Here is a 44,425-nt window from a genome sequence, read left to right on the forward strand (position 1 = left end):
AGAGCGCTTGCCAGTAGCTGTCATAGGCGATGGCTCGCTAAGTGGCGGCATGGCGTATGAGGCGCTAAATGAGCTTGGGGATAGAAAATATCCTTGCGTCATCATCCTAAACGACAACGAGATGAGCATAAGCAAGCCAATAGGCGCGCTTAGCAAGTATCTAAGCCAGATGATGGCAGGGCAGTTTTATCAAAAATTTAAAGGCAGGGTTGAGCGCTTTTTAAGCTACATGCCAGACTCCGCGGCTTACATGGCTAGACGCATGGAGGAGGGCATCAGGCTCATCACTCCTGGCATGTTTTTTGAAGAGCTTGGACTTGAGTACATAGGCCCAGTCGATGGGCACGACCTTTCAGCGCTTCTTAGCACATTTGAAACAGCCAAAAACATGAAAAAACCAGTCATCGTCCACGTGCAGACGCTAAAGGGCAAAGGGTATGAATTTGCCGAGGGTTACTATGAAAATTGGCACGGAGTTGGACCGTTTGATCTAAAAAGTGGCGAATTTATAAAAAGACAGTCAAACAAATCAGCCACGGCGATCTTTAGTGAGCAGCTTTTAAAGATGGCAAGAGAGCATAGCGACATCGTTGGCGTAACGGCTGCGATGCCAACAGGCACTGGCATGGACGCGCTCATACATGAGTTTCCAGACCGCTTTTGGGACGTGGCGATAGCCGAGCAGCACGCAGTTACCTCGATGTCAGCCATGGCAAAAGAGGGCTTTAAACCATTTGTCGCGATATACTCGACCTTTATGCAAAGAGCCTACGATCAGGTCATCCACGACGCTTCTATCTTAAATTTAAACATCACATTTGCGATGGATAGAGCAGGCATCGTGGGCGAGGACGGCGAAACGCATCAGGGCGCTTTTGATATCAGCTTTTTAAACGCTGTGCCAAACATGGTTCTTTTTGCCCCAAGGTGCGAAGAGAGCATGAAAAATGTTATGGAATTTGCCTACTCTTATAAAGGCGTTAGCGCGTTTAGATATCCGCGCGGGGCGTTTATCTTAAGAGATAAGTTTAAAGCCAAACCGCTTGAGTTTGGCAAGGGTGAAATTTTAGCTGACGTAAAGAGTGATATCGCATTTTTAGGCTATGGCAACGGCGTAGGCAGAGCGAATTTGGTTAGAAATTTACTAGCTGGCAAGCTTGAAGCGATCTTAGTCGATCTAGTCTTTGTAAAGCCGCTTGATAGAGAGCTTTTACTGGATCTTGCAAAACGCACTAAAAAGTGGTATATCTTTAGTGATAGCGCCAAAAAAGGCGGCGTTGGCGAGATCGTAAGCGCCTTTTTACAAGAAAATGGCATATCAAATGTAAGCGTTGTTAGCTTTGAATATGATGATAAATTTATCCAGCATGGCTCGACAGCTGAGGTTGAAAAGAGCCTTGGCATAAGCGCTGAGCAAATTACCCAAAAATTACTAGAGAATAATTAATATCATTTAATAAAGAAACGTTTAATATTACTTTTGCTAGCATAAAGCAAAAATTTGTATAGGGGAAAATTATGCAATATGTATCGTTGCTAAAACAGTCTGGGCTTAAAGTAACGCCGCAGCGTCTTAGCGTTTTGAGAATTCTTGATCGTCACACACATCCAACGATCGATGAGCTTTATGATGAAATTTTGAAAGAAAATCCATCAGTTTCGCTCGCAACTGTTTATAAAAACCTAAACACTCTAAAAGACGAGGGTCTAGTGGTTGAAGTAAATATCGTCAATCAAAAGGCGAGATACGACATCTACGAGCATCCGCACATCCACGTGGTTTGCGAAAACTGCGGTAGCGTCGAGGATATGAGCTATGATGACTCAGAGCTTGGCAAATACCAAGAAGCGCTTGAAAAAAAGATCGGTAACATCATCGAGCGCCTAAATATCGTTGCTAGCGTAAAAAGCTGTAAGCACTGCCGATAAGGCAAAATTTATGTTGCATTACGCAACATAAATTTTTATTTTTCTTCATAAAACACTTCAAACAAGCCTAAAATTAGCTTTTTCTCATTATTTTAAGCACTAACTCGCTAAAATAAGCAAAAAATTTCGGAGAAAAATGTGGGTTTGGAGATAGAGCGTAAATTTTTACTCAAAAATTCTCAAATTCTAGATTTTCTAAAAGAGGCTGGGCTAGTTTTTAAGCACCTTGAAATTTCTCAGTTTTACACCAAGATCACGCAAAATGAAGAGATCCGCTTCAGAAGCGAAGAGGATAAATTTATAAAAACGATCAAGGTTGGCAAAGATCTTATAAGAGAAGAAAACGAGGAATTTTGCGAAAAGGCGGAGTTTAAAAAGGCTCTAAAAAACCGCATCGGCCACGTCATCACAAAAGATAGATACATTTTTCGGCTAAATAATAACCCATGCAACATCGATGTTTTTAAAGATGGCTTAAATCGACTTTGCACATTTGAGATCGAATTTAGTGATGAAAATGAGGCTGTATATTTTAAACTGCCAGCCTTTTTGGAGCAGTTTTGCCAAGCCGATGTAACTTGTGATAAAAGATATAAAAACAAATTTCTTGCCATCCACGCAAATGAAAATGAACAAATCGACTACAAAAGAGCCTACTTAGTCTTTAAAAACAAAGAAATTTCGCCAAATTTTGCTGCAAATTTAAAGAGCGGTGAGGCTCTTAGAGCTTTGTTTTTAAGCATCTTTAAAGAGATAAAGAGACTAAAGGGCGACTATCTGCAAGATCACGACGAAGAAATTTTGCACAACCTGCGAGTAAATTTAAGAAAAGTTAGGTCACTACTTAAAATTTTTAACGGCGTCTTTGATGAAAAAGTGACGCTCTTTTTTGGAGAGAATTTTAAAATTTTGGCAAACTCAACCAACAAAAAGCGAGACTTAGACATCTTTCTTGGCTTTTTAAGCGAGCAAAAGCACGCAAATGAGCTAATTTACTTTGTGCAAAAGGCTCTAAATTTAGAGTATGAAAACGTTAAAAGCTATCTTAGCGACGAGGAAAACTACGCATTTTTAAAAGAGTGGGAGATATTTTTAAACGAGGGCGAGTTTTATAGATCAAAGCTCTTTGACGTAAGCCTTTCGCGCCTTGGCTCGTTTAAGCTAAGAACACTTCTAGTTTTGGCTCAAAAGAGGCTAAAAAGCCTAGATCAAGACTGCCCAAATGAGAGCTTTCACAAGATCAGGATCGAGCTAAAAAAAGTGAGATATACTTACGAGTTTTTGAGTGAGATTTTTTATTTTGACGGGCTTAAAAAGTATGAAGAGCGGTTAAAAGATATGCAAGAGATCTTTGGTGCGCTTCAAGACTATGATGTCTGGCTGGGCATCTTAGAGCGCTTGCCAGTGGCTGCTGGCAAAGAAAAGCTAGAGAGTAAAATCTACAAACAAATTTATAAAACCAGAGAAGAGATACTAAAAAAACGGCTTAAATTTATAAAAGCAACTCGCAAGATCTCGCGAAATTTAAAAATTTACTACATATAAAGGTCTAAAATTTATGCAAAAACAAGAAAAAATAGTTGATATGTTTAATCAGATCGCTCCGACTTACGACGTCGCAAACAGGGTGCTAAGCCTTGGCGTGGACGTGAGCTGGAGGAAATTTGCCTGCAGATATATGCTAGAAATTTTTAAAAACAAGAGTATAAATATTGTGGATGTGGCTTGCGGCACTGGCGATATGATGGGGCTTTGGAGTGAAATTTCAAAAGAATTTGGCGTGGAGATAAAAAGCCTAACTGGCATCGATCCATCAAGCGGCATGCTAAAAGAGGCGAGGGCGAAATTTCCAAATTTTAAATTTATAGAAGCCTACGCTGATAATACAACGCTTGCAAGCGGTGAGGCTCAAATTTTAAGCATAAGCTACGGCATAAGAAACGTGGTCGAGCGAAAGGCTGCGCTTAGGGAGTTTAACAGGGTCTTGGCTGATGGCGGATACGTCGTTGTGCTTGAATTTACCAAACGCCAGAAAAAGGGCTTTATAACTGCGTTAAGAGATTTTTACCTAAGTAAAATTTTGCCAAGTATAGGCGGCTTTATCTCAAAAAACAAAGAGGCGTACGAGTATCTGCCAAGCTCGATCGAAAATTTCTTGGACGCAAAGAGCTTTTGCGATGAGCTAGTTGATGCTGGCTTTGAGATAGAGCTTTGCAAGGGCTTTAGCATGGATATCTCGACGCTATTTATCGCTAAAAAGGTAAAAGAGATCAATGCTTAGCGTATCTGAGCTAAACGAAAAAGCAAAGGCGCTGCTTGAAGCGACACTTGACTACGTCGAGGTAAGTGGCGAAATTTCGCGCCTTACAAAGCATGCCTCTGGGCACTGGTACTTCACGCTAAAGGACGAAAAGTCAAGCATCTCAGCCGTGATGTACCGCATGAATAACCAAAAGGTGAAATTCCTGCCAAAAGATGGCTTGAAGGTCAAAATTTATGGCAAAGTGACCATTTATTCGCCAAGTGGGTCGTATCAGCTAGTGGCTAGTGCGATGCTGCCTGATGGCGAGGGTGAGCTTGAGCTTGCATTTAGACAGCTTAAAGAAAAGCTCGAAAACGAGGGGCTTTTTGACATCAGCGCAAAAAAAGAGATACCAAATTTACCTAAAAAAATAGCCCTTGTCACAAGCGCTACTTCAGCTGCACTTCAAGACATGCTAAAGGTGGTAAAGAGCCGCTGGAGACTAAGTGAAATTTATATATTTGACGCGCTAACTCAGGGCGAAAGCGCTCCAAGCTCGCTTATAAAAGCCTTGCGCAGAGCCGATAAATACGGCGTCGATGTGATCGTTTTAGCTAGAGGAGGTGGCAGCAAAGAGGATCTTTGGTGCTTTAACGACGAGGGCCTGGCACGTGAAATTTACGCTACCAAAACGCCAGTCATAAGCGCTATCGGACATGAGATTGACTATGTTATAAGTGACTTTGTGGCAGACCGCAGATCTCTTACACCAAGTGCAGCCATGCTTGATCTTTTGCCTGATGAAGAGGCGTTTTTCCAGTATCTTGATAGGCTAAGCGACGATCTTGATAGCGCCTTAAATTTAAAGATCACAAAGAAGCAAAATTTGCTAAATTTACTACTTTCTAAATTTTCATCAAACGCTCTAAAAGCTAGGATCGAGCTAAAATTTAGCGAGGTGGCAAACAAGCAAAACGCCCTAACAAATGCCGTGCAAAGAAAGATCTTGCTTCTTAGCTCAGCCCTTGGCTCGCTAGAGAAGGCTTATGAGATGAGGGAGCTCTTTTTTGAGAGCACAAAGTGGCTTATCGAGATTAGAAAAGATGGCAAGAGAGCTGATCTTAGGGATTTAAATTTGAATGATGAAATCGAGCTTATCTCGCAAAATACACATAAAAAAGCAATTATCAAGGAGTAAAAATGAGTAGAAAAATCAACTTTAGTGCAGGCCCAAGCGCGATACCACTAGACGTTTTAGAGCACGCAAAAGCCGAATTTACCGACTACAGAGGCGAGGGCTACTCGATCATGGAGATCAGCCACAGAAGCAAGACCTTTGAGGAGATCCACTTTGGCGCGATGGAGAAGATAAGAAAGCTTTACGGCATCGGCGATGAGTATGAAATTTTATTTTTGCAAGGCGGCGCACACTTGCAATTTAGCATGATACCGATGAATTTATATCAAGGTGGCAGGGCTGAATACGCAAACACCGGCGTTTGGACAAACAAAGCGATCAAAGAGGCAAAAGTGCTTGGCGTAAATGTGGATGTCGTTGCAAGCAGCGAGGATGAAAATTTCTCTTACATCCCTGAGTTTAAATTTAGCGATGACGCTGACTATGCCTACATCTGCTCAAATAATACGATTTACGGCACGCAGTATAAGGCTATGCCAAAGACCAAATCGCCCATTGTTGTCGATGCTTCGAGCGATTTTTTCGCTAGACCGCTTGATTTTAGCAGTATCGGCCTACTTTACGGCGGCGCTCAGAAAAATGCAGGCCCAAGCGGCGTGACTATCGTTATTTTAAGAAAAGACCTAGTTGATCGCGTGAGCAGCCAAAACGTCCCTATGTTTTTACGCTACAAAACGCACGTAGAGGCAAACTCACTTTACAACACACCGCCAACTTTTGGAATTTACCTTTTAAATTTAACCATGCAGCACCTGCTAGATCTTGGCGGACTTGCCGAGGTTGAGAAGATAAATGCCAAAAAAGCAAGCACGCTTTATAACATCATAGATAGCTCAAATGGCTTTTACGTGGGTCACGCTAAAAAATCAAGCAGGTCAGATATGAACGTGAGCTTTACGATACCAAAAGATCATGCGCTTGAACCAGTTTTCGTCGAAGAAGCGCTAAAAGAGGGCATGCTAGGGCTAAAAGGTCACAGACATCTTGGCGGCATAAGAGCCTCTATCTACAACGCCGTTAGCCAAAGCGACGTTGAGAAACTTGGTGAGTTCATGAGAGAATTTGCCAGAAAGCACGGCTGATGAACAAGGCGAAAAAAGCTTACGACGAAATTCCTTATTTCTCAGCTGCATTTAGCGACTGCTCGCCCGTTAGGATAGAGGCAGTGGCTAAATTTCTGGGCTTAAAGGCGGCAAATTTAAAAGATGCCAGAGTGCTGGAGCTTGGCTCATCGTATGGTGGCAATATCTTGCCATTTGCAGCTTCTCACAAAGAGGCAAAGGTCGTTGGCATCGATATCTCAAGCCACCAAGTAGAAGAGGGCAACAAGATCGCAAAGAAGATGGGTTTAAAAAATTTCACCCTTCTTGAGCGCGACTTTTTGCACATGAATGAGCACGATATCAAGGAGCTTGGCGAGTTTGACTACATCATCGCTCACGGCGTTTATAGCTGGGTGAGCCCAAACGTGAGAGACGCGCTGCTAGCTACGATAAAGGCGCTACTTAGCAAAGATGGCATCGCCTACGTCTCCTATAATACCTACCCAGGCTGGAAGAGCCTTGATATCTTAAGAGACTTCATGCTCTTTGCGAGCGCTGGCAAGGAGAGCAAAGAGGCACTTTCTTACATAAAAGATGAGTTAAATTTCTTGCAGGATTATCTAAAATTTAGCCTGCAAAACCAAAGCGACGTCGTCTATAAAGATAGTATGAAGCTACTTTTGACGCAGCTAAATTTCTTGCAAGGCATCATCGCAAAGGGGAGTGATTATTACATTTTGCATGACTTTTTGGAGGCGAGCAACGAGCCAACTTACTTTCATAAATTTGCCAAGCATATCGATAAACACGGGCTTTGCTACGTCATAGACGCCTCGCTAAATGATATCTTTGCAAGTTCAACCGGGATCTACCGCTTTGACGCGCACATCGAGCAAAGCTACAACACTCGCATCAAAAAAGAGCAGCTAAACGACTTTTTGTTTAATAGATCCTTTAGAAAAAGCCTCATCGCGCACAAAGAAAGGCTTGAAGGGTCTGATGACTTTGACGCGGTGCTTGGAGAGAGCGAGCTTGATAGGGTTTATTTTGCCTATTTTAGTGAGCAGCCAAGGACAAAAACGCAAGAAATTTTAAGCAAAGCCTATCCGCAAAGTCTAAATTTAAGTGAAGTAAAGGCTGCACTTGGAGAGAGCGAGAGCGAGGGCTTTATGGGGCTACTTGAAATTTTAAATGATCAAAACACTAAAATTTCATCCTCAAAGCTTGCAGCACTTGCTTATGAGCCTAAAAAAACTAGGCTAAAGCCTATGGCAGCGGCGTATCTGGGGTATTTTTTGGAGACTAGCTCGCCAGTCATATCTTTGGCAAACGAGCTAAATGGCAAGCTTAGTTTAAGCGTTGAAGAGATCAAAGCAGCATTGAAATTTGACGGCAAGGCTAGCCTTAAAGAGATCGCAAAGGGTGTAAATTTAAGCGAAGATGAGTTAAAAGAGCTTGCTTTTAAACTAAGCGAAGCTTACTTTTTCGAAGAAATTTAAAAAAAGAGCGTGGCAAATTTAGCCATGCTCTTACTCAAAAAACATATCTTTTAATATCAAACATATCATCGCTATGTAAAAGACCAAAAACCATTTTTTAAGTGTTTTTTTGTCGGTATGTTGCGTCTTTTTGGTGCCAAAGTATGCGCCTATTAGCGAGCCAAGACCTAAAAATGTGCCCTCAGCGTATGAGATGTGACCATTTAGTGAGAGTGAGATGAAGCCAGCAATGGCTGCAAACATAACGAAAAATACGCCCATAGAAACGGCTTTTTTCAGCTCATAGCGCAAAAAGCCAACCAAGATAGGAGCGATAAATACGCCTCCACCGATGCCGATGCTAATGGCAAAAACGCCAACAAAAACGCCAACTAAAAATAGCAAAAAGAGCGAATTATTCGCATTTGAGCCGTCGCTGTTTGGTGAAAAGTATAGTTTTATAAGCGAAAAGACAAATGTCGCAAGTAGCATAGACTCAAGTAAAAGTGCAGGCGCGTGCGACACGATGATGCCACTAAAGCTAGCTCCAACCAAGCCTCCAAGCCCCAAAAAGACGCCACGATTTAGCTTTAAAAGCCCAGCTTTGTAGTTTAGATACGAGCCAAATGTCGCGCTAAAGATCATCTGCATGACGCTTATGCCAATGGCAGTTTTGACGTCGTATCCAAAGGCGACCATGATAGGAACGACGACCGTGCCGCCACCGATGCCAAAAAACCCGGCGATGTAACCAACGCCGATACCGATTATAAATAGTTCTACAAAAAGCATTTTTTCTCCCTCGACTGGCGTAAATTTTAGCCAAGGGGCTCTTAAAAAAATAGTAAAAAAGGGGTAAATTTAAAAATTTAGCCAAAATTCTAAAAAGTAAAAGCGAAAATTTTTTATAATCAATAAAAATTTAAAAGGAAAAATATGCTCTTAGAACAACCACTCTTTTATTACGAAGCGATCAGAGAGAAATTTAAAAATAGCTACCTTGCTGAAGACAAGACGCAAACGATAATCGGCATAGACTGCGAATATATCGATGAAAAGGATATGGACTTTTACGGGCTTAGAAGCTACTTTGATACTAATCGTAACAGATCGCTCGCACCTTTTGCTGGGCTTTTTGGCGTTTTTGCATATGATGGCGTGAGATACTTTGAGTATATCGGCGAAGAGAAAGCTAAAAAGTATGAATTTCCAAAATTTATCTACGCTGACGCTAAAGCATATCTACACTTTGATAAGATGAGTAAAATTTATACTTTTTATGGAGATAAAGAGAGGTATTATGACTTTTTGCTAAATTTAAAGGCAGAGCATAAGGGCGAAAAAGAGTGTGAATTTAGCATAAAAACTGATCTTAGTAGCGAAAAGAAACACTTTGAAAATATGGTTGAAGTAGCAAAAGAATACATAAGAAGCGGCGATGTCTTTCAGGTGGTGCTTGGGGAGCTGCTTGAAATTTCAACGAATATGAGCAGCTTGGACTTTTACAAAAAGCTTGCCATAGCAAATCCTAGCCCGTATATGTTTCATTTTCCTACGCCTTATGGCGATGTGGTTGGCTCGTCGCCTGAGCTTGTTTTTGAGATGAAAAGTGAGCAAATTTTTGTAGCACCAATCGCTGGCACAAGACCAAGAGGCGGCGATGCAAACGCTGATGTGGCGCTTGAAAATGAGCTTTTAAGCGACGAAAAGGAGCTGGCTGAACATAAGATGCTAATCGATCTTGCCAGAAACGACATCGGCAGGGTCTCAGGGCCAAAGAGTGTAGTCGTGAAAAATGCGATGCATATCCAGAAATTTGAAAAAGTGATGCATATCGTGAGCGACGTCTATGGCAAGTGCGCTAGGGAGCTTAACCTTTTTGACGTACTAGCTAGCATCTTCCCAGCTGGCACGCTAAGCGGTGCGCCAAAGATCAGAGCGATGCAGATCATCAATGAGCTTGAAATTTTTGAGCGAAATATCTATGGCGGGGGCATTGGATTTTTGCATTTTAATGGCGACGCTCAGGTGGCGATCCTCATCCGCTCAGCCATCTTTGTGCCAGCTAAAAACGGCTTTAGCGACGTCTTTGTCGGAGCTGGAGCTGGCATAGTCTATGACTCAAAGAGCGAAAAAGAGTATGCCGAAATTTGTCACAAACGAGCCAGCGTGGTAAATGTCTTTAAAAACAGCGCAAAAGAGGTTTAAATTTTAAAGTCGCATAAAGTGAAAACTTTAAAAATAAAAGGATAAAATAGCCAATTAAGCGATGAAAAACATAATTTTTTCATTTCCGCAAGGAAAATTTAGAAAAAATGACTTGTTTTTAGAGCTTAAATCTAAAAAATATAAAAGGAAAGTATATGAAAAAAGTTTCATTATTAGCATTGAGTGGTATTGTTTCACTAGCATTACTTGGATGCGAGGGGGGGGGTGGCGCATAGCCTAAAAGAAGTATGTGATAATCCAAAAACAAAATATGAGAGCCTTGAAGCAGATGTATATTATAAAATAATAGAATTCCCGATTGGAACAAAAAAAGACGGTCCAAAAGGAAACTATATAGAATTTTACGATGCAAATGGAGATGAAAAAATACACATCCACCAAGATCCAAGCAACTTAATGGGGTATAGTATTAAAAATATTAAAAAAGAGGGAGAAATCTTTAAACTAAAAGGAGAACTCCCAAAATGTATCGGTGACACCGTTATCCTAAAACTAATAAGAGAAGAATAAAAAAATAATAGTATCTTGCTACTCGCCTGATAGTAAGATACTATAAAAGGGTAGCTAATGCCAGGGCAAAATTTGATCCTAGCTATAACGATTTTTGTTTTTATATGTGCATGCTTTGTAGCGTATAAGGATCATAAAAAGAATTTGCAAAAGAAAGAGAGATAAATTTATTAAATTTGCAAGGCGGCAAATCAATCTGCAAAAGCAAATTTGTATTGTTTGGCTTTAAAAAGAATAACTAATGTCAAGATAAATTTATCCTATCTAACGACCCTATTTTCGTAGGTGCGCTAAACGCTAGCAAGATGAAATTTAGCTTTGATGAGCGCATCCAAACAAATGTGGTGGCAAATTTTACACAAATTTATGAATATGAAAATTTACACATCAAAAAGGGCGAGCGCCTCGGAAATTTCGAGCTTGGCTCAACCATCGTCATACTTAGCGAAAAAGATGCAATCGAATACAATCTCTTTGAAAACAAAGAGCTTAAATTTGCTGAAGCGATCGGCAGGATAAAAGAGTAACTAGAAGAATTTTACAAGGTAAAAACCTTGTAAAATTTAGACATTAAACCTAAAGTGCATAACATCGCCATCTTGCACGATGTAGTCTTTGCCCTCAAGTCTCATCTTGCCAGCCTCTTTAGCTCCATTTTCGCCGCCATGCGCGATGTAGTCCTCGTAGCTTATCACTTCAGCTCTGATAAAGCCTCTCTCAAAGTCGTTGTGAATAACACTTGCTGCCTTTGGCGCTTTCCAGCCATTTGTGATCGTCCAAGCTCTAACTTCCACGACGCCAGCGGTGAAATAGCTTATCAAATTTAGCTTTGCAAAAGATGTTTTGATGATCTTTTCAAGACCGCTCTCACTTGTGCCAAGAGATGCCAAAAACTCGTGTGCCTCTTCGTCGCTTAGGCCTATTAGCTCCTCTTCTACTTTGGCGCAAAGCTTGATCACCTCGTGGTCTGAGGCTTTAGCATACTCTTTTAGTGCTTTTACAAATTTATTATCTTCACTAAGTCCCTCTTCATCGACATTTGCGCCATAAACTACCTCTTTAGCGCTTAGAAGCCTTAGCTCTTTGTTGAGCGCTAAAAACGCCTCGCTATCTCTTTGCTCAAAGCTACTTGCGCTTTTGCCATCATTTAGGTGAGCTAGAAGCAAATTTGCTATCTCAAGCGCCTCTTTAGCGCCTTTTGCATTTGCTTTCGCCTCTCTTGTGAGCTTTTCTATCTTTTTATTTAGCTGCTCGATGTCAGCTAGTATCAGCTCGGTTTGGATGATCTCGATGTCTCTTACTGGATCGACGCTGCCCTCGACGTGGGTGATGTTTTCGTCCTCAAAGCAGCGAACGATGTGTAAAATAAGCTCGGTTTCTCTAATGTTTGATAGAAATTTATTGCCAAGTCCCTCGCCAGAGCTAGCCCCTTTTACAAGGCCTGCTATATCGACAAATTCGATGGTTGAGTATTGAATTTTATTAGGACTAACTATCTTTGCAAGCTCGTTTAGGCGCTTATCAGGCACTGGCACGATGGCTTTGTTTGGCTCGATAGTGCAAAACGGATAGTTCGCACTTTCGGCGTTTTGTGCCTTTGTAAGTGCGTTAAATGTCGTTGATTTGCCCACATTTGGTAGGCCTACTATTCCAACTGAAAGTCCCATCAATTCTCCTTACTAAGTGCTTGTAAAAAGTATAAATTCATCCTCACGCCAGCCCCGCTTGCACCTGCTTGGTTGTATCCCCATGCCTTTTCGCGGTATGCTGGACCTGCGATGTCGAGATGTAGCCACTTATCTTTGTACTCATCTTTGATAAATTTAGCTAGAAACATACCAGCTGTGATCGCGCCGCCATATCTACTTGAGGCGCAGTTGCTAACGTCTGCGATCTGGCTTTTGATAAGCTCGCTAAGATAAGGGTTAAAATCAAGCGTTGTCGCTAGCTCGCCGCTATCTTTTATCTTGTTTTTAAACTCGCTTTTTAGGCTCTCGCTGTTGCCCATGATGCCTGTTGTGTATTCGCCAAGTCCCACGACGCAAGCGCCAGTTAAGGTTGCCATATCAATTAGGATGTCTGGCTTAAAGTCTTGTGCGTAGCTTAGGCAGTCAGCCAGCACCAAACGTCCCTCTGCGTCGGTGTTTCTAACCTCTATGCTAATGCCACTTCTTGAAATAAGCACGTCATCAGGCTTATAAGCGTTGCCACCGATCATATTTTCAGTCGCACCCAAAATGGCATGAATTTCAAATGGTAAATTTAACTCCGCTGCACCTTTTATGATGCCAAGAGCTGCTGCTGCACCGCTTTTGTCTGATTTCATAGTAAGCATATAATCAGCCGGCTTCAAGCTAAGACCGCCGCTATCGTATGTTAGCCCTTTGCCGACAAAGATGATGCGTTTTTTAGATTTTTTAGGCTTGTAGGTTAGGTGGATGAGCATTGGTTTATGCACGCTTGCGCGATTTACCGCCAAAAATGCATTCATATTCTCTTTAGCTAGAAATTTCTCGTCATAGACCTCGCACTTTATGCTTGCGATGTTTTTGGCTAAATTTAAAGCGTCTTGCGCCATCTTTTGTGGTGTGTAAATTTCTGGAATTTCATTTACAATATCTTTTGTGAAATTTGTAGCACTTGCTATTATCTCTGCCTCTTTAAAGCCCTCATTTGCAGCTTTTAGATCGACCTTTTTGCCAGCAAATTCTTCAGTTGCAAAGATGATCTCTTTAAGGGTGTATCTCTCTTTTTTTTCTTTATATTTGTTAAATTCATAGCTCCCAAGCAAAAAGCCCTCAGCTAGCGCCTCAAAGCTTAGTTTTTGGCACTGCGCTACGTAAGAAGCTAACTTTATGCTCTTAATATTTAACGATTTTAGCGCGTTATAAGCTTTAGCGGCTGCAACTCTAAGCTCGTCAAGATCAAGCTTAGAAAGTGGCACGTAGGCTCTTTTTGCCTCACTTAGGATAAGGACGCTCTCGCCTTTGTAATTGTTAAATTTAATAGCCTCTTTATCGCTTATAAATTTATGTTTTAACTCCTTATCCACTACGAAAATTAGTTCAATATCAGCTTTTATGTCTTTTAATTTTTTATCAACTATTTGAAACTGCATGTCTTCTGTCTCTCCTTTCGTTTAAAATTTTATTTTCGATGCGCTTAAATGCATAGATCAAAAGCCCCATAAATATAGCAACCACTGGGATAGCGACGTACCAGTGCTCTTTTGCTTCTTGCAAAAGCACAAGTATATGCTCGCCAAGTATCCAAGCAGGTATGGTGGTGATCGCCGCCCAGCACCAAGCGCTGATCAAATTTATAAAGGCGTATTTTTTAGCGTCATAGCCCGTAAGTCCTATACAAAGCGGGATGATGACGCGAAAGCCATACATATAGCGTTGCAAAAAGATGATTGGCCAGCCATATTTTTTCAGCATTATGTGCGCCACTGCAAATTTTCTCCGCTGCGTGTGAAGCCTTTTTGCGATGTATTTTTTATTGTAACGGCCAAGGTAGAAGTAAATTTGATCTCCTACAAAGCCTCCAAGTCCAGCCACAAAGATAGCAAGCGCGATGTGCATATGCGTGGTGTGAGCGAGAATTCCAGCCATTATTAAGGCCATCTCGCCCTCCATGATACACCAGACAAAAAGTATGATGTAGCCGTACTCTTTAAGCAGCTCTATAAAAAACTCTTCCATTCTAAACCTCTAAAACGCTGTAAATTTTAGTAAGCGACTTTAGCTTTTCGCTACCTTTTAGATCGACTAGATCTATGAGAAAGCACGCTTCTACGCAGGTTGCGTTAGTTTGATTGATAAGCTCAACTGAGGCCTTTGCAGTGCCTCCAGTGGCTATGAGATCGTCCATCAAAAGCACTCTTGCACCTGCTTTTTCGCCAAAGGCGTCGATGTGAATTTGCACTTCATCTACGCCGTATTCTAGGCTATATTTTTGAGAAAGCGTGATAAAAGGTAGTTTTTTTGGCTTGCGAATAGGCACAAAAGGTAGCCTTAGCCTTGCAGCAAGCGCCGCGCCAAAGATAAAGCCTCGTGACTCTATGCCAGCGATATAGTCGATATTTGCGTCCTCATATCTAGCCACCAAATGATCTATCAAAAAGTTAAATGCCTCTTTGTTATTTAGTAGCGTCGTGATGTCACGAAAGACTATGCCAGGCTTTGGAAAATCGTTTATGCAGCGAATAGAGTTTAGTAAAAATTCTTTGCCATTTTGATCTAAAATTTTCATAAATTTCCTTAAATTTGAGATTATAGTAGCGCTTCGATCTTGCCTTCAAGCTCACGTATGCGTTGTCTTAGCTTGTCATTTTCTAGGCGGTACTGGGAATTTCTTGTGCGAAGTGAGGTTACGTCGTTTTTGGTTTTGTTTAGCTCGTCTGTCAAGATGTCGATGTTGCCTAGACTTCGTTGGAGTTGGATCTGAAATTTTCTTATGACGACCTCGGTGTCTTGGAGGTTATTTTTCATAAAATCTTTTGTAGCACGCTCTTTTTTGAGAAGCGTTTTGAAGTAAAAAACCATGACGGTTAGGTAGATCGCGGCACAAACAAGAGCGGTAAAAACGATCCACTCGCCTATCATTTGCCTGCCTCAAGCTCGATTTTTTTGACTCGTCTTTCGTGTCTGCCACCTGCAAACTCAGTCTTTAAAAAGGCTTCTATCGCCGAGATAGCCACACCTGCGCCGATAACTCTTGCTCCAAAAGCGATGACATTTGCGTCATTGTGCTCTCTGGCAAGCCTTGCGGTAAATTCGTCGTGACAAAGGGCGCATCTTACGTTTTCATGTCTATTTGCAGCTATTGAGATGCCTATGCCTGTGCCACAAACTAGCACGCCGTAGCAGTTAGGCTCAAGCTTGCTCGCTAACAAATGCGCATAATCAGGGTAATCAACGCTATTTTTATCGTTTGTGCCAAGATCAACCACTTCGTATCCAAGCCCTTTAATGGCCTCTTTAAGCTCGTTTTTTAGCTCAAAACCAGCGTGATCGCTAGCTAAGAAAACTTTGTCTATCTTCATGAAAAGTCCGTTAAATTTTTTGTTGATTATAGTCAAAGTTGCATTAAAATAAAATTTTACTCTCAGCCAAAATGAAGCTATAATTTACCAAAAATTTAAAGGAGAAAATGTGAAAAAAGCACTCTTTTTAGTGGCTTCTACGCTAGCCTTTGCAAATGAAAATCTAATAGAGATCTACACAGATCAAACCATCATCACTCAAAAATTTAATGACGCAAATAGCTCCTTTAGCGCCTTTGTGCCAGAGGGTGTGGAGAGTGAGAGCATCACTATAAATGGGGATTGTGACGCGAATGCTAATCTAAAAAAGATCAGCGAAGAAAATAGCCAAAGTTACATAAAATGGAAGCAAGAAGTTGTAAATTTAAATAATAAACTTGAGGCGCTAAATGCAAGAGGTAGGTTTATAGAGCAAGCTTTGATAGGAGAAAACAAAAGTAATGATGTGACAAAAAGAGCTGAGGAGTTTTATAAATTTAGCCTAGAAAATATCGAGAAAATTTCAGCTGCTAAAAGTGAGCTTGAAGCGCTTAAAGAAAATGAGCCAAAGAGCGAAATGGCCGGATTTTTGCAGCTTGATATGAAATTTGCTTGCAGCCCAAAAGAGGCGACGCTTTCATATATGGATGATGAGGCGCCAAAGACGCTAAATGAAATTTATGCAGACACAAAAAACAAAAATATCTTAATAAAACAAGAAATTCTGCTCACCAACCCATTTGCCAGCGATGTTAAAAATTTAAAGCTCGCTATCTATCCGACTAGGTATCAAAAAGCGCTTGCTCCAAGCAAGTTTTACCCTTGGTATGAGGAGAGCGAGGCAGAGGCTGATGGTTACGGCGCTTCAAAAAATATGCTAAGAGCTGCGAAAGTCACTGCTGAGGTCGCTGATATGCGTGTGCAAAGAGATGAGAATGAGTTTGCCAAAATTTGGAAGATAGATGGGATAAATTTAGCAAAAGGCGAGAGCAAATATATAACTTACGATACACAAAAAATGGATGCAAATTTTAGCGTTTTTGCTGATTTTTACGGCTCACTAAAGGCATATAACGTGGCTAGCCTTAAGCTAAATGATGATCTAACTCCAGCTAAAACGCAGTTTTACGTTAATGGCGTGAGTGTTGGCAGTCCAAGCGAGTTTGAGATGAAAGCTAAAGATGAGCCCACTCAGCTATTTTTGGGACAAAACGAGCTAATCGAGCTTAAAAAAGAGCGCTTAAATAAATTTAAAAAGAGCTCGTTTCTTGGCAAAGAGCGAATAAGTGAAGAGGGCTATGAGATAAGTGTCAAAAATAACTCAAGTAAAAGTGTCGATGTCACTTTGGTCGATCGCGTGCCAGTATCTACCGACGAGGCGGTAAAGGTCGAGATAAAGGGCTTTGATAAAAAAGATATCAGCAAAGATGGCAAGGTGGAGCTTAAATTTAGCCTTGCACCAAAAGAGGAATTTAAAAAAGAGTACTCTTACAAGATCACAAAGCCAAAAATTTAGAGCAAATTTGCTCTAAATTTAGCCGTTTATAAATGCACTTGCGATATCTAAAACATATCTTGTCGGATAAAAGATAGTATCTTTTAAAGGCGAGACGAGGATGATGATAAGGATGACAAAGCCATATCGCGAGATGCCCTCAAGCTTCTCAGCCAGTGCGTGAAAGCCAAAATTTCTAAGTGCGTACTCGAGCGCGTGAAAGCCATCAAGTGGCGGGATCGGATAGAGATTAAAGATGGCTAACATCAAATTTAAAAGTGCAAGCGTAAATAAAAACTGAAGTAAAATTTCAAAGGTTTCTATATTTAATAGAGCCTTTAGCACAAAAAGCGACAAGATGCCTAAGATGACGTTGTAGCAAATGCCAGCTAGACTTACGTAGATAGCTGCCTTGTAGCCGCCATTTCGCACGACTGTGTAGGTATTTACTGGCACTGGTTTTGCCCAGCCAAACATCATGCCAGTGCTTAGATAAAGCACCAGTGGCACGATGATAGTGCCAACAAGATCGATGTGTTTTATAGGATTTATGCTAAGTCTGCCAAGGCTTTTTGCGGTGTTGTCGCCAAATTTATAAGCGACATATCCGTGAGCGATCTCGTGGCCTACGATGGCGATTATTAAAGAGATGACGATAGTGGCGACTTTTATGGGGTCAAAATTAGTGAAGTCCATCAACTTCTCCCTCTTTTAGAGCTTGTTTTGTGAAAAACTCATCATTTTCTATCGTATCTACAAAGCGTCCGATACGCTCCCAGCGCACATTGTAGTTGTTATCCCAGCTAAAATAAATAAACCAAGGCTGACCGACTATGTCCTTGTAAGCCACGCTTCCCCAAAAACGGCTGTCGTTTGAGTGATCGCGGTTGTCGCCTATCATAAAGTACTCATCTTTTGGTACTTTTACGTAAAATGCATTAAAGTTAAAATTTGGATTTTGCGGTAGTGAGCTAATGAGTGCTGGCTTCATAAAAACGTTTGATTTGTTTGTATTTAGCATGAAAACCATCTGCTCAAATAAATTTACATTTTCGTCGTAATGGATGCCGCTAAATCTATACGGCTCTTTTATGAAAAGTTTGCCATCAAGCTCGGCTATGTCGCTGCATGAGTAGCCAAATTTACTCTCTTTGCCATTTAAATTTTCACGGCAGTTTGCCTTTATGAAGCTATCTCCCTCTTTTGGGCGCAGATAGAGGGCTTTTTCAGTAAAAACGATCTCGTCCTCGCTAGTTGCAAAGCAGCGCTTTACAAAGTGAGTTTTCTCATCGTTTGGATAGCGAAAAACGACTATATCGCCCCTTGCAGGACCATCACCAGTTATAAGGTGACCATTGTCATTTAGCTCAGGTAAAATTTTCACCTCAAGCCAAGGAATTCTTGGTGTTGGTATGCCATAAACATACTTTTTAGCAAATAAAAAATCCCCAACCAAAAGTGTGTTTTTCATCGAACCAGACGGGATCACAAAGGCTTGAGCTACAAAGAAAATGACAAGCAAAACGATGATAACCGTGCCTGTCCAGCTCGAGCAAAAGTCATAAAATTTAGTAAAAGCTCTCTTCATTATCTTACTCTTTAATTTTTTTTGCCTGTGCAGCAAGGATTGTGTTGTTTAAAAGCATGGCTATGGTCATCGGACCAACGCCGCCAGGAACAGGCGTGATATATGAGCATTTTGGTGCGACCTCTTCAAAATCCACATCGCCCACAAGCCTGCCATCATCAAGTCTGTTTATGCCCACATCAACGACTACCGCGCCATCTTTTACCATATCAGCCTTTAAGAAAAATGGCTTGCCAATGGCTGCAACTATGAGGTCAGCATTTTTGCAAATTTCTTTTAAATTTTTAGTCTTGCTATGCGTCACAGTAACCGTTGCAGAGGCATTAAGGAGTAAATTTGCCATAGGCTTGCCAACGATGTTGCTTCTGCCGATCACCACCGCATTTAGTCCAGCTACATCTATGCTATACTCTTTTAAAATTTCCATCACGCCAAGCGGTGTGCAAGGCACGAAGCCATCAAGCCCGCTAACAAGTTTGCCAACATTTACAGCGTGAAAGCCATCTACATCTTTTCGTGGATCGATCGCTGCGAGTACGACGTTTGTATCGATGTGCTTTGGCAGTGGCAGCTGAACCAAGATACCATGGATGCTATCGTCTAAATTTAGCACGTTTATAAGGGCAAGTAGCTCGTTTTGGGTTGTATTTTCACTTAGACGGTGAGCCACGCTTTTTATGCCGTATTCGTTGCAGGCTTTCTCTTTGGCTCTAACGTATGTTTGAGATGCCTTATCTTCGCCGACTAAGACGACGGCCAAGGTTGGCTCGACACCAAATTTCTTTAGCTCATCGGCTCTTACTTTTACGCTTTCTTTAACCTTTAAAGATACGGCTTTTCCGTCTAAAATTTTCATATTTGATCCTTACTTAAAAGCTTTTTTAATCACAAGGGTGGTATCATACCTAAAAATAAATTAAATTTTTAAAAGAGAGGTTTATGAGGTCTGTTTTTTTGATTTTGCTTTTTTGCGTGGCGATTTTTGGTGCTGATTTTATCACAAAGACCGAGTATGCCAAGATGCTCTACCTAAATCCACGTGGCATAGGATGCGACAAATGTCACGGCGCAAAAGGCGAGGGCAGCCTAATCTCTAAATATAAGCACTTTGACAAAAAAGCAAACAAAACGGTCGATGATGAGCTTAGAGCACCAAAGATAAATGATATAGAATTTGAAAGCTTTAAAGCGGCTCTTACAAAGCCAAAAGGGGTCATGCCAAGCTACTTTTTGACAGACGAGGAGACAACTATCCTTTATGAATACATCACAAATCAGATGAAACCTCCTGCAAAAGCGGCAAAAGTAGCACCCAAAAATTTAGCTAAGCCGGCCTCTCCTGCTGCTGTGCAAAAACAGCCAGAACCTGCTAAAGCTGCCCCTGCAGCAAAAGCAGTAGAGCCAGCCACCACGCAGGCACCAAAACCGCCAGTAAAACCAGTAACAAATCAAAAAGATAATCAAAAGACAAATTTAAAAACACAAAATCAAAAGGATAAAAAATGACAAATAAAGAGGCATTTAGTGAAGCTAAAAAATATATCCCAGGCGGCGTAAATTCACCTGTTCGTGCATTTGGCAGCGTTGGTGGCGAGCCTGTGATGATAGATCACGCTAGGGGTGCTTATCTATACGATGTCGAGGGCAAAAAATACCTTGACTTCATCCAAAGCTGGGGTCCGCTCATCTTTGGTCACTGCGACAAAGATATCGAAGAGGCGATCATCTCTGCTGTAAAACAAGGCGTATCTTACGGCGCTCCCTCTCCAAAAGAGACCGCTCTAGCAAAGCTAATATGTGATGAGTTTAAACAAATAGATAAAATTCGCTTCGTTAGCTCTGGCACAGAGGCTACCATGAGCGCTATCAGAGTGGCTAGAGGATATGCCAAAAAAGACGGACTTATCAAATTTGAAGGCTGCTACCACGGACACAGCGACGCACTTCTTATCAAAGCAGGAAGTGGCGCAACGACATACGGCAACGCTTCAAGCAGCGGCGTGCCACAAGACGTTGTGAAAAATACATTTTTAGCTATCTATAACGATATAGAGAGCGTAAAAGCCATTTTTGAGAACAATAAAGACAAGATAGGCGTCGTCATAATCGAGCCAATCGCAGGAAATATGGGACTTGTGCCAGCTGATAAGAAATTTTTACGTGAGCTTAGAGAGCTTTGCGATAAATTTGGCGCAGTGCTCATTCTTGATGAGGTTATGAGCGGCTTTAGAGCTTCTCGCCTTGGTTCATATCCATTTCACGAGGTGGATGCCGATCTTGTCACATTTGGCAAGGTCATAGGCGGAGGCATGAACGTCGCTGCATTTGGCGGTAAGGCCAAGATCATGGACTGCCTAAGCCCAGAGGGCGCTGTATATCAAGCAGGTACGCTAAGTGGCAACCCAGTGGCGATGAGCGCTGGTATAGCGGCAATTTCAAAGATAAATAGCGACGTAAATTTATACGCTAGACTTGAAAAACTAGCTAAAAAACTAATGGAGGGCTTTAAAGAGGCAGCAAAAAGTGCTAGCATCACCATTCAAACTGAGGTTCGTGGCTCTATGTTTGGCTACTTTTTTACAGAGCATGCAGTTAAAAACTATGACGATGCGCTAAAGAGCGATACAAAACTCTTTGCTAAATTTCACCAAGCGATGCTTAGGCGTGGAATTTATCTTGCGCCAAGTCAGTTTGAGACGGGATTTATCTGCGATGCGATGAGTGAAGCTGATATCGATCTAGCGGTAAATGCAGCTAAAGAGGCATTTTTGGAGATAAAAGCTTAATGGCAAAATTTAAGATAAAAGATATCGTTGCTGGCGCTGAGCAGCTAAGCCTTGGCATATCGATGGTCGTGGCTGTGGTGATCGGCACTGGGCTAGGCTATCTTGTAAAAAAGGCTACAAATTTCACGCCAGCGCTTTGGATAGGGCTTGCTTTTGGCATCGCAGCTGCCATTTTAAACGTTTACAAGGCCTACAAAGTGCAGGTTAAAAGCCTGGATGAGCTAAAGGATGAGACAAGATATAAAGGCTATAAAAAAGACGATGATGACGAGGACGATTAGCAGGCTTTTTATTTGCTACTTTGCGCTTTGGCTAGCCCTTAGCGTGGTTAGCAAATTTATATCAAATCAATTTTTTATAAGCTCGCAAATTTCATTTTTTGCCTCGCTTATCATCCTAACGGCTAGCTTTTTTGCCTATAAAAATCGCATAAATTCAAGGCTAGAAAATGCAAGAGAGGAAATTTTAGCCAAGATAGAGGAAGAGGACGAAGAAGATGATGAAATTTTGCCCCAAAATGAGGCAAAAGAATTTAGTCTAAAAGATGAAAAAGCAAGGCTAAAAAAGCAGAAATTTTCATTTAAAGATAAAAGCTTTGTGGCGGCATTTATGCCTTATCGCTTGGTTGCGTATGCGATACTTTTTTTTGGATTTATATTTTTAAAAAATGAAAATTTACTAAACGTGCCTGGCTTTTTAGTGGGGCTTGCTCCGATGCCTATTGGAGCTTTTATCTTTGGGATAATGCAAAATAATTTAAGAAAGGACGCAGATGGCAAGTAGCTTTAGGATCATTCGCTCGATGGGACCGCTATTTTTGGGCATGAGCCTGCTTTTTATAGGCAATGGCCTAGTCATCGCATCTTGTAGTGCGCTTCTTAAGCAAAATGGCGTAGGCGAGCTTGCGATTGGACTAATTAACACTGGATTTTTTATAGGAGCGTTAATTAGCACGATCACAGCGCACAGGGTCATCTCAACCACCGGACACATCAGGGCTTTTGCTATCTTTTCAGCTATTTTTGCCGTCTCAGCCATGCTTCATGCGATAAGTAGTAATCTCATCTTTTGGGCGGTACTGCGAGCCTTTTTGGGATATTGCTACTACGCACTTTTGATGGTTATAGAAAGCTGGCTAAACGCTAAGATCCCAAACAAGATAAGATCGCGTGTCATCGCCTTTTACGAGTGCGTTTTCTACACTAGCTTTGGACTTGGAATTTTGATCTTAGCGCTTGATCTTAGCGCATTTGAAATTTTCATCATCAGTGCAGCCTTTATCATGCTCTCAAGCATACCTTTAAATTTAATCCGCATCAACCAGCCTCAAATCCCACAGCGCCAACCCATAAACATCCCAAAAATTTTTGGTATCGTCCCGCTAGCACTCGTGGGAGCGCTCGTTGCAGGACTTGCGATAAATGGCTTTTTTTCTATGGCAAGCCTCTTTGTCTTGCTTCAAGGATATAGCGCAAAAGAGGCGTCATTTTTTATGACCATAGCGATGGCTGGGGGCTTTTTGGCTCAAACATTTATCGGAGGCTTTTCAGATAAATATGGCAGACGCCCAGCGCTCTTGCTTTGTAGCGTTGTATCTTTAATCAGTGCGGTTTTGTTTTTGCTAAATGGCTCAAATTTGATCGTTCAATACATACTTTCGTTTTTCTTTGGCGGCGGCATTTTTTGCACATACGGACTTTCGCTTGCTAGAGCAAATGACGAGATCACAGACAAGACAAAGAGCGTCCAAGTGGCACGTGCGCTGCTTTTTAGCTACTCTTTTGCCTCGCTTTTCTCGCCGCTTCTTATGAGCTATGCGATGAAAATTTTTGGCGCATTTGGCTTTATCTATGTCTATTTGGTGCTTTATGTTGGGCTCATCTTGTTTGCGCTAACGCAAAAGACCATACCGCAGCACATGAGAAAAGAGTACAACGACAGGCTCGTTGCAAGGACGGCTGGCATCGCGACTATTCAGCAAAATGGCAATTTTGCCGATAGAGAAAATAAAAAGTAGAAAATGGACGTAGCAAATTCTCTAAATATATCAAACACCTCGGTTCAAACTGGGCAAAACGCCGCCCAAAACGCGCCTGTCCGTAAAAACGAGGGTTCGCTTTTTAAAAATCAGCCAGCTGGGACGCCAAGTGAGCAGACCGTCTCAAATGCTCTTGATAACGTTGGTAAGCTAGTTGCAAGGGTGCTTGACGATCTAAAAAGTGCTTCAAGCCTTAGCAGGGCTGAGCAAATTTTATCTCAGGCAAAAGATACGAAGATCGCTCCAAATTTAGCTAGCGAGCTATCTGATCTTGCAAAAAGCTTAGAGGCAGAAGCTGCGCAAAATGAAAGCCCTGAGATAAAGAGCCTTGCGCTAAAACTAAAAGAATTTCTAAAGCCAATAGCAGATCTCAAAGCTGGCTCGCTAAATGATCAGATCAAAAACTCTGGCGTCATGCTTGAAGCAAATTTAAAAGATGCGCTTACCCCAGAAAAGTTGCCAAGCTCGATACAAAAGCTACTAAGCGATATAAAAAATCTCTCAAATCAAAATTTACTTAGTCAAATTTTAACCCTAAATGATGAGAGCTTGGATAATCAAAACTCATTTATGAAGCTTACTTCTATGCTTGAAAAAGCGAGTAGCGACGCTAAAAATCTCCTTGATAACTCAAGCATAAAAACGCTTTTAAAAGATGTGGATAAGCTTGATAATGTGGCTAAATTTCTTGATAAAAACTTCTCAAAAGAGCAAAGCGCAGACGCGGTTAAAAGCCAGATCGGCAAGATGGAGAATTTCATCTCAAATTTAAGCGAAAAGGTAGCAAATTTAGCGAGTGAAAAGCTAAATCAAAGTGCGGCTTTTAGCTCAAACCACAAAGAGTTAAAAGCTATCCTTGAAAACCTAAAAAATGATCTAAAAATGCTAAATAACATAGGCGATGAGGCTGGGCTTGTAAAGGCATTTAACGAGGTTAGCGACGTCTCGAAAGAGGGCAGCTTGCAAGATAAGCTCCAAAGTGCGGCAAGACGCCTCGCTCATAGCCTAAGTCTAGCTGACCCAGAAGCAAGCACAGCTAAAAGCGATCTAGCTGAGAGTAAGGCGCTTTTAAAACAGCTAAAACTAGCCAATAATGATATAAACAACATCACGACAAAGAGTAGTAGTGAAATTTCAAAGGTGCTAAATCAAGATGTAAAAAGCACGCTTTTAAACATAAGCGAAAAGAGCCAAAACGCTCAAACTGTAAATGCTGCAAACAAGATGATCTCGCAAATAGAAATGCACCAGATGGTATCAAGCTTGCAAGGAGGTATACAAACTTATATGCCATATATCTGGGACGGCGTGGAGGGCGGAAATGTCGCGTTTAAACAGGGCAAAAAGGATAAATTTTATGCCCAGATCGATCTAAATTTTAAGAAATTTGGTCAGATAAATGTGATGGTGGGGCTTGTGGATAAACGCTATATCGATCTATCGGTGGCAACGCAGACAAATGAGTTTAAAGAGCTCATTTTAGGAAATTCAAGCGAGCTAAAGCAAGCGATCTCAAAGCTTGGACTTATCGTTTCAAATTTTAACATCAAAACCTTGCCAAAAGTGAAGCTAAACGATAGATTTAAAAATTTTGGCGGCCTTGATGTGGGCTTTGATAAGAAAATTTGATGCAAGTAAATAAGAAAAAAGCCGTCGCTCTTGGCTACAATAGATCGCAAGATAACGCTCCAAAGGTGCTTGCAAGCGGTGCTGGCGAGATAGCAAACAAGATAATAAGCCTTGCAAAAGAGCACGATATACCTATCAAAGAGGACCCTGATCTCATTGAAATTTTAAGCAAGGTCGAGGTCGATCAAGAGATACCGCCAAATTTATATAAAGCGGTGGCTGAGATTTTTAGCTTTTTGTATAAGATCACAAATAAAAAGTAAATATTGCACTTTAATGGTGCTATAATCTCGAAATTAAGGAAATTTAAACATTAAAAAGGAGGTATTATGAAAATTTCATCAAAAGTGACGATGATGATCGTCTCGTCCCTACTGGTGCTTGGAGCCATCTTAGTCTTTCTAAACATTTACGAGCAAAACAAAGCGATAGAATTTTCTACCAAACAGCTGACTGAAACGATCTTAGCCGACAAAAGGGCAGCTTTAAGTGAAGAGATGGATATCGTTTCAAACATTTTGCTAAAAATTCAAGAGGTTTATGACGATGCAAACGAGACCATTGAAGATCAAAAAGAAGATATCATCGACTATCTCTCAAAGGCTAGATTTGGCGATGATAAAAAGGGATACTTTAGTATCTACACTACAAAAGGTGTGGTTATCTCTAGTCCTGGAGTGCCTGAGTATAACGGTCTTGATAGACTTGAAGCAACTGACGCAGATGGCTATAAATACATAAAAGATCTTATGCAAAAAGCCTCAGAAAATAGCGAGGGCGCTTTTGTAAATTTTGTAGCTAAAGCAAAAGATGGCTCAACGACTAGAAAGATAGGAAAAGGGCTAAAACTAAACCTCTTTCATGAAGATGTAGTGCTGATGTCTGTTGTTAATCTTGAGGGCATGTATAAAGAGATAGATAAAATTTCAGCCACTATGCAAAATGATGCTAAGGCAAACACTACAAATTTCGTTGTTATAGCCGTAGTGGTTTTAATCATCTCACTAATAGTTGCTATGCTTTATTCTAAATTTTCTATCACAAAACCGCTAAATGAGCTAATCTTGCGAGCTACAAACCTCTCAAGTGGCGATGGCGATCTAACAAGAAAACTAGAAGTTGTAGGCAAAGATGAGATAGCAAAGGCAAGCGAAGCCATAAATAAATTTATAGAAAAAGTAAGGGTTTTAATCTCGGAGGCAAAAGATATCTCAAATGAAAATAGCTCCATCGCAAATGAGCTTAGCTCAACCTCCATCCAAACTGGCCGTGGGGTAGAAAACTCAAGCAAGATAGTTCAGAGCGCTGGGAAGGATTGCACTGAGATACAATCATATATGAAAGAGTCAATCGAAGTTGCAAAAGGCGGCAAAGATGATCTTCAAAAGGCGCTAAGCTACGTTGATGAGACGCTAAATACCATCTCAAATTTATCTTCAGAGATCGCTCAGACATCTGATATTGAAAATCAAATGGCTGGTAAGATCGAGCAGCTTAGCCGTGATGCCGAGCAGGTTAAATCAGTGCTTGTGGTTATCAATGACATAGCAGATCAGACAAATTTACTAGCCCTTAATGCAGCCATCGAAGCAGCACGTGCAGGCGAGCATGGACGTGGCTTTGCAGTTGTTGCAGATGAGGTTAGAAAGCTAGCTGAGCGCACTCAAAAGAGCCTCACTGAGATAAATGCAACTATCAACGTCATCGTTCAAGCGATAAATGAAAGTAGCGAGCAAATGAGTATAAATTCTAAGCAAATAAGCGAGCTAACAGGCGTGGCAAACAACGCGCAAAACACCATAAGAGATATGAGTGGTATCATGAGATCAGCCATAGGACTATCTGATAAAACTATCGAGGACTATATAAAGACTGGTAAGGATATTGACGATATAGTAAAAAGCATGGAGGGCATAAGTCAAATTTCATCTCAAAGTGCAAGAAGCGTAGAAGAGATAGCTTCAGCTGCTGAGCATCTAAACAAGATGACAGATACGCTAAATGCAAAACTTGGCGAATTTAGAACTTGATTTGTGTGGTAAATTTTAAATTTAAAGGCAATTAGTGGCTCAAAAACTGGTCTTAATAGGGGCTTCTACAGGAGGCCCAGGTCATATAAAAAAACTATTAAAAGATATAAATTTAAATGGTGCGATGGTTGTCATAGCTCAGCATATGAACAAGATGTTTATAAACTCATTTGTCACGCAAATGGGCAGGGAGTGTAACATAAATGTTGAAATTTTAAGCGAAAAGACAAATTTAAGAGAAAATATCGTCTATATCTGTGATCAAAATTTTGAAATTTCAGCGACTTTGCCAGTTAGTGCAAAGCCACAACCTGAGATAAAAACGATATATACGCCAAATGTCGATGTGCTTTTTAACTCAGGCACGCAGATCTCCAAAAATGTAAATTTACTAGCGATCTTGCTAACTGGCATCGGCGATGATGGCGCAGCTGGGCTTGATAAGCTCTATAAAGCAGGTGCAAAATGTATAGCTGAAAACGAAGAGAGCGCGATAGTTTATGGCATGCCAAAGCGCGCTAAAGAGCTAAATCAAAATTTAAAATCGTTAAATTTAATGATGATAAGAAAAGAGCTTGAGGAGTTTTTAAATGCTTTTTAACAAAGTGGATAAACAAAGCGAAGTTTTAGAGGCAAAAGCACCAAGCGATATGGATGGATTTAACGAATTTATGAGCACTATAAAGACGCTTTGCGGGGTCGATCTGGAGCCAAAGAGGGACATCACTCTGCAAAGAGTTAGTATATTTGCCAAAAATCGCCAGATAAAAAGCTTTAAAGAGTTAGTTTCGATGATAAGATTTGACACGCTGCTTAGGCAAGATCTTTTAAATTTAGTCACCGTAAATGAGACATATTTTTATAGAGAGCTAGCCCAGCTAAAAGACGTGATCTACTACGCAAAAGAGCTTGGGGAGGCTAGAATTTTATGTGCGCCTTGCTCAACTGGCGATGAGGTCTATTCGCTTGCGATGCTTGCTTATGAATTTGGCCTTAAACAAAGTGATATCCAGCTAACTGGCATCGACATAAACTCAGAAGCTATACAAGCTTGTAGCGTCGGATGCTACGGCGAGAGGAGCTTACACAGGCTAAGCGAGTTTCAAAAAGAGAGATTTTTTACAAAAAAAGATGACAAATTTTTCATCAAAAAAGAAATTTTGCCAAGGTGTGAGTTTAAAATTTTAAATGTCTTTGACGATGCGATGTTTAATCTTGGTAAATTTGACATCGTCCTTTCAAGAAATATGATGATATATTTTGACGACGAATTTAGACTAAAATGCGTCGAGAGGCTACACAAACTACTTAAACCAGAGGGCAGGCTCTACGCAGGACACGCTGATCTTGTGCCATACACACCACTTTACACAAAGCGTTTTTCAAACGGAGCTACATATTATGAGCGTGCTTAAGGGTTAAATTTAACCCAGGCCGCTTTGCCCTTAGAAAGTTTTTATCAATTTTTGGCTAAAATCCCTCAAGCTAAATTTAAGGATAAAAATGAAAGACAATCTACTTGAATTAACTCAAGATATCGCTTCAGTTGATATCGAAGATTCTATAAAAAATAGCTATCTTGACTACTCTATGAGTGTCATCGTCGGACGTGCTTTGCCTGACGCTAGAGACGGACTAAAGCCAGTTCATAGAAGAATTTTATACGCTATGGATAACCTCGGCGTTGGCAGCAGAAGTGCCTATATGAAGTCAGCTCGTATCGTCGGTGAAGTCATCGGTAAGTACCACCCACACGGCGACACAGCGGTTTATGACGCACTTGTTCGTATGGCTCAGAAATTTTCTATGCGTTATCCAGTCGTTGATGGACAAGGAAACTTTGGCTCGATTGACGGCGACAGCGCAGCTGCGATGCGTTATACCGAAGCTAGAATGACCATGCTTACTGAAGAGCTTTTAAAAGATATCGACAAAGATACGGTTGATTTTGTACCAAACTACGACGATAGAGAGGTCGAGCCAGATGTTTTGCCTAGCCGCGTGCCAAATTTATTATTAAACGGCTCAAGTGGTATTGCGGTCGGTATGGCGACAAATATCCCACCACACAGCCTTGATGAGCTGATAGATGGTCTTTTGCTACTTCTTGAAAACAAAGAGGCGACACTTGAAGAGGTGATGGAATTTATAAAAGGTCCAGACTTCCCAACTGGTGGTATCATCTTTGGTAAAAAAGGCATCATAGAGGCCTACCGCACAGGTCGTGGTAGGGTCAAACTAAGAGCCAAAACTCACATAGAAAAAAAGCCAAACAAAGATGTCATCGTCATCGACGAGCTACCATATCAAACAAACAAAGCAAGGCTTATCGAGCAGATCGCCGAGCTTGTAAAAGATAAGCAGATAGAGGGCATCAGCGAGGTTAGAGATGAGTCTGACAAGGACGGCATCCGCGTAGTCATCGAGCTAAAACGCGACGCTATGAGCGACATCGTGCTAAATAATCTCTTTAAATCAACCACGATGGAGAGCACTTTTGGCGTTATTATGCTTGCTATTAATAACAAAGAGCCAAAGGTATTTAACCTTATCGAGCTACTTAAGCTATTTTTAAATCACAGAAAAACCGTTATCATTAGAAGGACGATATTTGAGCTTGAAAAAGCGCGCGCAAGAGCCCACATCTTAGAGGGTCTAAAGATCGCACTTGATAACATCGATGAGGTGATCGAGCTTATTAGAAATAGTGCCGATACAGCGGTTGCTAGAGAAGGCTTGATGAGTAAATTTAATCTCTCAGAGCTTCAAGCAAACGCTATCCTTGATATGCGTTTAAGCAAGCTTACAGGCCTAGAGAGAGAAAAACTAGAGGCCGAGCTAGCCGAGCTTATGGCTGAGATCGCAAGACTTGATGAAATTTTAAAGAGCGAGACATTGCTTGAAAATTTGATCAAAGAAGAGCTTCTTGAGATCAAAAATAAATTTAAAGTACCAAGAGTGACTGAGATCGTTGATGACTACGATGATATCGACATTGAAGACCTCATACCAAATGAAAATATGGTCGTAACCATAACTCACCGCGGTTACATCAAGCGTGTGCCAAGCAAGCAGTACGAGAAGCAAAAACGCGGTGGCAAAGGTAAAGTAGCGGTCACGACATACGATGATGACTTTATAGAAAGCTTCTTTACTTCAAATACCCACGATACGCTTATGTTTGTGACTGACCGCGGACAGCTCTACTGGCTAAAAGTCTATAAGATCCCAGAGGGAAGCCGCACGGCAAAAGGCAAGGCAGTTGTAAATTTGATCCAGTTGCAGCCTGATGAGAAGATCAAAGCGATCATCCCAACGACTGACTTTGATGAGAGCAAATCGCTAGCATTCTTCACTAAAAACGGCATCGTAAAACGCACAAATTTAAGTGAGTTTAAAAACATCCGCTCAGTTGGTGTAAGAGCGATAAGCCTCGATGAGAACGACGAGCTAGTAACTGCGCTCATCGCTCAAACATACGATGATATGCCAGTTACTGACCCAGAAAATGAGCTAAGCGTAGAGACAGAGGTGCTTGAAGTTGAAGAGCTTCAAAATGAGATCGACGAAGATAATGTAAATGCCGAAGAGGACGCAAACTCAGGCGATGAGACAATGCTGTTTGTCGTTACTAAAAAAGGTATGTGTCTTAAATTTAAGATCAGCAAAGTTCGTCAAATGGGAAGAACTGCACGCGGCGTAACTGGCATTAAATTTAAAGAGCCAGGCGACGAGGTCGTAGGCGCAGCAGTCATTGAAAGCAACGATCAAGAAATTTTAAGCATATCTCAAAAAGGTATCGGCAAGCGCACAACCGCTGACGAGTACCGCTTGACAAACCGCGGCGGCAAAGGCGTCATCTGCATGAAACTAACAAGCAGAACAGGCGATCTTGTGGGCGTTGTGATGGTTGATGAAGAGCAAGATCTAATGGCTCTAACATCAAGTGGTAAGATGATAAGAGTCGATATGCAAAGCATCCGCAAAGCAGGACGTAACACAAGCGGCGTGATCGTCGTAAATGTCGATGGCGATGATGTTGTAAGCATCGCAAGATGCCCTAAGGCAGATGATGGCGAAGATGAGGAAGAAGCACCAAGCGAAGATATGGGGCTTTTGGAATAAATTTTGCTATTAAATTTTAAATAAAAGCATAAAAAAGGTTGTTTATGAAGGTTAAAATTTTATCTTTTGCTTTGATGATCGCTATTTTTGGCGGTTGCTCATTTAATGGCTTTATGGGCGAGCCAACTAGCACATCAAACCGCAACGTAGTCATCCAAAAGGTCGATAAAGACGATCTTAGAGAGGTGATGAAAAAAGAGAAGATGATATATGATAGCGCTCCAAGAGAGACCACTTTTAGAGCCACAGGCGAGGGCATAGCTCCGCTAAATTCGCTCTCATACGCTCAGTCTGTTACACTTGCGAAAAGAGCGGCGATGGCTGATGCTTATTCGCAGCTTGCAGGCAAGCTTTATGGCGTAAAGATCAACGCTGAAGACACCGTAAGAGATGCGATGCTAAACGACTCATCTATCACTTCAAAGGTTCAAGGCCTTGTCAAAAACGCAAGGATCGTGAATGAAAATTTCAAAGACGGGCTTTATAAGGTAAATATGGAGCTTAAGATAGACGAGGATAAGTGGCGAGAAGTCTTTTCTTACTAACGATACTTTTAAATTTCGCCTTTTGCCTAGAGGAGTTTATCTTCTGGGCGAAGGTCGATACGAAAAATCAAATAGTTGCCTTTGAAGAAATTTCATTTTCTAAGGCGATGACTCTCTCGCCCAATCCAAAACCAAAATTTCTTTGCCAGATAGACGCTTTTAAAGATGAAAACACCACAACTCTTGGCTTTTTAAATTTACACAAAGATGAAATTTTTGACTGCTTTGCCTTAAAAAAAGTGATGATAAAAAATGAGCTAAATGTCAAGAATTCACAGATATCAAACGCTTCAAATTTGAAAATTTTGCCAGTTAGATTTATGGTGGAATTTAAGCCAAAATCCGCTATTATCGGCACACTTCAATAAAAAAGAGATCAAATGAATATCGTCATAGTAGAAGATGACATCAATATGCGAAAGTCGCTTGAGATCGCACTTGGCGAGTATGAAGAGCTAAACATCAAGAGTTACAAGAGCGCAGTTGAAGCTCTAAAAAAGCTAAGCGACGACACTGATCTAATAATCACCGACATAAACATGCCTAAGATGGACGGACTCGAGTTTATTAAGGAGTTAAACGGCAAATTTGACGTCATCATAATGACTGGAAACGCCACACTTAATAAGGCGATCGAGAGCGTTAGGCTCGGCGTGAAGGACTTTTTAACCAAGCCATTTGACGTCTCGACGCTATATGAAGCGATAAAAAGAGTAGAAGCGCTAAAACAAAAAATCCCAAAAAGTATAAAAAAAGTTGAAACTAAAAGCGAAAATAACGGCTTTTTAGCCACTTCAAAGGCGCTTGAAGCGACGCTAAATATCGCACTAAAAGCTGCAAGAACAGACGCTTCAATAATGCTTAGTGGCGAAAGCGGCGTTGGCAAGGAGGTCTTTGCTAAATTTATCCACGCAAACTCACCAAGAAAAGACGCTGCATTTATCGCTCTAAACATGGCTGCGATCCCTGAAAATTTGATAGAAAGTGAGCTTTTTGGCTTTGAAAAGGGCGCATTTACTGACGCTGCGACTACCAAAAAAGGGCAGTTTGAGCTGGCAAATGGCGGAACGCTATTTTTAGATGAGATCGGTGAGATGCCTATAAATTTACAGCCAAAGTTGCTTCGTGCCTTGCAGGAGCGCGAGATAACAAGACTTGGCGCTACAAAGAGCGAAAAGATAGACGTTCGCATCATCTGTGCTACAAATGCAAATTTAGAGCTTGCGATGAAAGAGGGCAGGTTTAGAGAGGATCTTTTCTACCGCCTAAACACGATCCCGCTTTTCATCCCACCACTTCGCGAGCGAAAGGATGAAATTTTACCTATCGCGCAGGATGCTTTGGACAAATGCTGCAAAGAGTATGGCTTTGAGGCTAAAAATTTCTCAAAAGCAGCCAAAGAGGAGCTTTTGGGCTATGACTACCCAGGCAACATAAGAGAGCTCATCTCGGTCGTGCAGCGTGCGGCGATACTAAGCGAGGGCGATGAAATTTTACCAAAAGATCTATTTTTGCAAGCAAGAAGTAAAAAATAGGTAAAAATTTAAGTTTTTGGCTAGTAAAATTATGCAAATTAAGAAAATTAAAAGAAACCAAGGAGAGCAGATGAGAAAATTTAACGTAGCGGTCGTTGGTGCTACTGGAGCGGTCGGCGAAGAGCTTTTTAGAGTTATGGAGGAGGTTGATTTCCCAGTTGGTGAGCTTTTGCCACTTGCAAGTGCAAAGAGCGTTGGCATGGAGATCGAATTTAAGGGCAAACATTATAAAGTAAAAGAGCTAACCGAGAAAGTTTTTAGCGAGCATGAGATCGATATCGCATTTTTTAGTGCAGGCGGCTCAGTTTCAGAGAAATTTGCCAAATTTGCAGCTGACAGCGGCGCGGTAGTTATCGACAATACTAGCCATTTTAGGATGGATAAAGATATCCCGCTAGTCGTGCCTGAGTGTAACCCAAGTGACATTGCTATGTGGAAAAACCGCGGCATCATCGCTAATCCAAACTGCTCAACCATCCAAATGGTGCAAATTTTAAAGCCACTAAATGACGCTTTTGGCATCAACAGGGTCGATGTTTCTACCTATCAAGCAGCAAGTGGCGCTGGTAAAGAGGGTATGGAGGAGCTTGTTATTCAAATGCAAAAGTTTTTTGAATTTAAGCTTGATGAGTGCGAGCCAAAGGTCTTTGCGCACCGCCTAGCGCTAAACGTGATCCCACACATCGACGTCTTTTTGGATAACGACTACACAAAAGAAGAGATGAAAATGGTCAATGAAACGCAAAAGATCCTTCACAAAGATATCGAAGTGAGCGCGACATGCGTGCGTGTGCCAGTGCTTAGAAGCCACTCTGAGGCGATCACTATCCACTTTGACAAAGACGTGAGCGCAGATGCGGCAAGAGAGGTTTTAAGTAAAGCTCCAAGCGTCGTTGTAGTGGATAATCCAGCTAAAAAAGAGTATCCGATGCCTACTATCTCAAGTGACACAAATGAGACTTATGTTGGCAGGATCAGGGTTGATAACTTTAGATCAAATGTGCTTCACCTTTGGTGCAGTGCCGATCAGATCCGTGTAGGAGCTGCGACAAATGCCGTTAGGATCGCACAAAAATGGACCATGATGCAAGAGTAGTTTGTAAATTTATCTTTGGCTAGAAAAGATCAAGCTCTAGCCTAAATTTATCTCGCAAGCTCGTCTAGCAAGTCTTGCAAAGTAACGCTTTTTAGCTCATTTTCTAGGGCAGTTTGTGCTCTTAAAAAGTGTCCAGACAAAAGCTCCTCTATCCTGCCGCCAACTGGGCAGGCTTTTGGTGAGTCAGAGTGAATTTTAAAAAGTTTTTCTTTGTCATTTACTGCGTTAAAAATTTCAAGTAAATTTATATCTTTTGGCTCTTTTGCAAGGCTCACCCCACCAACTCCAGCTGCGACATTTACGAGCCCTGCGGCCTTTAGAGTGCCAAGCAGACGCCTAACGATGACCGGGTTTGTGTTTATGCTGCCAGCTATAAATTCGCTTGTAACCTTCTCATTTTCAAAAAATTTAGCACACAAAAGCGCGTGTATCGCGGTTGAAAATTTAATGCCAACTTGCATGATCGTCCTTAAATTTTTCGTGATTATACTTAAATTTTCTGCCAAAGACAGCCAGCTAAATTTGACTTACGAGCCTTTGCAGCTCTCAAATTTATAAACTCATGCTCTCTCGCCAACTGCGGTGAAGCGCTTTTGGATAAATTTCTTATTTTTTAGCTCGTCAATGATCGCAATCGCAAGATCTGCGTAGCTTATGTAGCTCTCATTTTTTGAGTTTAGTATGAGATCGTCCCCGCCAAGCACGTATTTGCCCGTGCGAGCGCCATTTGCGTCGTAGCCGCCTGCTGGACTTACATACGTCCAAAGCACATTTGTGCTACCTTTTAGCTCAAAATATGACTCCGCCGTAGCCTTTGCCACGCCCATATATGCCGCTGGAAAGTCTGGCGTATCCATGAGCATAGTGCCTTTGCTATCAACAAATAACGTGCCAGCGCTAAGAGCTACGATGAGCCTTGTGCTAGTGCCTTCTAGTAAATTTACTAGGTGAGCGGCCACTTTTTTGTGAGAAAAGAAGGTTTATAACGACCAAACGGCAAATGCGCTGATAACTGCGTCAAAGCCAGTTAAATCAGCCTTTGTAAGCTCGAAAATATCTTTATAAACGACCTTTACGCTTTCGTTTTTATACTCTTTGTTTCTAACGATCGCTGTACGTCGTAACCTTGTTTTAGCGCCTCATTTACTAAATTTGCACCGCTTTTGCCGTTTGCACCTATGATTGCTATCTTCATTGTTTCTCCTTTAAATTTGATTTGTTTAATCGCACAGTCGATACGCATTTTAAATTTACGCTCGCACTTTGTGTTCTTGCCTCGCTAAATTTACAGCCAGCTTGGCTTTACGTCTTCAACTATCACGCCGTCAGTCATGGTGTATTGCTCTAGGCTACCGCGTTTTGTCTGGATGCAGATCATTTTGATGCCGTTTTTGCCAGCCCTAAAACACCTTTTGCCATCTGGATCTATGCGCACTGCGTCGCCTTTGCTTACTTTTATCACTTCGCCGTCGATAAAGAGCTCGCCATCGCCATCAGTGATGATGTAAAGCTCCTCGTTTTGCTTGTGCGCATGGACAAATGGCACGCTCACATTTGCTGGAAGTTCGTTTATAGATACCTCACAGCCAGTTAAATTTAAAGCCTCTTTTAGCTCGACTCTTGGCGCATTTGCGATCTTTGCAACTTGATAATTTTTCATTTTGTTCTCCTTGTTTTTTGTTGTAATCTTTTTATTTACAACCGATGAGCGAAGTATAGTGATTTTTTGTTGTAATGTCAAGAGTTACAACAAAAATTTTTCAAAATTTATAAATTTGAGCTAAAATTCGCAGAATTTTTAGGAGTAAATTTGCAAAATAACGCCTTTAAAACGCTAAAGAGCATAGCGACCGAGCATAACAAAAAGCTCATTTTGACCTTTACTTTGGTGCTAGCAGAGAACGGACTTTTTCTAGCTTATCCGATATTTGCAGGCTTTGCGATCAACGCAATCATGCAAGGAAATACGCTAAATGCCCTCATTTACGCACTTTTTGTACTCATAGCGTGGCTTGTAGGAGCCATTAGGCGCCGCGTGGATACGCAAGTTTTTGCAAATATCTACGCAAAGCTTGCTGTAAATGTCATCATGAATGAAAAACAAAATGCCAAAGACGACTCCGCCATCATCGCTAGAGTAGCGCTCTCGCGAGAGTTTGTAAATTTCTTTGAGACGCATTTTCCTATGTTTTTTACATCGGTCATTTCGATCATTGGCTCAGCGTTTATGCTCATCTTTGTCGAGCCAAAGGTCGCTGTGGCGTGCTTTGCCGTGATGACCTTTTTTCTTATATTTTTACCAAGATATATCAAGAAAAACGACGACCTTTATCTTCGCTTAAATGACCGCCTAGAAAAAGAGGCAAAGGTGATAGGTATTTTTAACAAAAGCACGCTAAATAGGCACTACGATGTCGTTTCTAAATTTCGTATAGCGATCTCAAATAGAGAGGCGATGAGCTATTTTATCATCGGCATTAGCGCTTCGCTACTCTTTTTGGTGGCGATAATAGTGCTAAGCTCGCAGCAGACAAATGCCGGCCACATCTACTCTGTGATGACCTATATATGGAATTTCGTCATCAGCCTTGACGACTCGCCAAAACTCATCGAGGAATTTTCAAATTTAAAAGATATCGGCAAGAGGATCGACGCCGAAAAGAAGGACAATAATGCACAATAAGAGCGTTCTTAGAAATTCATTTTTTCTAATTTTCACGTTTATGATAGTTGAGGCCGTTTTTGGCTTCGTTTCAAACTCGCTTGCGCTTATTAGCGACGCATTTCACATGCTCTCAGACGCTGCGGCTCTCTTTTTGTCACTGGTCGCTTTTAAGATCGCAGAAAAAAGGGCAAATTTACAAAAGACCTTTGGCTACAAAAGGGTCGAGATCATCGCCGCTTTTATAAATGCCATCGCTCTTATCGCACTTGCTGTTTTTGTCATAGTAGAAGCTATCATCAGACTTTTTAACGAGCCAGAGATCAAAGCTGAGACGATGCTTTTTGTTAGCATTTTGGGGCTTGTGGTAAATTTAGTCGTGGCCGTTTATATGCACAAAAGCGCTGATACAAAAGAAAATTTAAATATGAAAGGTGCTTATCTGCACGTACTTGGCGACACGCTTGGCTCAGTTGGTGCCATCGTCGCGGCACTTCTTGTGATGAAATTTAACTTCACGCAGGCCGATAGCATCGCAAGTATCTTTGTCTCGCTACTCATCATAAAAAGTGGCGCTAGCTTACTAAAAGATAGCTTTAATATCCTAATCGAAGCCGTGCCGCTTAAGCTTGATACGGATGAAATTTTAGGCGTTATAAAGAGCGTAGATGGCGTTAAAATCGTGCATGACCTGCATATCTGGGCGATAAATGCTGGCACAAATGCGCTCATAGCCCACGTGGTGGTGGATGACACGTTAAGCGTGGCTGAAATTTCAAAGATGATAAAGCGCATCGAGCACGAGCTTTCTCACGTTGGCATCGGTCACGTCACGCTTCAGTTTGAGAGCGAGAGCCTTGGGCACAAAGACGATCTCATCTGCGAGCTAAAAAGCGAGCATAAAGACGAGCACTTTGGGCATCATCACTAAAATTTGACACAAAAGGCTTAAATTTAATGTTGCGCATAAAAAATGAATATCTGGTAGTCGTGGCTATTGGTTTGCTTGGTATTTTTATGGATATGACTCCTCTTATCGCAGTAAATTTCGTAGTAGCCTTGATCTGCGCTCTATTTTGTATGAAAAAGGATTATATATTTATTTTGTTGTTGGCGTTAAATTTTGCTCTATATTTTAACGCCATAGACACCCCTTTTGAACAACCAGAGCTTTGGACTTATCACGTGCCAGTGCTTGCAACTGCGACATACGGACTTATTGCTTTATTCTATGCTTCAGGTTTTCTTATTTTTTTGCCGCTTGTGGCTTACGCCTATTTTTTATATTCGCTTTGCGTTGTGCTCTGTGATCTGCGTAAAATTTTAAGAGCTAAATTTGAGCTTTAAATTTAAGCCTTGCTGGCCTAACAAACTCATTTTTACTCAACTTTAACGATTTTTTTTATAAAATCGCCTAAAATTTAACTAGGGATTTCATGAAAAACATTAGAAATTTTAGCATCATCGCTCACATCGACCACGGCAAAAGCACGCTTGCCGACCGTCTCATTCAGGAGTGTGGCGCTGTTAGCGACCGTGAGATGAGCTCGCAGATCATGGACACGATGGATATCGAAAAAGAGCGTGGCATCACGATCAAAGCCCAGTCTGTTCGCCTAAACTACGCACTAAATGGGCAAAATTTTGTTCTAAATTTGATAGACACCCCAGGACACGTTGATTTTAGCTACGAGGTGAGCCGTAGCCTAGCTAGCTGCGAGGGCGCACTGCTTGTGGTGGATGCTTCTCAGGGTGTGGAGGCGCAAACCATCGCAAACGTCTATATCGCACTTGAAAACAATCTAGAGATCATCCCAGTCATTAACAAGATCGACCTACCTGCGGCTGACCCTGCTAGGGTAAAAGACGAGATCGAGCACATCATCGGACTTGACTGCTCAGGAGCGATCGAAGTGAGCGCAAAAACAGGCGTTGGCATAAAGGAGCTACTTGAAGCGATCATCACGAGGATCCCTGCGCCAAATGGCGACGCAAGCAAGCCTACAAAGGCGCTCATTTACGATAGTTGGTTTGACAACTACCTTGGCGCGCTTGCTCTTGTGCGCGTTTATGATGGTGAAATTTCAAAAAATGATGAAATTTTGGTCATGGGCACGGGCAAAAAACACATCGTACTAGACCTCATGTATCCAAATCCTATAGCTCCGATCAAGACCAAAACGCTTAGCGCTGGCGAGGTTGGCATCGTTGTTTTGGGGCTTAAAAACGTTAGCGATGTGCAAGTTGGAGATACGATAACGCAGTCAAGAAATCCTCTAAAAGAGCCAGTTGGCGGCTTTGAGAGGGCTAAGCCGTTTGTTTTTGCGGGACTTTATCCAATAGAAACTGATAAATTTGAAGATCTGCGTGACGCGCTGGATAAGCTAAAGCTCAATGATAGCTCCATTAGCTACGAGCCAGAGACCTCGGTCGCACTTGGATTTGGCTTTAGGGTTGGCTTTTTAGGTCTTCTTCACATGGAGGTAGTCAAAGAGAGGCTGGAGCGTGAATTTGACCTAGATCTCATCGCCACAGCGCCGACTGTGACTTATGAAGTCATCCAAACTGATGGACTAAATTTAAAAATTCAAAACCCAAGTCAGTTGCCGCCTGTAAATAAAATAGACTCGATCCTTGAGCCATACGTGAAGGCGACTATCATCACGCCAAGCGAGTTTTTGGGCAATATCATCACGCTCTTAAACAACCGCCGCGGCATACAAACAAAGATGGACTACATCACGACTGACCGCGTTTTACTCGAGTATGACATACCGATGAACGAGATCGTGATGGACTTTTACGATAAGCTAAAATCAAGCACCAAAGGCTATGCGAGTTTTGACTACGAGCCAAGCGACTACCGCGTGGGCGATCTAGTGAAGCTTGATGTCAAAGTGGCCGGCGAGACGGTCGATGCGCTCTCTATCATCGTGCCTGAGAGCAAGGCGCAGACAAAGGGCAGGGACTTTGTAAAGGCGATGAAAGAGATCGTGCCACGTCAGCTCTTTGAAGTGGCGATACAAGCGAGCATCGGCAATAAAATAATCGCCCGAGAAACCGTAAAATCAATGGGTAAAAACGTCACAGCCAAGTGCTACGGCGGCGACATCACTCGTAAGAGAAAGTTGCTTGAAAAGCAAAAAGAGGGTAAGAAGAGGATGAAGGCGATAGGAAAGGTGAATTTGCCGCAGGAGGCGTTTTTATCAGTCCTAAAAATAGACTAGTGGCTTATCTTTTGTGTCCTTTTGAAAGAGTTAGTGAAATTTTGGCTTGATGAACTACATGTTCTATCCGCACCAAAATTTCACGTCACAGCTTTCAAAATCATCACAAAATATCTCGCCTTGTTGTGAGGTGGCGATACTGCCGCATTTGGGAGCTTGTTTGGTGGATAGGTTTTGATTAAAATTTAAGTGCTAAATTTACAAAAAGGAGTGCTATGCCGTTTGTGAAAATTTGCGTGACAAAAGAGGGTGATAGCCCAAGTGTGGAGCAAAAAGAGAAGATGATAAGCGGAGTTACAAAGCTAATAAGCGAAATTTTAGGTAGAAGCGCTCAAAATACCGTTGTCATTATCGATGAGATCGATACGAACAACTACGGCATCGCTGGCGAGAGCGTGAAAAATCTCCGCAAAAAACAAAAAGAGCAAAAGGAAGTGAAATGCTAAGAGCGACATTATTAGCAATTTTTGCAGCCGTCTTTCTAACTGGCTGCGTGGCAAAAGCTAGCCTTTGTCTATCGTGCGAGGGCATAGACGGCGTGCAAAGTGCAAGCATAAGTAGCGAAGATAAGACCTATTTTGAAGAGGTTATGAGGATCCCAGCTGACTGCAGCGCTTGCAGGGGCAGGGGCGATGGCGTCTTTATAAATGGCGTCAAGTATAGAAGCGACGTGGCGATAAACTGCTGCTTAGAAAAAAATATGATCGACATAAATGTCGGACTAAAGAAGGTATATTTTCATAGGATCGTGGATGCTAGAAGCAGCGCAAGGTCGATTTACTATACAAGAGAAGATGGTAGCGGCGTAGTCTTTAACTCAAATCCACGCCTTGAAGTGCTCTTTTATATGTTTTTAAAACGTGAGCTAAACTCGCGTGGCATCGTTGTCGTGGATACGCAAACATCGCCTTATACATATAGGCTTGATTTTAGATTTGACGAGCTTAGAGGCACTTACTCTAGAAGCTCTGAAATTTTAAACGGACATCTATATGGCGAGCTTATGCTTTCAGATATAAATTTCAAAAAACGAATTCCTATCTCGACTAGACACCACGTGGAGGAGCTTGAGGCGTCAAGAAGCGGTCAGTTTGACTTTTTTATCGCGCTTTTAGTCAAGCAAGCTGCCATAAAAGTAGCTGATGAGATCACTAAACTTTGAAAGGAAAAATATGAGTAAATTTAAATTTCTAGCTATCTTTGGACTTTTTGTCCTATTTTTGAGCGGTTGCGCGCCTACTCAGACAGTAGTTGCCTTCGATCCTTACAAAACTGCTGCAAGTCAGCAAGCTAACGGCCTTGAAGTCTATATAAGTGCGGTGCATGATAGTCGCAAAAACAAAAGCACTATCGCAACTATAACCGATGGTAGAGGCACTGTAAAAGAGTATGTCGTGCTTCAAAACGATCTTGCGACTTACTTTAGCGACTCCCTTAAAAGAGAGCTTGCGGCACGTGGCGCAAATGTAAATGGCATGGGTGGCGTTGTGGTTGAAGTTTTTATAAACGAATTTGAAGCAAATATGAGCGGATATAACAGCGACAACACAAGGGGCAAGATAAAGATCACTCTTAAAATTCAAAAAGGCGATCAAAGCATCATCAAAAATATCTCAAACAACCAAACCAAATTTGAGCTAGTTCGCACTGGTGGAGCATTTAAGCCATTCTTAACAGACATCATAAATGACGCTGTTAAACGCTCTGCGATCGCTATCTTAAATAGCTGATGTTTTGTGCGTTTTGCAAGAGCTTTACGCTAAAGACATTTTGTAAAACCTGCTCGCAAATTTTAAGCGAGCCAAGCCCTTTGGTAAGAGAGCTAGAGGGCTTTAAAATTTATAGCTTCTACGGCTACTCTGAGATCAAAGAGCTCATCCACTCAAAGCACCAAATGCACGGACTTTTTATCTATAAAAATTTAGCCAAATTTGCATTTAAGAAATTTGCTAAAAGCTTTAGCTTTCCAGAGCAAATTTATGCTCTGCCGATAGATGATAGAGTGCATCATGGCTACTCGCACACGGCTATTTTGGCAAATGAACTTTGTGCAAAAAACCTTAAACCAGTTTTTCACGCCCTGCATGCGACAAGCAGTGTCAGTTATAGCGGCAAGGATCTTAAATTTAGACAAAACAATCCAAGAAATTTTAAAATTTTAAAAAAGATCACGGCGCCAGTTATCTTGATAGATGACATCGTAACCACTGGCACAACGATACTAGAAGCTAGAGATACGCTTCAAAAAGCAGGCGTTGATGTGCTTTTCGCGCTTGTTTTAGCAGATGCTAGAAACTAAGTTTTATATGAAAATTTAGCTTGAAATTTCATACCTCAATAATTGTAAATAGCTATTAACCATAAAAAATTTTTGCCGATATAAACATAAAATTTACACAAAGGGATTTTGTTTATGAAAAAAGCAGCAAACAAGATAGCACTCATTATTGTGGTGCTTTTAGTTGTCTCGCTTGGCGTGTTTTCAACGGTGAATTACACAAATACCAAGGAGAGGATTTACGATCTAGCAAAGGAGTCTAAGACTTCATCTTCAAAAGTTTTGCAGTTTTATATGAATGCATTTTTTGAAGACAAGCTTGCAGCCGTTCAAAATTTTGCTAGTTACATCGAGGCGCATCCGCAAATTTTAGATGACAAAGAGGCTTTAGAAAAAGTGCTGATGAACGCAGCACAGGTTACTGATTTTTCTGAGTTTTACTTTGGCTATGCAGCTGATGGTGCTGTTTATAACGCTGTGCTTGATGGCAAAGAGCGTAAATTTATGGTTTTTGATCAGAGAAAAAACTATGATGCGAGGGTTAAAGGCTGGTACAAGGACGCTATTGCAAAAGAGGGCATCATCTTTTCAGCTCCATACACAAGCTCAGCTGGTGGCTTAAATTTAACTATCGCTAAAAAGATAGTTGTTGATGGCAAGGTTGTTGGTGTCTTTGGCGTGGATATGGGCATAGATAAGCTTGATAATGAGCTCAATAAGATAAAACCAACTCCAAGTAGCGCGATAGCACTATTTGACCTAGAGCATAAAAAAATAATTCATTTCGTTCATAAGGATCTTGTTTTGTCTGATGCTAGCGAAGCTATGAAGATCATTGATGACTACTCAAATGAGTATAAGAAAAATGGCGATAAAACATTTACTTATAATCTTAGAGGCACAGAGAGACTTCTTGCTTGCGAGCTTTACGATCAAGCAAACTGGCTTGTATGCTCTGCAAACTCTTGGAGCGATTATGACGGAAGCCTTAGTAAAACACTTATCTCACAAGTCATCTCTTCAGTTATATTTATAATAGTCATCGTAGCACTTCTTATATTTATCGTTAGCAGATCGCTTAAGCCACTCTCAAAGATATCTGATTCGCTTATTTCGTTCTTTAAATTTCTAAACTACGAGATCAAAGAGCCAGTTAAGTCAAATATCGTTTCTAAAGATGAATTTGGCGTTATATCTTCTCTTATAAACGAAAATATCCAAAAGATCCAAACATCTAAAGAAAAAGAAAACACCTTCATCCAAAAAGCCAACACCTTTGTAAATGAGATAAAAGATGGCAACTATGAAGCAAGCCTAGAAGCTGATACTAATAACCCAGCTCTAAATCAACTAAAAAGCACATTTAAAGATCTACAACTTGCTCTTAAAAATGCAATCTCAAGTAATGGCAAAGATGTACTTGATCTACTAAACACTTATAAAAACCAAGACTTTACAAAAAGACTTGATGATGATGGTAAGATAGCAAGTGGTATAAACTCTCTAGGCATTGAGATATCTAAAATGCTAAATGACAATCTAAACCAAGCACAAGTACTAGAAGAAAAAGCTAAACTTCTAGCAAGCTCAGTATCTAAAGTAGCAAGCTCAGCAAACACTCAAGCAAATAGCTTACAAGAAAGCGCAGCAGCAGTTGAGCAAATGTCTAGCTCAATGAATGCCATCTCTCAAAAGACAGCTGATGTTATAAGACAAAGTGATGAAATTAAAAACAT

General features: G+C 41.3%; 50 protein-coding genes (1 of these 50 only partly in view). 36 read left to right on the forward strand and 14 right to left on the reverse strand.

The features are described from left to right. The 7 genes from dxs to CVT14_RS03610 all read left to right on the forward strand — a co-directional run. Positions 1–1,447, forward strand: the 3' portion of a protein-coding gene (gene dxs, locus CVT14_RS03580) for a 1-deoxy-D-xylulose-5-phosphate synthase (RefSeq protein WP_107849717.1). The gene continues 380 nt to the left of window position 1, outside the view; 1,447 of the gene's 1,827 nt are visible here — the last part of the coding sequence; its start codon lies beyond the left edge, outside the window; its stop codon occupies positions 1,445–1,447. Positions 1,448–1,518: 71 nt separating this feature from the next. Continuing rightward, complete coding sequence (locus CVT14_RS03585; protein ID WP_009294652.1) at positions 1,519–1,929, forward strand: Fur family transcriptional regulator; 411 nt, start codon at positions 1,519–1,521, stop codon at positions 1,927–1,929. A 138-nt stretch (positions 1,930–2,067) separates the two neighbouring features. Beyond that, positions 2,068–3,474 carry a CHAD domain-containing protein gene (locus CVT14_RS03590; RefSeq protein WP_234403110.1) on the forward strand — a complete coding sequence of 469 codons (1,407 nt, stop codon included), beginning with the start codon at positions 2,068–2,070 and terminating at the stop codon, positions 3,472–3,474. Between the two features lie 13 nt (positions 3,475–3,487). Beyond that, positions 3,488–4,210: a bifunctional demethylmenaquinone methyltransferase/2-methoxy-6-polyprenyl-1,4-benzoquinol methylase UbiE gene (gene ubiE, locus CVT14_RS03595; RefSeq protein ID WP_021089684.1), complete on the forward strand. Its 723-nt coding sequence runs from the start codon at positions 3,488–3,490 to the stop codon at positions 4,208–4,210. Beyond that, on the forward strand, positions 4,203–5,369 hold the full coding sequence (gene xseA / locus CVT14_RS03600) for an exodeoxyribonuclease VII large subunit (protein WP_107849718.1): 1,167 nt from the start codon (positions 4,203–4,205) through the stop codon (positions 5,367–5,369). The genes ubiE and xseA overlap by 8 nt, the downstream gene beginning before the upstream one ends. A 2-nt stretch (positions 5,370–5,371) precedes the next feature. Continuing rightward, complete coding sequence (gene serC / locus CVT14_RS03605; protein WP_107849719.1) at positions 5,372–6,451, forward strand: phosphoserine transaminase; 1,080 nt, start codon at positions 5,372–5,374, stop codon at positions 6,449–6,451. Beyond that, positions 6,451–7,911, forward strand: coding sequence for a class I SAM-dependent methyltransferase (locus CVT14_RS03610; protein ID WP_021089624.1), 1,461 nt, complete (start codon positions 6,451–6,453; stop codon positions 7,909–7,911). Before serC ends, CVT14_RS03610 begins: the two co-directional genes overlap by 1 nt. Before the next feature lie 30 nt (positions 7,912–7,941). Here CVT14_RS03610 and CVT14_RS03615 read toward each other — a convergent pair whose 3' ends face one another. Further along, positions 7,942–8,682, reverse strand: a complete 741-nt coding sequence (locus CVT14_RS03615) for a sulfite exporter TauE/SafE family protein (protein WP_021087879.1) — start codon at positions 8,680–8,682, stop codon at positions 7,942–7,944. Between the two features lie 144 nt (positions 8,683–8,826). Between CVT14_RS03615 and CVT14_RS03620 the strand changes: the two genes are divergently transcribed. The 3 genes from CVT14_RS03620 to CVT14_RS03630 all read left to right on the forward strand — a co-directional run bounded on the left by CVT14_RS03620 (position 8,827) and on the right by CVT14_RS03630 (position 11,156). Continuing rightward, a complete protein-coding gene (locus CVT14_RS03620; RefSeq protein WP_107849720.1) occupies positions 8,827–10,098 on the forward strand; it encodes an anthranilate synthase component I family protein in 1,272 nt (423 codons plus the stop codon). Between the two features lie 225 nt (positions 10,099–10,323). After that, a complete protein-coding gene (locus tag CVT14_RS03625) occupies positions 10,324–10,629 on the forward strand; it encodes a hypothetical protein (protein ID WP_021090039.1) in 306 nt (101 codons plus the stop codon). Positions 10,630–10,904: 275 nt separating this feature from the next. Then, complete coding sequence (locus CVT14_RS03630; protein WP_261790034.1) at positions 10,905–11,156, forward strand: phosphatidylserine decarboxylase; 252 nt, start codon at positions 10,905–10,907, stop codon at positions 11,154–11,156. A 36-nt stretch (positions 11,157–11,192) separates the two neighbouring features. Here CVT14_RS03630 and ychF read toward each other — a convergent pair whose 3' ends face one another. The 6 genes from ychF to rpiB are packed head-to-tail and all read right to left on the reverse strand — an operon-like array spanning position 11,193 to position 15,676. Beyond that, positions 11,193–12,296, reverse strand: coding sequence for a redox-regulated ATPase YchF (gene ychF / locus CVT14_RS03635; protein ID WP_107849721.1), 1,104 nt, complete (start codon positions 12,294–12,296; stop codon positions 11,193–11,195). Next, a complete protein-coding gene (locus CVT14_RS03640) occupies positions 12,296–13,747 on the reverse strand; it encodes a leucyl aminopeptidase (RefSeq protein ID WP_107849722.1) in 1,452 nt (483 codons plus the stop codon). The genes ychF and CVT14_RS03640 overlap by 1 nt, the downstream gene beginning before the upstream one ends. After that, positions 13,728–14,333, reverse strand: a complete 606-nt coding sequence (locus tag CVT14_RS03645) for a DedA family protein (protein ID WP_054196332.1) — start codon at positions 14,331–14,333, stop codon at positions 13,728–13,730. Before CVT14_RS03645 ends, CVT14_RS03640 begins: the two co-directional genes overlap by 20 nt. Position 14,334: 1 nt before the next feature. Then, positions 14,335–14,883 (reverse strand): adenine phosphoribosyltransferase, encoded by a 549-nt coding sequence (apt, locus tag CVT14_RS03650; RefSeq protein WP_107849723.1) that lies wholly within the window; start codon positions 14,881–14,883, stop codon positions 14,335–14,337. Positions 14,884–14,903: 20 nt separating this feature from the next. After that, positions 14,904–15,236 (reverse strand): hypothetical protein, encoded by a 333-nt coding sequence (locus CVT14_RS03655; RefSeq protein ID WP_002939538.1) that lies wholly within the window; start codon positions 15,234–15,236, stop codon positions 14,904–14,906. Continuing rightward, positions 15,233–15,676, reverse strand: a complete 444-nt coding sequence (rpiB, locus tag CVT14_RS03660) for a ribose 5-phosphate isomerase B (protein WP_103590815.1) — start codon at positions 15,674–15,676, stop codon at positions 15,233–15,235. Before rpiB ends, CVT14_RS03655 begins: the two co-directional genes overlap by 4 nt. Before the next feature lie 109 nt (positions 15,677–15,785). Between rpiB and CVT14_RS03665 the strand changes: the two genes are divergently transcribed. After that, positions 15,786–17,171, forward strand: coding sequence for a DUF4139 domain-containing protein (locus tag CVT14_RS03665; protein ID WP_107849724.1), 1,386 nt, complete (start codon positions 15,786–15,788; stop codon positions 17,169–17,171). 18 nt (positions 17,172–17,189) lie between these two features. On the opposite strand, the gene CVT14_RS03670 is transcribed toward CVT14_RS03665, so the two are convergent. From CVT14_RS03670 to folD, 3 genes are read right to left on the reverse strand one after another with little or no spacing between them, the layout of a single operon-like run. Next, positions 17,190–17,846 carry a site-2 protease family protein gene (locus tag CVT14_RS03670; protein WP_107849725.1) on the reverse strand — a complete coding sequence of 219 codons (657 nt, stop codon included), beginning with the start codon at positions 17,844–17,846 and terminating at the stop codon, positions 17,190–17,192. Further along, on the reverse strand, positions 17,833–18,738 hold the full coding sequence (gene lepB / locus CVT14_RS03675; protein WP_002939748.1) for a signal peptidase I: 906 nt from the start codon (positions 18,736–18,738) through the stop codon (positions 17,833–17,835). The genes CVT14_RS03670 and lepB overlap by 14 nt, the downstream gene beginning before the upstream one ends. A gap of 4 nt (positions 18,739–18,742) precedes the next feature. Beyond that, on the reverse strand, positions 18,743–19,594 hold the full coding sequence (gene folD / locus CVT14_RS03680) for a bifunctional methylenetetrahydrofolate dehydrogenase/methenyltetrahydrofolate cyclohydrolase FolD (RefSeq protein WP_107849726.1): 852 nt from the start codon (positions 19,592–19,594) through the stop codon (positions 18,743–18,745). 83 nt (positions 19,595–19,677) lie between these two features. Between folD and CVT14_RS11025 the strand changes: the two genes are divergently transcribed. The 15 genes from CVT14_RS11025 to CVT14_RS03755 all read left to right on the forward strand — a co-directional run bounded on the left by CVT14_RS11025 (position 19,678) and on the right by CVT14_RS03755 (position 34,522). Continuing rightward, the gene (locus CVT14_RS11025; RefSeq protein WP_107849727.1) at positions 19,678–20,244 is read left to right on the forward strand and encodes a c-type cytochrome; all 567 of its coding nucleotides are present in this window, start codon (positions 19,678–19,680) and stop codon (positions 20,242–20,244) included. Then, the gene (gene hemL, locus CVT14_RS03690; RefSeq protein WP_107849728.1) at positions 20,241–21,524 is read left to right on the forward strand and encodes a glutamate-1-semialdehyde 2,1-aminomutase; all 1,284 of its coding nucleotides are present in this window, start codon (positions 20,241–20,243) and stop codon (positions 21,522–21,524) included. The genes CVT14_RS11025 and hemL overlap by 4 nt, the downstream gene beginning before the upstream one ends. Beyond that, the gene (locus tag CVT14_RS03695; RefSeq protein WP_107849729.1) at positions 21,524–21,805 is read left to right on the forward strand and encodes an AtpZ/AtpI family protein; all 282 of its coding nucleotides are present in this window, start codon (positions 21,524–21,526) and stop codon (positions 21,803–21,805) included. The genes hemL and CVT14_RS03695 overlap by 1 nt, the downstream gene beginning before the upstream one ends. Further along, on the forward strand, positions 21,789–22,307 hold the full coding sequence (locus CVT14_RS03700; RefSeq protein WP_234403111.1) for a hypothetical protein: 519 nt from the start codon (positions 21,789–21,791) through the stop codon (positions 22,305–22,307). Before CVT14_RS03695 ends, CVT14_RS03700 begins: the two co-directional genes overlap by 17 nt. Beyond that, the gene (locus tag CVT14_RS03705) at positions 22,297–23,541 is read left to right on the forward strand and encodes an MFS transporter (RefSeq protein WP_107849731.1); all 1,245 of its coding nucleotides are present in this window, start codon (positions 22,297–22,299) and stop codon (positions 23,539–23,541) included. Before CVT14_RS03700 ends, CVT14_RS03705 begins: the two co-directional genes overlap by 11 nt. 3 nt (positions 23,542–23,544) lie before the next feature. Further along, positions 23,545–25,191, forward strand: coding sequence for a flagellar hook-length control protein FliK (locus CVT14_RS03710; protein WP_107849732.1), 1,647 nt, complete (start codon positions 23,545–23,547; stop codon positions 25,189–25,191). Beyond that, positions 25,188–25,454, forward strand: coding sequence for a FlhB-like flagellar biosynthesis protein (locus CVT14_RS03715; protein WP_223227339.1), 267 nt, complete (start codon positions 25,188–25,190; stop codon positions 25,452–25,454). The genes CVT14_RS03710 and CVT14_RS03715 overlap by 4 nt, the downstream gene beginning before the upstream one ends. Before the next feature lie 66 nt (positions 25,455–25,520). Next, positions 25,521–27,221: a methyl-accepting chemotaxis protein gene (locus CVT14_RS03720; RefSeq protein WP_107849733.1), complete on the forward strand. Its 1,701-nt coding sequence runs from the start codon at positions 25,521–25,523 to the stop codon at positions 27,219–27,221. Between the two features lie 34 nt (positions 27,222–27,255). Beyond that, positions 27,256–27,822 carry a CheB methylesterase domain-containing protein gene (locus CVT14_RS03725; RefSeq protein ID WP_021087663.1) on the forward strand — a complete coding sequence of 189 codons (567 nt, stop codon included), beginning with the start codon at positions 27,256–27,258 and terminating at the stop codon, positions 27,820–27,822. Continuing rightward, positions 27,812–28,636: a CheR family methyltransferase gene (locus tag CVT14_RS03730; protein ID WP_107849734.1), complete on the forward strand. Its 825-nt coding sequence runs from the start codon at positions 27,812–27,814 to the stop codon at positions 28,634–28,636. Before CVT14_RS03725 ends, CVT14_RS03730 begins: the two co-directional genes overlap by 11 nt. An 88-nt stretch (positions 28,637–28,724) precedes the next feature. Continuing rightward, complete coding sequence (gyrA, locus tag CVT14_RS03735) at positions 28,725–31,346, forward strand: DNA gyrase subunit A (protein ID WP_107849735.1); 2,622 nt, start codon at positions 28,725–28,727, stop codon at positions 31,344–31,346. Between the two features lie 44 nt (positions 31,347–31,390). After that, positions 31,391–31,891, forward strand: coding sequence for an LPP20 family lipoprotein (locus CVT14_RS03740; protein ID WP_002939671.1), 501 nt, complete (start codon positions 31,391–31,393; stop codon positions 31,889–31,891). Next, a complete protein-coding gene (locus CVT14_RS03745) occupies positions 31,867–32,259 on the forward strand; it encodes a hypothetical protein (RefSeq protein ID WP_107849736.1) in 393 nt (130 codons plus the stop codon). Before CVT14_RS03740 ends, CVT14_RS03745 begins: the two co-directional genes overlap by 25 nt. Before the next feature lie 12 nt (positions 32,260–32,271). Next, positions 32,272–33,426 carry a sigma-54-dependent transcriptional regulator gene (locus CVT14_RS03750; protein WP_107849737.1) on the forward strand — a complete coding sequence of 385 codons (1,155 nt, stop codon included), beginning with the start codon at positions 32,272–32,274 and terminating at the stop codon, positions 33,424–33,426. A 70-nt stretch (positions 33,427–33,496) separates the two neighbouring features. Further along, complete coding sequence (locus CVT14_RS03755; RefSeq protein ID WP_103650806.1) at positions 33,497–34,522, forward strand: aspartate-semialdehyde dehydrogenase; 1,026 nt, start codon at positions 33,497–33,499, stop codon at positions 34,520–34,522. A gap of 47 nt (positions 34,523–34,569) precedes the next feature. Here the strand turns inward: CVT14_RS03755 and CVT14_RS03760 are convergent, their stop codons facing one another. From CVT14_RS03760 to CVT14_RS03775, 4 genes are all read right to left on the reverse strand, one after another. After that, a complete protein-coding gene (locus CVT14_RS03760) occupies positions 34,570–34,983 on the reverse strand; it encodes an Rrf2 family transcriptional regulator (protein ID WP_103614022.1) in 414 nt (137 codons plus the stop codon). Positions 34,984–35,082: 99 nt separating this feature from the next. Continuing rightward, on the reverse strand, positions 35,083–35,481 hold the full coding sequence (locus CVT14_RS03765) for an NAD(P)-dependent oxidoreductase (protein ID WP_107849738.1): 399 nt from the start codon (positions 35,479–35,481) through the stop codon (positions 35,083–35,085). Positions 35,482–35,594: 113 nt separating this feature from the next. Next, entirely contained in the window at positions 35,595–35,717 is a 123-nt protein-coding gene (locus CVT14_RS10945) for a hypothetical protein (RefSeq protein ID WP_265094438.1), read from the reverse strand. A gap of 90 nt (positions 35,718–35,807) precedes the next feature. Next, complete coding sequence (locus CVT14_RS03775; RefSeq protein WP_107849739.1) at positions 35,808–36,182, reverse strand: cupin domain-containing protein; 375 nt, start codon at positions 36,180–36,182, stop codon at positions 35,808–35,810. Positions 36,183–36,332: 150 nt separating this feature from the next. Here CVT14_RS03775 and CVT14_RS03780 point away from each other — a divergent pair, with 150 nt between their 5' ends. The 10 genes from CVT14_RS03780 to CVT14_RS03820 all read left to right on the forward strand — a co-directional run. Beyond that, a complete protein-coding gene (locus CVT14_RS03780; protein ID WP_009294210.1) occupies positions 36,333–37,205 on the forward strand; it encodes an ABC transporter six-transmembrane domain-containing protein in 873 nt (290 codons plus the stop codon). Further along, positions 37,195–38,115, forward strand: coding sequence for a cation diffusion facilitator family transporter (locus CVT14_RS03785; RefSeq protein WP_107849740.1), 921 nt, complete (start codon positions 37,195–37,197; stop codon positions 38,113–38,115). Before CVT14_RS03780 ends, CVT14_RS03785 begins: the two co-directional genes overlap by 11 nt. Positions 38,116–38,141: 26 nt before the next feature. Beyond that, positions 38,142–38,531, forward strand: a complete 390-nt coding sequence (locus CVT14_RS03790) for a hypothetical protein (protein ID WP_021090059.1) — start codon at positions 38,142–38,144, stop codon at positions 38,529–38,531. An 89-nt stretch (positions 38,532–38,620) separates the two neighbouring features. Beyond that, positions 38,621–40,411, forward strand: coding sequence for a translation elongation factor 4 (lepA, locus tag CVT14_RS03795; protein WP_021087702.1), 1,791 nt, complete (start codon positions 38,621–38,623; stop codon positions 40,409–40,411). Between the two features lie 49 nt (positions 40,412–40,460). Then, entirely contained in the window at positions 40,461–40,589 is a 129-nt protein-coding gene (locus CVT14_RS10950; RefSeq protein ID WP_261790031.1) for a hypothetical protein, read from the forward strand. A gap of 37 nt (positions 40,590–40,626) precedes the next feature. Continuing rightward, positions 40,627–40,857 carry a 2-hydroxymuconate tautomerase family protein gene (locus CVT14_RS03800; RefSeq protein WP_009294206.1) on the forward strand — a complete coding sequence of 77 codons (231 nt, stop codon included), beginning with the start codon at positions 40,627–40,629 and terminating at the stop codon, positions 40,855–40,857. Continuing rightward, a complete protein-coding gene (locus CVT14_RS03805; protein ID WP_107849741.1) occupies positions 40,851–41,573 on the forward strand; it encodes a hypothetical protein in 723 nt (240 codons plus the stop codon). Before CVT14_RS03800 ends, CVT14_RS03805 begins: the two co-directional genes overlap by 7 nt. Before the next feature lie 10 nt (positions 41,574–41,583). After that, complete coding sequence (locus CVT14_RS03810; protein ID WP_021090028.1) at positions 41,584–42,141, forward strand: YajG family lipoprotein; 558 nt, start codon at positions 41,584–41,586, stop codon at positions 42,139–42,141. Continuing rightward, complete coding sequence (locus tag CVT14_RS03815; RefSeq protein WP_107849742.1) at positions 42,141–42,710, forward strand: ComF family protein; 570 nt, start codon at positions 42,141–42,143, stop codon at positions 42,708–42,710. The genes CVT14_RS03810 and CVT14_RS03815 overlap by 1 nt, the downstream gene beginning before the upstream one ends. 114 nt (positions 42,711–42,824) lie before the next feature. Beyond that, the coding region (locus CVT14_RS03820) for a cache domain-containing protein (protein WP_107849743.1) at positions 42,825–44,425 on the forward strand (1,601 nt) is incomplete at its 3' end.

This window comes from Campylobacter concisus (assembly GCF_003048445.1).
Classification (GTDB): domain Bacteria; phylum Campylobacterota; class Campylobacteria; order Campylobacterales; family Campylobacteraceae; genus Campylobacter_A; species Campylobacter_A concisus_BF.

Bases quoted from the DNA above. Each gene is read 5' to 3' on its own strand.
- CVT14_RS03585 (WP_009294652.1), top strand. From the start codon at position 1,519: ATGCAATATGTATCGTTGCTAAAACAGTCTGGGCTTAAAGTAACGCCG.
- ubiE (WP_021089684.1), top strand. From the start codon at position 3,488: ATGCAAAAACAAGAAAAAATAGTTGATATGTTTAATCAGATCGCTCCG.
- xseA (WP_107849718.1), top strand. From the start codon at position 4,203: ATGCTTAGCGTATCTGAGCTAAACGAAAAAGCAAAGGCGCTGCTTGAA.
- serC (WP_107849719.1), top strand. From the start codon at position 5,372: ATGAGTAGAAAAATCAACTTTAGTGCAGGCCCAAGCGCGATACCACTA.
- CVT14_RS03610 (WP_021089624.1), top strand. From the start codon at position 6,451: ATGAACAAGGCGAAAAAAGCTTACGACGAAATTCCTTATTTCTCAGCT.
- CVT14_RS03615 (WP_021087879.1), bottom strand. From the start codon at position 8,682: ATGCTTTTTGTAGAACTATTTATAATCGGTATCGGCGTTGGTTACATC.
- CVT14_RS03620 (WP_107849720.1), top strand. From the start codon at position 8,827: ATGCTCTTAGAACAACCACTCTTTTATTACGAAGCGATCAGAGAGAAA.
- ychF (WP_107849721.1), bottom strand. From the start codon at position 12,296: ATGGGACTTTCAGTTGGAATAGTAGGCCTACCAAATGTGGGCAAATCA.
- CVT14_RS03640 (WP_107849722.1), bottom strand. From the start codon at position 13,747: ATGCAGTTTCAAATAGTTGATAAAAAATTAAAAGACATAAAAGCTGAT.
- CVT14_RS03645 (WP_054196332.1), bottom strand. From the start codon at position 14,333: ATGGAAGAGTTTTTTATAGAGCTGCTTAAAGAGTACGGCTACATCATA.
- apt (WP_107849723.1), bottom strand. From the start codon at position 14,883: ATGAAAATTTTAGATCAAAATGGCAAAGAATTTTTACTAAACTCTATT.
- CVT14_RS03655 (WP_002939538.1), bottom strand. From the start codon at position 15,236: ATGATAGGCGAGTGGATCGTTTTTACCGCTCTTGTTTGTGCCGCGATC.
- rpiB (WP_103590815.1), bottom strand. From the start codon at position 15,676: ATGAAGATAGACAAAGTTTTCTTAGCTAGCGATCACGCTGGTTTTGAG.
- CVT14_RS03670 (WP_107849725.1), bottom strand. From the start codon at position 17,846: ATGGACTTCACTAATTTTGACCCCATAAAAGTCGCCACTATCGTCATC.
- lepB (WP_002939748.1), bottom strand. From the start codon at position 18,738: ATGAAGAGAGCTTTTACTAAATTTTATGACTTTTGCTCGAGCTGGACA.
- folD (WP_107849726.1), bottom strand. From the start codon at position 19,594: ATGAAAATTTTAGACGGAAAAGCCGTATCTTTAAAGGTTAAAGAAAGC.
- CVT14_RS11025 (WP_107849727.1), top strand. From the start codon at position 19,678: ATGAGGTCTGTTTTTTTGATTTTGCTTTTTTGCGTGGCGATTTTTGGT.
- hemL (WP_107849728.1), top strand. From the start codon at position 20,241: ATGACAAATAAAGAGGCATTTAGTGAAGCTAAAAAATATATCCCAGGC.
- CVT14_RS03695 (WP_107849729.1), top strand. From the start codon at position 21,524: ATGGCAAAATTTAAGATAAAAGATATCGTTGCTGGCGCTGAGCAGCTA.
- CVT14_RS03700 (WP_234403111.1), top strand. From the start codon at position 21,789: ATGACGAGGACGATTAGCAGGCTTTTTATTTGCTACTTTGCGCTTTGG.
- CVT14_RS03705 (WP_107849731.1), top strand. From the start codon at position 22,297: ATGGCAAGTAGCTTTAGGATCATTCGCTCGATGGGACCGCTATTTTTG.
- CVT14_RS03710 (WP_107849732.1), top strand. From the start codon at position 23,545: ATGGACGTAGCAAATTCTCTAAATATATCAAACACCTCGGTTCAAACT.
- CVT14_RS03720 (WP_107849733.1), top strand. From the start codon at position 25,521: ATGAAAATTTCATCAAAAGTGACGATGATGATCGTCTCGTCCCTACTG.
- CVT14_RS03730 (WP_107849734.1), top strand. From the start codon at position 27,812: ATGCTTTTTAACAAAGTGGATAAACAAAGCGAAGTTTTAGAGGCAAAA.
- gyrA (WP_107849735.1), top strand. From the start codon at position 28,725: ATGAAAGACAATCTACTTGAATTAACTCAAGATATCGCTTCAGTTGAT.
- CVT14_RS03740 (WP_002939671.1), top strand. From the start codon at position 31,391: ATGAAGGTTAAAATTTTATCTTTTGCTTTGATGATCGCTATTTTTGGC.
- CVT14_RS03750 (WP_107849737.1), top strand. From the start codon at position 32,272: ATGAATATCGTCATAGTAGAAGATGACATCAATATGCGAAAGTCGCTT.
- CVT14_RS03755 (WP_103650806.1), top strand. From the start codon at position 33,497: ATGAGAAAATTTAACGTAGCGGTCGTTGGTGCTACTGGAGCGGTCGGC.
- CVT14_RS03760 (WP_103614022.1), bottom strand. From the start codon at position 34,983: ATGCAAGTTGGCATTAAATTTTCAACCGCGATACACGCGCTTTTGTGT.
- CVT14_RS10945 (WP_265094438.1), bottom strand. From the start codon at position 35,717: ATGAAGATAGCAATCATAGGTGCAAACGGCAAAAGCGGTGCAAATTTA.
- CVT14_RS03775 (WP_107849739.1), bottom strand. From the start codon at position 36,182: ATGAAAAATTATCAAGTTGCAAAGATCGCAAATGCGCCAAGAGTCGAG.
- CVT14_RS03785 (WP_107849740.1), top strand. From the start codon at position 37,195: ATGCACAATAAGAGCGTTCTTAGAAATTCATTTTTTCTAATTTTCACG.
- CVT14_RS03790 (WP_021090059.1), top strand. From the start codon at position 38,142: ATGTTGCGCATAAAAAATGAATATCTGGTAGTCGTGGCTATTGGTTTG.
- lepA (WP_021087702.1), top strand. From the start codon at position 38,621: ATGAAAAACATTAGAAATTTTAGCATCATCGCTCACATCGACCACGGC.
- CVT14_RS10950 (WP_261790031.1), top strand. From the start codon at position 40,461: ATGAACTACATGTTCTATCCGCACCAAAATTTCACGTCACAGCTTTCA.
- CVT14_RS03800 (WP_009294206.1), top strand. From the start codon at position 40,627: ATGCCGTTTGTGAAAATTTGCGTGACAAAAGAGGGTGATAGCCCAAGT.
- CVT14_RS03805 (WP_107849741.1), top strand. From the start codon at position 40,851: ATGCTAAGAGCGACATTATTAGCAATTTTTGCAGCCGTCTTTCTAACT.
- CVT14_RS03810 (WP_021090028.1), top strand. From the start codon at position 41,584: ATGAGTAAATTTAAATTTCTAGCTATCTTTGGACTTTTTGTCCTATTT.
- CVT14_RS03815 (WP_107849742.1), top strand. From the start codon at position 42,141: ATGTTTTGTGCGTTTTGCAAGAGCTTTACGCTAAAGACATTTTGTAAA.